This window comes from Borreliella kurtenbachii (assembly GCF_030437945.2).
Lineage (GTDB): Bacteria > Spirochaetota > Spirochaetia > Borreliales > Borreliaceae > Borreliella > Borreliella carolinensis.
Map to the genome: position 1 here is coordinate 1 of NZ_CP124057.1, position 53,192 is coordinate 53,192.

Sequence of the window (53,192 nt, forward strand, 5' to 3'; positions counted from 1 at the left end):
TAAAGATAATTTATTAGTATACTAATAAAAAAAGAAAAATATTATTTTGTAATCCTGATATGTAAAATACTATAGTTAGTGCCAATAATAATATAATTATACTTTTTAATACGAATATATCTGTTAAAAACTTTTATTTTAAACACAACAAATCATAAAAAATATTACATTATCAAAAAACTTTTAAAAAAATAATTGTAAACATTATTTTTAATTAATAATTAAAAATTACATAAACATAAAAACGAATTGGAAAATTAAAGTATAAAAACAATAATCCAAGCTCACAATAAGAAATAAATATATAAAACTAAAAGTTTTAAAACAGCCAAAAGCCCATTGAGCCTGAAATCGCACCATCTTTCTTTCAGTTTTATTAAGCTAGAAAGATTTACTCTTTTATCTTTACTCTCTTGGTCAAAAAATCCTAAATAACTTGGATAACTGGTAAATAGTATTACCTCGCAATAGAGTTTTCAATTAATGATTTACATTTTTAAAACTTACTTTTTACACTTAGATTGGGCCTTTTAAAAGTCTTCTTCTACTTTAATATTTATCTTCTTAAGCTTCGAAATTTTAAAAAATCTATTACTAAACAAACAAGCTGATATTAATTTATTATAAATTGCGCTAATATTTTACTTGTCAAAACTTACTATTAGGAGATAATAAAAACATGAAAAAAATTTTCATATTAATATTAATTTTTGGGCTGACAATACAAATCTTTGCCACAAAAGACACACAAAGCAGAATTGAAAAGGGCATTGAAAGTTTTAATAAATATGATAAAGAGAAAAAAAATCCAATCGGGCCATTTCTTTTAAATTTATTTTTGCCTTTTGGGATAGGATCATTTGTCCAAGGAGATTATATTGGTGGAGGCTCAGTGCTTGGATTTAATTTGTTGGGGGCAATACTTTGGGGAACTGGAATGATTCTTAACCATCGTGAAGCACAATTAACCGGATACATACTAATAGGGGTAGGAGCAAGCATGGTTTTAACATCCTACACAGCTTCACTTATCATTCCATTCACATTTGCAAATAGGCACAACGAAAATCTTAAAAAAAGACTCAGCGCTGAGCTTGCGGGGTTTGAGCCCAATTTTAGCCTTGGAATTAACGGATTCCAATTATCGTTTAGAAAAAATTATTAAATGAATATTGGATAACAATTTTTACGATTTAATTTAAAATTAAAAATAAATTTACCAACAAAGAAAGTATTCCCATTAATGCTCTCTCTGTTGGTTTATCAATTGTGCTTAAAATGCCCCACTACCCTTTAAAATACTTAAAACTCTTGCAATCTTAATCCCACAATATTCAACCTAATTAAGAAATTATTTTTAATACCAAATTGTTACAATATTTTTAACAACTAATAATAACAATTATTAATTAAAATATTCTAAACATATTATTTAAATGCTATAATTACTAATTATCATTAATAATTAAAATACTTTTTAAGGAGACTATTTTGAAAAAAACAATTATTGTATTTATAATATTGGCATTTATGCTTAATTGCAAAAACAAAAGTAATGATGCTGAGCCAACCAACGATCTAGATGAAAAATCACAATCCAGCTCAAATCTAGTTGATGAAGATAGGATTGAATTTAGCAAAGCAACAACTTTGGAAAAATTAATAAGCAGATTAAACTTAAACAACTCTGAAAAAGAAACACTAACATTTTTAACAAACTTATTAAAAGAAAAACTGGTAGACCCAAATATTGGATTACATTTTAAAAATACTAGTGGAGATGAAAGCAAAATAGAAGAGTCTATACAAAAATTTCTATCAGATCTAAAGGAAGACGAAATAAAAGAACTGCTTGCAAAAATCAAAGAAAATAAAGATATGAAAGAAAAAGATCCTGAAGAGTTAAATACTTATAAAAGCATACTTGCTAGTGGATTTGATGGAATTTTTAATCAAGCAGATTCCAAAACCATACTTAACACCCTTAAAGATACTATATAGCCAAACCAAGGCTGAAATTTATAATTAATTTAAAAAAGCTAGTGGTTTAAAACTACTAGCTTTTAAAATAAATTTTTAGTTAATCAAAGAATTAAATGCAAAACTTGCACTTTTTATCTTAGGATATTTTTCAATTATTTTTTTCATAGTAACATTAAAAAGCTGAGAATCAAGCGAAATTCTGTAAACTTTTTCATTTTTTGGATGTTGCTTGGACTTAATGGTAATCTCGGCAATCATATCGCTCCAAGTTCCATTATTATAAAGAGAAACAAAAGCCTCAATCACTTTTTTGGCATCGCTAGAACCAAAAGGATATGCGGTTACAAGCCCGGATTCAACTGATTTTTCAGACATTGGAAGTCCTCCAAAAAATCCGCCTTTATTTTTATTAAAATTTATATCACTTCCCTTGCTTATCAATTTAAATCCAGAAATAGAATAAAGCGGATCACTCTCGCTAGTAGTTTCAAAAATTATTAAAGGCATGGCATAAGAAAGATATGCCCCATCAACAGGAGAAACAAGATAAGAATACTTAATGCCATTAAGCTCTTTAATAAAATCTCCGCGCTCTCCAAACAAATCTCTAGCTTTAATTTTTATCCAACGAATGTGAACCGGCCAAACAAAAAAATTTATTGATTTTATTCCTTCTAAAAACTCTATTTTAGAGTAATCAATAAATTTTTTTTTATTCTCAAGAGCTTTTAAAGTTTCATAATTTTGGAAATTATAAACCACATCAGAATCTCCAGAAAAACCCCCAAAATTCATCGATCCGAAAGCTCTTTTTTCTTGATCCAGCCTATTTACTCCACTTTCTCCAATAAGCCTACTGCTATCCTTTCTCTCCATTTTTGAATTATCATCTAAATTACACCCTAGAATTAAAACCACAACAGATATAATGACTCTTTTCAAAACGTTCCCCCTTTAAATTTATATCTAATATTTAAAGTTTTTAAATTAGAGTATTAGAAGCAAGTGTAGATCAATTAACAAAAAAATCAAAATTAAAAATTTAACGCCGGCTAATCTCTTTTATCAAGCTGTTTAACATTAGATTTATATAATCATAAAGTTTTTTATTCTTGCCAATATTGTTGTAATAAAGTTTAAAAATTTCTAAAAGAGAGTTTCTAACTTTAAAAATCAAGACTCTTTTGCTTTTATTGCCAATAGAGCCTAATGCTTGTTTGAAAGATTTACGTGATTTTTCCATTTCTTTTAAAAACCTATTAACATCGTAATTTAATGTTATTTCTTCTAGCTTTCTTAATATCAATCTAGAATATTCCTTTCCAAGCCTTTTAAACAAATCGTCAATATTTTCAAAATCTAATTCTCCGTCTAGTAAAACCCTGCAACATTGCAAAATTTCTTCTTCTTCGTCTGTTAAATTACGTTTCCAATTTAAATGCCAATCAAGCTCTGACTTTGTAGTAAGAGAAAAATTTTTTAATTCAAGAAGTTCTTTACTAACACTGCCAATTTGTTGATCGATTGTTTTTTCAAGAGCAACAAGAATGTCTGCGCCCGAACCACCAGCATTAATCTTGGTTAGATAAAATTGTTGACACAAATTCATATCTAAAAGAGACATTTCATCTTCTCTGTCACTTTTATCAGAATAATTTTCAATCAATCGCACCAAAGTGCTTATTTTAGAAGACAAATCTTCCCAGCGCTTTTTTCCTATATCAATCAAAAACTGATTAACATCTTTTTCGCTGTATCTATATTTTGCTAGCACTTCATCATTGTTTAAAAGCCATCCACCAAGAGCATATCTATTCTCATCATTTTGCAAAGATTTCTTGAAAAACTCAAAATTTTTGACCTCTTCCGAATTTAAATGGGGAATCCAAATCTCATCATGAGTATTTTTCAGCAAAGCTTTACCATATCTTGAATTGCCAATATTGTGCTTTGAAGAAGTTTTTTGCAAAGATTTAGAATTCTCTAAACCATCAAAATTACTACTCGACTGCTCCGGGGTTTTGGGCATCAAATTTTCAGAATTTCTTAAAGTTTGCAAATCCTTTTTAAAGCCTTTAGACTTACTTAATACTTGACCATTCTTTTTGCTTTTTAACCCGTTTAAACTAGAATCTTTAAGCCTATTGTTTCTAGAATCTAAAGATTTTTTTTCATTGCTTATTAAATTTTGCTTATTGCCATAAGTAGTACTTTTTAAATCTTCTTCTAAAGATTTGCCCTTACAATTAATAAAAACCAGAAAACTAATAATAAATACAATTCCTATTTTATTCATAAATTAAATTTCCTCTATTTAATTATTGGTTTAAATAAAAATATAGCTCACTTTACATACACTAAATGTATACATCTCATTATTTCTTGCTACAAAAAGAATTAGGCTTGATATTGTTTTAATAATTTGTTTTTTAAAATAAAAAACCTTTCTAAAACAACTTAAACAAAGCTTTAAGCCTAAATTAATCCAATAATGCCTTTTAAAGCAAATAAGTATTAATAATCTGGATTATTTAATAATTTATAAATCACACAGATAAATTAAAATCATTAATATCAACCCAAATCATAGAAATTTAAATTTTCAAATCTAGACATATTTGCAACAAAATAAACAAACATAAACAGAAAGATTAACTCTTACAGCAAGAGTTAATCTAAGAGTTGATTAAAATAAAAAAGTTAAAACGAAGCGGATGCATCGTAGTTTTTAACAAGATTACAAGCCTCTTCAATATTTTTAGTAGTCATAAAAGATTGTCGCACATTGTCTATGTAAGTTTTTTCAACCTGTAACAACTGCTGCTTAGCGTTAGCAACATTTGGATCATTTGAGCTCTCAAGACGCATTTTAGCCTTTCTTTTGGCCTGCAAACACTTAACAACAGTAGCAAGCATTTCTTTTATTTTCTCTTCATTTAAATTAAAAATTTGATTAAACTTATCCGGACTACTATCAAGAACCACCTGCTCAAGAAAAAACAAAGCTTCTTTTTGGTCATCATTTAAAGAGTCTACAAAAGACATTTTAAGCTCTTTATTTGCTGTGCTATTAGAAGCATTTAAAAGCTTTGAAGGCCTTCTCCTAATGTCAGAATAATTAAATTCTTTACAAGAAAAGAACAATAAAATAACAAATAATAAAATATTTTTCATACGGTCTCCCACACTGCGATTGCGAAAATATTTAAATTAAAAAATTAAATAAACTTTTTTAAAAAAAATATAAATTATAATATATCTCAACATTTAAAATAATAAACATTTTGTAAAAGTTTATAGAAATATCAAATAAAATATGCTAGAATGACCTTGGTAGTTAAAAATGGAAATTAAAATTGATGAAAAATTTAATATAGTATTTAACAACGATCTTAAGTTAATAGAAAACATTGAAGAACAAAAACAGCGGTTATTTCTTTATCTTAAGACGCCAAAAGGCAGTTTAAAGGAAAATCCAAATTATGGGCTTGACTACAACTTTTACTTTAAACTTTGCAAAGCTAACAAACTAGAATCTATTACAAATTTTTTTTTAAACCTTTCAAAAGAACTCAAAATAGACCTTATTAACGTAAGGACAAGCATTAAAAACAAAACAATAACAATAAATTTTTTCTTTTTAGGAAAAGACACTTTAAAAATGGATTTTAAAATATGAGTATAATTTTTGATAAAAACCTAGGAATATTGGAAAAAACAATAGAAGAAATTCAAAACGAAAAAAAACATATGCTTAGAACAAAATACGGGATAAACATTAAAGACGATTCAATTTACGACATAATAAACTTTCCAAGCTCAAGCCTTGACAAACAAATATCAGAAGTCTTAAAAGAACTTTTTTCCAAAATCAAAGAAAATGGAAGCTATTTTAATGCACTCAAAGAAGACCTAAGCACACCCAAAAGCTCAACTTATGAAGCAATAAGAAAGGCTCTGTTAAATGTTGAAGGGGTTAAACACATAAATATTTTAAGTGGGCCTGGAACAATTAACCTCTACTTAATACTACAAGACGATTGCTTTAAAGACCAAGAAAAAAAGCAAATCAAAATTGAAATTAAAGAAAATATTTGGCAAGCAATCTACTATACAGCGCCAAGCGGAACAGTTTTTAAAGGTGAGATTGAGATTGAGTTTTTAAACAAACACAACCAAAAAAAAACATACAAATTCAGCTTAGGCAAGAAGAAATATGCATATCTTAAAGTGGTCTACAAAACAGAAGCAAAAGACGCAATCTACAAAGAAATAGATGCTCAAATTAGAGACATTTACAATAAAATATTAACCGACAAATATATTGAAATGGGGACATCTCTTAGGCATCAAGACTTTCTTGCGCCAGTTAGCATTATCCGGGGAATAAAAGAACTAAAAATAGGAATTTGCATTAAAAGCGATGATACAAAAAAAATCACACAACTTAATGAGAATGATTTTACATTCAATAAAGACGAAAACGCCAAAGAGGATGAAATTATTATTTTTGATACAAATAAAAGATTGCTTATTAACAGAGAATAAAAATGAATAAAGAAATACCAAAATTTTTAGAAAATACCCAAATTGAAAAATTCATTTGCAATGAACTTGATTATAAAAAAGAGATATTAAGAGAGCTAAAAGAACTGCTTGGAAACTTTAACACAATTAACGTTAAAAAGAGCATTAACTCTAAATACATTGCACTGCTAATGCTTTCAATATTTAATGCATTTCACTTTAAAAAAGAGCTGGATAAAAATCTTGTCAACTCTTTAGATGCCATTATTTTTGCAATAAAGTCTATTGGCACTGATGAAAGCTTTATTGTACTCTTTAAAGCCTTTTTACACGCAAATGTAGAAGTCAGCTCAAACGAAAACGCTCCAGGCGAAATAATAATCAAATTGCTTGGAAACATTAAATCCCCTATTGAATTTAATATTGCAGCTAAAAATCAAAACAAGCTAAAAAAAATAACCGCAAAACACTCTGGACTTAAAAAAACTCTAACTTCTAACTATATGCCCAAAGATTACAAAAACTCAGTATATGAATTTATTAAAATATTAATTCCTACAGGAAGAATAGTTAAAATAATAGACAAAAAACAAATAGAAATAAAAAGCACAAGAACAAAAAAAATTAGCACAGCAGATCATTTTTTTTGATTTTCTGCTTAAATGGCGTGTAAATAGTAATTTAAAAATTGCAGTAATTTAAAATTTAAGAAATTTAAAAGGAGAATTTATGAATACCAACGAACCACAAGAAAGCGTACAAATAAAAGACTTAAACAGAAAAACAAAAGTTAATCAAAGCGATCTTATTCCTATTGATGACATAGTAGAAGACACTTGTGCAATAACATATAAACATCTCCTAGAACAAATACAAAACGATACATTTTATAACAACGAATTTGGGTGCTTTAAAAAAGCAATAAATGCCGTAATTAGCAAGGAGCTTTTAGAAAACAAAGAATATATAAAAAACATTTACATTAAAGTAATCTCAAAGCTTTTAGAGCTAAGCGCGCCGGTTGAAAACATAGATTTTGATACTGTTTTTAGAAAAATCAAATCTACGTTTATTGAAAGCTTGAAACACACAAACACAAAACCATCTTCAAATAAAATTTCAATTTACAACTCAGACACAAAAGACATTGAATTTATTCAATTTGAAATCTTGATTGAAAGTTTAAAAGAAATTCTTGCAGAAAAAGATGAAATAAACAAGCTCAAAGGCGACCTAACAAGTTGCGTGCAAATAAAAGATTTTACAGATAAATTTAAAAACTCTTTTAAATCAATACCCAAACAAACTCTTGATACAAAAAATGAACAGCTTGTAAGCTGTTATCAAAACGGAATTCCACAAATTGTAGACATTCCTATTTGGTGGCAAGGAAAACCAAACGACTTTGGGGGGCTACACACAATAGTTGATGATGCTAGAATAATAGAATTCCAATATAAGAATAAAGCTACAACCGTTGTGCTTAAAAACAGAAGTAGCACATCAATTGTAATAAACGAATCACACAAAGATGATTATATTTACTTACAAATATATGCAGAAATTAGGCATTCAAGCTCAACAGAAGATCATAATAAACAATTTTACCTTCAATTTGAAAAAAGCTCTGCAAAAATTCTAATAGCTTCATTTTCTTCTCAAAACATGCCCACACTTAAAACGCCAATTTACAATGGCTGGTACTACGTTGGATCGGGCAAGCTAAGCATGGGAGAAGAAATGCCAATTCTAAACAAAGTATAAAAATAAATAAAAGGAGATATTTATGGATACAATACTTATTTTTTTGTCAACAATTGACAATACAAAACTAATTATATTAGGAGGATTTATTGTGCTGGCAATATTGCCAATGATTTTCTCAATAAAATCACCGTTTAGAGAAAATTTAAATTTTCTTATTAAAAAATTCTTAAAAAATACAAATAAAAAGGAAAAAAATGAATAGCAAAATGAATATCAACTCTGGCGTTGAGGCTTTAAATAACTTATATGATTTTCTAAAAAGCAGCGATTCTCCAACAGAAGTCAAAGTGGAAAAGGGAATATATTTGGGGCTTAATCTTTACAATCTAATAATGAGCATCTACAAAGACAAAATCACAACCCTTGAGAAGGAAGAATCATTAAAAATATTAAATGAAATTGAAAATGTTAATAATAAAATTACTCAACTTATATCAAGCATTAATGATGAGAGAGATTTAAGTATTATTGAACATTTAAGAGAAGAGAGAAATGAGCTAATGGCAATCAAAACCCAAGCACTCCAAGAAGAAATAAAAGAAGAAATAAAAGAGTTATCAGAAAATCCAAGAAACACTGGCAACAAAACTCAAAATTTAAAAGAAAATAAAGGAGATAAAATTGCAAATTAAAAATTTCCCTTTTTTGTTTTTATTAAATATTTTTATAATCTTTTCATGCTCTACAATAGCAAGCCTTCCAGAAGAGCCATCATCCCCAAAAGAGTCAACATTAAAGGCCTTAAGCTTATATGAAGCGCATCTTTCAAGTTATATTATGTACTTACAAACATTTCTTGTGAAGACTAAACAAAAAGTAAATAATAAAAATTATCCTAAGTTTACGCTTTTTGACACAAGCAAATTAGAAAAAGCCCAAACTCTAAAATCAATCAAAACAAACATTGCTGCTTTAAAAAATCACATTGACAAAATAAAACCAATTGCAATGCAGATTTACAAAAAATACTCAAAAAATATACCTTAATACCTTAACACCTTAATAACATTTAATTTCTTTTTCCTTAAAGTCCCTGGTTGCGGGACTTTTTTTTAAAAATAAAAGGCTACATTGAAACTAAACTCAATTAAAAATTAAACTTAATTGAAACTAAACTCAATTAAAACTAAAATTAATTGAATTTATTATCATTTTATTTTTTTTCAATTTTCTATTTGTTATTTATTAATCTTATACTATAATTATACTTGTATTAAGTTATATTAATATAAAAGGAGAATATATTATGAAAAAATATTTATTGGGAATAGGTCTAATATTAGCTTTAATAGCATGTAAGCAAAATGTTAGCAGCCTTGACGAGAAAAACAGCGTTTCAGTAGATTTGCCTGGTGAAATGAAAGTTCTTGTAAGCAAAGAAAAAGACAAAGACGGCAAGTACAGTCTAATGGCAACAGTAGACAAGCTTGAGCTTAAAGGAACATCTGATAAAAACAATGGATCTGGGGTGCTTGAAGGCGTAAAAGCTGACAAAAGCAAAGTAAAATTAACAGTTTCTGACGATCTAAGCACAACCACACTTGAAGTTTTAAAAGAAGATGGCAAAACATTAGTGTCAAAAAAAACAACTTCTAAAGATAAGTCATCAACAGAAGAAAAGTTCAATGAAAAAGGCGAATTAGTTGAAAAAATAATGGCAAGAGCAAACGGAACCATACTTGAATACACAGAAATTAAAAGCGATGGATCCGGAAAAGCTAAAGAAACTTTAAAAGAATATGTTCTTGAAGGAACTCTAACTGCTGAAAAAGCAACATTGGTGGTTAAAGAAGGAACTGTTACTTTAAGTAAGCACATTTCAAAATCTGGAGAAGTAACAGCTGAACTTAATGACACTGACAGTACTCAAGCTACTAAAAAAACTGGGAAATGGGATGCAGGCACTTCAACTTTAACAATTACTGTAAACAACAAAAAAACTAAAGCCCTTGTATTTACAAAACAAGACACAATTACATCACAAAAATACGACTCAGCAGGAACCAACTTGGAAGGCACAGCAGTCGAAATTAAAACACTTGATGAACTTAAAAACGCTTTAAGATAAGGAGAATTTATGAGACTATATTTAACAGGATTTGCTTTAGCGTTAGCTTTAATAGGATGTGCACAAAAAGGTGCTGAGCCAAAAAATACTTCTCAAAAGTACGATGATCAAGAAGTTATTAACTCAAACAAGGCACCAAAAGACGCTAAACAAACCCCTCCTGCAGCAACAGAAGACTCAGTGACTTTGTTCAGTGGGAATGAAATTTTAGTAAGCAAAGAAAAAAATAGCTCCGGTAAATACGATTTAAGAACAACAATTAATCAGGTTGAGCTTAAAGGAACTTCCGACAAAAACAATGGTTCTGGAAGCCTTGAGGGCGTAAAAGCTGACAAGAGTAAAGTAAAATTAATAGTTTCTGACGATCTAAACACAGTAACTGTAGAAACATTTGACAGTTCTGGCAAAAAAGATTCAAGCAAAGTTACTGTAAAACATGGGTCAATAACAGAGGATACTTTCAAAGCTAATAAATTAGACTCAAAAAAATTAACAAGATCAAACGGCACTATGCTTGAATACTCACAAATGACAGATGCTGACAATGCCACAAAAGCAGTAGAAACTCTAAAAAATGGCATTAAGCTTGAAGGAAATCTTGTAGGTGGAAAAACATCATTGAAACTAACAGAAGGCACTGTTACTCTTACAAGAGAAATTGAAAAAGATGGAAAAGTAAAAGTCTATTTGAATGACACTGCATCTGGTTCTACTAAAAAAACAGATACCTGGCAAGATACTACTAGCACCTTAACAATTAGTGCTGACAGTAAAAAAACTAAGGATCTAGTATTCTTAACAGACGGTACAATTACAATGCAAAAATATGACACAGCCGGAACTTCCCTTGAAGGTAAACCAGCTGAAATTAAAGACCTTGCAGAACTTAAAGGTGCTTTAAAATAATATATAAGTAAACCCCCCTACAAGGCAAAAGCCACTGTAGGAAGGGTTTATTACAACCTAAAAATTGAATTTATATATTTTTCAATTTGTTACTTCTGGAAAAAGTCTCCTAGGAGACTTTTTCTCTTTTTAAGAGAGAAAACATAACAATGCACAAATCAAGCTACTTAGATCTTTAATCTTTAAATCTTTAAAATCAAAATAAAAAGCGCCAATAAACTGAATGCATGGCTAAAATTTAAGCAAATTAACAGGGTTAATTCCTTCACTCAAGCCTAACTCTTGAATGAAGGATAAATAAATAAAATAATTTCAATTCTTAATAAAATTAAACCCATTGCTAATCAGCTCACTATTTTAAATAAAAATTAACGCGTAAAAATAATTTACTCCTAATATAAGTTTATTACTGATAATATTTTATAACAAAAACTTACTTTTGTAAAGTATATTTAACAAATATGTATTAAATATACTTTTTTTATATTTTTTATATAAAAATACTTTACTTTTTTAAGAAACTGTACTATTAATTAAATTATAATTAAAGAAACTACTTATATTAGGAGTATAAAATTGAAAACATTAAAACAAAAAGAACCAAGCACTACAAAAAAGGCAAAAAAAACTACAATTAACTTCCAACATAATTTGATTGTATTAATCTCTACTCTTAACTTTATCAACTTAAACTTTAAAAAATACACACAAAAAAACATACTTTATTTCCTAAATAAAAACCTTGAAAGAAATAAACAAAACCCCATAAAACTCAAAACACTACAAAACTATTTATACATACTAGAGAAAAAATTCAAAGTCACGCTAAACTACTGTAAACATTTGGGAAAAAATTCTGGAAGTGAAACTTATTATAAACTTAAATACGAAAAAGAAAAATGCTATCTTATAATTAACACATACTTTAAAGAAAAAGTAATCAATAAAATTAACGAATTTACACAAAGAATAAAAAAATTTTATCAAATAAATAGTAGTGTTAAATGGGAGTGTATTAATAATACTAATAATACATATAAATATAAAGAATATAAAAATATACACAAAAATTCTAAAAAAACAACAAATAACGAAACAATAAAAAAATATTTAGACAAATGTAACTTCAAAACAAAAATCCCATCTCTAATACTAGGTTTAAAGACAACAAACATTATTAAAATCCATCACTTAAGAAATCTAAAGCATATTGAAAATGACCTTAAAGAAATAGATCCTAGAAACATTGAAAAGCACATATCAAATGCAATAAAAGAAAATGTAAACAACCCAGGATATCTATGCAAATTTTTCAAAAATAGTGGATATAAAAAAATAATAAACAAAATAAAAGAAACAGAGAAAAAATATAAAAACAAAAAAGAAATTTTAAAAAAAATAATTGATAATAAAATAAAAGAATTAGAAAATGAAAAATATAAAAAAGAAGAGCTTGAGAAATTTTTTAGCAAAATATACGAAATTTACAAAATAAAACCACATTTCATAATAGAATACAAAAAATATCCAGATTTAGATAATTTAGTCAAAAGAGCAAGAAAAGAAGTGTCCAAAATTCAAGACAAAATGATAAACTTAAAAAGTATAAAAAACAACATTTTTAGTATATTATTAGAACAGTTAAGGTATAAAGTAGATGAAGATAAGTTAATTCCTACTTTAAAAAAATTCATTGAGAATGAGCCTGATCTTAAATATAGCAAGGTATTTGACAATTCCTACTATAATAATTTAATTGAAATAGTGAACTAGAAAGCTAGATAGAAAATGTACAGTTTAGCTTTACTATTAAGGAAAAAGGAAAAAAATGACGGCTTTACTTGAACGACTAAAGCAAAAACAAAAAGAATTAAAATTAAACACAAACAACAAACCAAAGTCTCAAAAAGGGAAAAAGGCCAATGTTTTTTCTAAGATTGAGGAGGTTAAAGGCAGAAAGATATACCATACTAAAATCTTTAATGACTTTTATACATTTGGAATAAGCAAAAATGAACCTACTAAATTTTTCATTTCCTTAAGGGGAATCTTCAACATAGAAGACATAAGTATGTTTCATTTATTTTCTATAAGAGAAGATGATGAATTTATGGGAATTTATTACGGAATAAGAAAGCTTGACAAAGCATTTATTGTAAAGAATTTTAACAAGAAAGAAACATATACTCTTAGAAAATGTGAATACATTGAATTTAAGTTTAAAAAAGGTTCTGTTTTTTGTTATTTAAACGGTCTTCATATTTTACTTAAAAAAGATAGGGTTGACAGCCCCTATTACAACACGCTTTTAAATATCATTTTAGAACTAGAAACTGAACTCTACACTTTTTATAGCAAAAAATTGGCAAAAGGGGGAATTATTCCTGAATGGATAAAAAAGAGACAAAAGTAATAACAGTTGCAAGCATAAAAGGTGGTGTTGGTAAGAGCACAACAAGTTTAATTTTTGCCACATTGCTTTCAATCAAATGCAAGGTTCTTTTAATAGATATTGACACTCAAGCTTCAACAACAAGTTATTTTTTCAATAAAATTAAAGACAATAATGTAGATTTAGTAAATAAAAATATATATGAGGTATTAATATCAAATTTACATATAGACAATGCAGTAATAACGATTAACGAAAATTTGGATTTAATTCCAAGCTATTTAACATTACATAAATTTAATTCAGAATCTATTCCATATAAAGAATTTAAATTAAAAGAACAGCTAAAGTTAATAAGCAATCATTACGATTATATAATACTTGATACAAATCCCAGCTTAGATTTTACCCTAACAAATGCTCTTGTGTGTAGCAATTACATAATAATACCAATAACAGCAGAGAAATGGGCTGTTGAAAGTTTAGATTTGTTTACTTTTTTTATGAACAAGCTATTATTAACTTTGCCGATGTATTTAATCAACACTAAATTTAAAAAAAACAACACGCACAGAGAACTTTTAAGGGTTTTGGAGAAAAATAGTAATTTTTTAGGCACAATATCTGAGAGAGAGGATTTAAATAAAAGAATAGCCAAAAACGACAGATTTGATTTGACGAAGGATTACATAATAGAGTACCAAAATACGCTCACGGCGTTTTTAAATAAATCAAGTTACGTACACTAAGTGTACTCAGGTTGTAAAGGAGGAGATACGTGGACATAAAGATAAATAAAAGAAATTTATCTGAGAGCGTTAGAGAAGAAGAACAGGCGCTTATTCATTATAATAAGCTTAAAGAAAAATTAAACATTAATTTCCAAAAAGAAATTTATTGTAAACTAGAAGCAATGAAGGTTTTAAAGGAAATTAAAGATAAAGAATATTATAAACTTGACAACTATTCTAGTTTTGATGATTTTGCAAAAGATTATAGACTTGCCAGAACTCAAACATATAAATATCTTAAAATTGCAACAGCAATAGAAGAAGGTTTAATTGAAGAAAAGTATGTAGTTAAAAATGGAATCAATGATACAATTTGCCTTCTTAAAACAAAAGAAAGTTCAAGTTTAAAAAAATCTAACCAAAACCCAATAAAACCACTAAGATTTCAGCTTAAAAAGGAACAGGCTTATTTTTTTTACAAAAAAAATGCTAAGCTTACAAGCTTTCTTTTGGAAAAAATTTTTTTTGAGGAAAAAGATTTTTTATCAAAAATAATAAAAGAATTTGAAACTTTAAGAAATAAACGAAAATAAAATATTTATTTGCAAAACTTGAAAAGTTAGTGTATACTTTATAGGTACAGACTGACACGCAATGTGTCGCTCTTAATATAAGGACCTGTTACCTTAAAGGGTTTATTGGGGATTCTTTTAAAAGAAATTCCAATAAACCCTTTAACTTTTAAATTAAAGTTTTTATTTTTTAATATTAATTTTGGAAAAATTTAGAAAAGTATTTACAAAACACAATTTTTTTTATACTATAATATTAGTAAAAAACTTATATTAGGAGTTAAGATGAAAAGGCTTAATAAGATCAAAAGGAAAGAATACTGCAAATTGTTAATTAAAACTTTTGCCATTAAAAACAATGGGTTTGAGTGGCTTGGTTATAATATATTAAAGATTCTAAAAACCCCGAATGTTTTCTTATTAAGCTTTTGGACTCTAAGGTTTAAATAAAAATTTGTCAGAAATATTTAATTATTTAAAAATTATATTTAAAAATTGTGTATTTAAAAATGTTTATTGAGCAAATATTACAAAGCAATGCAGAATTGTTTAAAGACATTCAAAAGTCCGGATGTTATTTTTTATCTTTACACTATTGGATATTTGTTTTAACAGGTTTTGATTTTACAACAAAAGACGTTAATTTAAATTATCAGCGGTTTTTAAAATTAGGCTACATTAGAAATGATTGCTATATTTTAAATCCATGTGAAATTCTCAGATATTATAAAATATTTTCTAAGGTTAGATATGAGAGCCCGCTTTATTTACCCAAAGCTGGCAGAGAGTTTGAAATAACACAGGTTAAGCTGAAAGATCAAGCGTTTGTGCATTTTCTTGTAATGGATAATAATAAGGTGCTTTACGACAGTCTTGATTTAAAGTCCAAAGGAAAGAAATTTCAAATAATATCAAAAAGAATATTTAATTATTTTGTTTGAAAAGATTAATGTCATTTTAAATTCTAAGTCTTTTAGGTGAATTGTTGTAACTTTAACTTATTTTATGTCTTGATTATCGGGTGAAGAGTTTAATATTTGTTGATTTTAATTGTAAGCTAGCATTTAAATTATAAGACCAAACCCAACCAGATGGATTTGGTTGGGTATTGTTTTAAGCTGATTATAAAAATGTGTTTATTCTTTATTTTTGCATTTTTCATCAGTAAGATTAGAATTTTCCTTCTTTTTAAGGACGCAGTAGTTTTTATTATAGACATTTTGTAATTTTGTTTTCATTGCTGTTGCAATTTCAAGTATTCTTTCAGCCGTAGTTGGAGGATTGTTTTCAGTTCCCATTGAAACTGTTTGTGTCATTCTTTGTATTCCTAATTTTTCTAATGGCCCTGAAACCTCAAGCATTAAGTTATGCATTGCTGAGAATTCACCACTACTTCCAGTCTCTTTAAGTTTCGTAGCTTCCCCTTCGATCGCTGTTACAAATTTTTCTGCTACTTCAATAGCTCGCATTTTTGCTTTAAGTATAAATGGATCTTCTGATACCCCGCTACCTGTTTGGCCGTCTTTAAAGGCTTCAAAATTTACACCGTTATCAGCAGCTTCTTTTTTAATTTTATTTATTTCATCTGTAATGGCTTTAGCGCTTCGTTCTAATATGATTTTTGTTTCTCCTGTTAATCCGCATGATATGAGGGCAACAAGTAAACTTAGTTTAAGTAAATTTTTAAAATTAAAGATTTTGAAAGTTTTTTGATATTTATTCATAATTTATCCTTTTTTTTGAATTTTAATAAAAGCAGCAAATCAATATTAATAAATTGTAAATATTAGGACAAGCTAAAAATTTTATTTTTAGTCCATTCTAATGATAATATTTTTAATATTTAATTCTTTTTTTTGCTTTTATTATTTTTTTTCTCCTCATTTTCAATATTTTGTTTTACCTTAATTGCTTCTAGTTGATTTTCTATTTGAACTTTAACCGCAAGCAATCTTTCGGCTGTGTTTATAGGGGTGTTTTTAGTGTCCTCTAAAACACGGGCTTTTACATCTTTTATCCCAACCTCTTCTAGTGATTCTACAACGTCAAGCATTAAGTCAGACATAGCTAAGAATTGACTACTTTTGCCAGTTTCTTTAATTTTTAAAGCTTCTTCTTCTATTATCTTTAGAAACTTTCCTGTTTCGCCAATGGCTTGTATTTTTGCTTCTCTTAATGCAGGTCCGCCATTTGTCACTTTAGAGCCGGTTTTACTTTTTGTAAAAGCTATAAAGCGCACTCCCTTGTCGGTCGCTTCTTTTTTAATTTTTAAAATTTTGTTTTTTAAATCTCTAGAGGATGATTCAAGCACTAGCTTTGTTTTTTTTATTAGACCAATATTGCATGCAACCAATAAAGTAAAAAACAAAGCTATGGCTATTACATTTAATTGCTTCATTTAACCTCCTTTAATATTAAGCTTATTTAAATAAATCTAAATTTTAGCCCAGTTTATTAAAAATAAAATAAAATAAATTGGTAATAGATTTGATAAAAAAGTCAATACAATTTTTGCATTTTTACTAAGTTGCAAAACTTTTATTTTAAAACCGCTATTTTTAAGCCCTATCAGTTTTAATTTTATTTTTGTTAGGGGGCATGAATTTGTTTTATGCAAATATAGCAGTAACATTGTTTGGAGTTATAAGCTAGCCTTATAAGCGAGTTTGTAATTTTGATATTTATTTCCAGTTTGTCAAAATAATACAAATTAGTTATTTTGTATTATTTTATAAATTAAAGCAAAGATCTAAAAATTTAGGTCTTAAAAATAAAAGAGAAGCCATGCTCCCGCAATTTATTGGCTTCTCTTTTGAGTATTTTGACTATTTTGATACTGTTTTAATTAAGAATAGGAGTGTGGCTGGCAGGCCCATAGGGCTTGAAAATGCCTTTTAAGTCCTTAAGAAATTGTTCTGTTTTGCCAGCTTTAGAGACTATTTTATTTTTTCCTTTGATTATTATGCTTAGTAAGCTTTCATTATCTGCATTATTCTTAGCAGTTTCTATTGAGCGTTTTAATTTTTTGTTTTGTTTGTTAACAACGATTTTTCGGATTTTTGTTTTTTGCTCCCTAGTAAATGCCCCGCCGTCCATATTGCACGATAACATTACCGCTGGCAACAAAATATATTTTATTTTAAACATTTCTTTTTTCTTTTACCATTTATTTTTATTAATTTTATTCTATTTAAAAAATATATCTCGTTAATTAAAATATTCACAATAAAAAAACAATAATTTTTCTTGAGTTTTTAAAAGAACTTAATTAAAATAAAACAATGATATTTAAAAATAGAAAAGAAGAATATATTTTTTTATTTAAAAAAGGTTTAAAAGATTTAGACATTGCTCAAATTTTAGGCGTTAGTGAATCTTTTGTAGCAAAAGCCCGAAACAAATATTTTAAATCTGATGATTCTGTTTGCAAAAAGAAGTCTATTTCTAGCGACCAAGCAGGAGAAAGCATTGCTAAAGAGCCTTTTAATGAGGATAATTTCAATAATTTAATACTACTTGCTACAAAAAAGGCCTGTGAGCTTGAAAATGCCAAAAACGAAGCTGAAAGGTTATTTTACGAGATGGCTCGTTCTTTTATTGATTCCCATAACAAATATAAAAATCTCAGCTTAGCGTCAATAAAAAAGGATGCATTAATTTTGGATTTAAAAATTAGCAAACTTCAAGGCGAGATTAGTGGCAACAAAAAAAGAGGCCTTAAAGAACAAGAAAACCTTAAAGGAGAGCTTTCTTGTAAGATTAAAGAAAGAGAAGAGATTGAAAAAAAGCTTATTACTATTTGCATGAGAGAGGATTTTGACGCTCTTGTTAAGCTTAAGTCTATTTTAAGTAGTAAGAATTTAAAATTGGAGTAAAATTTGAAATTTTTAAGATTTCCAGCATTTCTCAATCTTGAGAAAAAGTTTAAAAATAAGTTTAATATTAATATTTTGGATTATATTAAGCCAAAACCACCCAACATTTGTTTTAAAGATTTTGAAAGAAAATACTTAACCGTTAAGCAAAAGGAAGTTCTTTTTGATATAGAAAGTAATAATTATTCAAAAGTAATATTTAGCGGCGGGATTGCAAGTGGCAAGACGTTTTTAGCCTCATATTTGCTTGTTAAAAAGCTAATTGAAAACAAATCTTTTTATGAGCAAGATACCAATAATTTTATTATAGGCAACTCTATTGGCTTGTTAATGACAAATACCTTAAAGCAAATAGAAAAAATTTGCAACTTACTAGGAATTGAATATCAGAAAAAGAAAAGTGGGCAGTCTTTTTGTAAAATAGCAGGTCTTAAGCTTAATATTTACGGGGGTAAAAACAGAGATGCTTTTTCTAAGATTCGTGGGGGCAATAGTGCAATAATTTATGTAAATGAAGCAACAGTAATTCACAGAGAAACTTTACTTGAGGTTGTCAAAAGGCTTAGAAAGGGTAAAGAAATAATTATTTTTGATACAAATCCGGATCATCCAGCGCACTATTTTAAAACAGACTATATTGAAAATACAGATGTTTTTAAGACATATAATTTTACAACGTACGACAACCCCTTAAATTCAGCAGATTTTATTCAAACTCAGGAGAAACTTTACAAACGTTTTCCCGCTTATAAGGCGCGCGTGCTTTACGGGGAATGGATTTTAAATGAATCTACTTTATTTAATGAGATGATTTTCAATCAAGATTATGAATTTAAAAGCCCGATAATGTACATTGATCCTGCATTCTCAGTGGGTGGAGACAACACAGCCATTTGTGTTTTAGAGCGTACTTTTGAGAAGTTTTATGCATATCTTTATCAAGATCAAAAACCAGTAAGTGATAGTTTAATGCTTTCTTCTATTCAAGTTTTAATAGAAAATTTCAATGTAAATACTGTTTATATTGAAGAGAGAGATAGTACCAAAGGAGATGGAATTTTAACTAAAACAATTCTTTTTTTAAGAAACAAAAGCATTAACTATTTTAAAGTTGCGCCAATAAAGCCCTTAAGCAATAAATTTAAAAGAATCTGTGCGCTTATTCCTTTGTTTGAAAGCCGCAAAATAGAATTTTTAAAAATAATAAATAAAAATGTAGTATCTGATATTTACAGCTACAAAGGAGACGGTAAAACAAAAGATGATGCGCTTGATTCTCTTGCAAATGCCTATCTTCTTTTAACGCTAAATTATAAAGAAAAATTATTTCATTTCGGCAAGTTTAAATATTTATAATTTGATCTAAATTTTTAGCTGTTAATATAAGTTTCTTCTTATTAAGGATTATTTAAAAAGTTTTTGTCTTTTTTGCTAATTTTGTTAAAAAATTTCTATTTGCCTTAAATCTGGGTCAAAGCAATATTAAATAAATTTTTAAAACAATTAAAATTTTTTATTAAAAAATATAATTTTTTATAAAAAATAAAAAGCCAACATTTAATCTTTTAAAAGTTTTGAAAAATTATTTTTCAAGGTTATTTATTTGGGAAATATTGTTGATATGATTTATAATTTAATTTTTATTATTTTTTACTTTAAAGGGGAGTTGCTATGAAAATCAGAATTTTTTTATTTTTCTCTCAAGAACCTTAGAGTTGAAGATACTTCAATTAAGTTGTTTTTAGAAAGAAAGTTATTTTTACATCAATTTGAATAGATTTTGATTAAATTCAATTTAATTTTATTAAATTAGTAGAAAAATTTACCAAGTTTGCCGAATTTGCCTGGTTCAAGGCATTTTTAAGATTTATCTATTCAAATGTATTTCAAGGAGAGGGAAATATGAGAATTGCCAGTTTACTTTTTTTTTTAATGTGTTTTTTGGGTTGTAGTTCTTTTAACAAATTAAACAATAAAAGGTTATTGTCCAAAAATAAGCAGAAAGCCTCAGATTATAACAGAGAGTATTATCAAAAAAACAGGGAAAAACTTAAATTAAGAGCCAGAGAGCGATATCGTAGAAATAAAAAAGCTTAAATTAACTAGAAAGAATTAAACGTATTAAGCGTATTAAGCTTGTTAAACTTATTAAAAATTTTAAAGTAATTTTAATGTTAAGCAATATATTTAAATTAAATGGCGGATTTATGCAAAAGATGTATGTTTTTTAGTTATTTAAAATAATTTTGTGTTTTTGAGATAATTTAAATTTACTCCTAAATTTAAATTAGGAGAATATACATGAAGAGATATATTTATGTATATATATTTGCGGTAATAGCAAGTTCTTGTTATTTAAATGATTTTTGATTTTTCTAATATGAAACAAAATAACTTTAATCAATATGATTTAAATTTTTCTAAGCTTTCTTTATCTGAGAGAGAAAATGCTATTTTAAAAATTCAAATAAAATTTAAAAGCCTAACTGATAAAATAAGCTCTCGGATATCTAATTATAATGAGATTAAAGTTGGCAATTTTTTTAGCGAATCTAGTGAACAAAAAATTAATCTTTTAAGCAAAATATTAGAGATTTTAAAAGTACAGCACGGGTTAATAGAAAAAAGTAGCATCAGCTTAAGCAAGCTTAATATGTTAAGTGGTGGTAGTTATGCCGCTTTTGATCCACAGCCAGAATTGAGACTTTTAAATCAAAAATATTCAGATATAGATGAAAAATTAAGAGAAATATACAGTTACATTCTTAGCAATAGCATTGACTTTAATAAGGTTTTAAAGGACTTGATTTATCTAAAAGAGAGCTCTTTAGCGCTAATTCAAAAATAAGTTTATAATAAGTTTTTTATAAATAGAGCCCAAAATTACAGACTCTACTTATAAAAAAGCATTTATTCCTCTAAAGGTTTTATTTCTGATAGGGCAAATCTTTCTGAATTATTTGTATTCCACCCTGTCCATTTATCATTTTTAAAAAGATAGTTTCCTGCAACACTGTATATTGGAATTATTGGATAATCATTTTCAATAATTATTTCTTCTATCTTTTTTAATATTTCTAATCTTAGTTTTTCATCTCCCTCAAGATCAGATTTGATTATAAGCTCATCAAGTTCGGGATTTGAATATCCGTAAGATACAAAATGTGCGCTTTTAGTTTCAAATACATTAAAGAATGCCATGGGATCTAAATAATCTCCTTGCCAGGAACTTACTGAGATCTCATATTGACCTTTTAGAATGTTTGATATGTGGTTAGTCCATGTCTCAGGTTCAATTTCTATATCAATATTTAAAACTTTTTTCCATTGGCTTTGAATAAAATTTACAACTTCTTTTTCAAGGTCATTTTTATTGTATTTTATTGTAAGCGTTGGAAAATTTTTTCCATCCGGATATCCCGCTTCAGCTAAAAGTTTTTCTGCTTTTCTTGGGTTGTATGGCTTTAGCTTTTTCCCATAATTATAGTTGTTAATATTAGGGCTTATTTTTCTTGTTGCTTTAAAGTTGTTATCAAGCACTCTGTAAACGAGAGTTTCTCTGTCAACCGCAAGAGCCAATGCTTCTCTTACTTTTGGATTGTTAAGAGGTTTAATATTTGTATTTAATGAAAAAAACCCAATTTGATTAATGTCAGCTGAATAAAAATCTTCTCTTAAGATAAGCTCATTAATAAGGGTTAAGGGAATGTTGTTAAAAATAGCATCTATTTCATTGTGCTCATACATGCTGTAAATTCTGCGGGCGTCGTTTATAGTAACAAATACAAGCTCATTAATAGCAACGTTTTTAGCATCATAAAATTTTATATTCTTTTCAAGAGATATTTCTTCGTTTAAAATACTTCTTTTTAGCTTAAAGGGTCCGTTTGTAACTATGTTTTCTACGTCTGTCCATTTATTTCCAAACTTTTTAACAACGTGAGTAGGAATAGGCATAAATATTGGGTGTGTAAGCATATCAAGAAAATATGTTGTTGGGCGAGATAGAGTTATTTCTAAAGTATGATCATTAATAACTTTTATTCCAACTTCATCTGCATTTAATTTTGTTTCGTGGAATTCTTTTGCATTTTTTATCTTTGATATTAGCATGTTAATATTTGGCACATTAAGCTCATTTTCTAAGGCCATTATGTAGGAATCTCTAATGGTACTTGCTGTTATTTTAACTCCATCACTCCAATAAATGTCGTCTCTTAAGTGGAATGTGTAGCAAGTGTTGTCGTAAGAAATGTCCCAATTTTTTGCAAGTCCTGGTCTGTAGCCACCCGTTTTGGGATCCCCCCTTAAAAGCCCGACAAATAGTTCGCTTACAATTAAATTGCCTATTTTATCGCTGCAAAATTGTGGATCAAGTGATGTTGGTTTCTTTCCAATTCCAACGCCAAAGATAATATCATCTTTTTGTTTAGAGATTGTGCACGATATTGCAGCAGCAATGCCTAGTGTTAAAAGTAACTTTTTTTTTATTAACATATTCTTTGCGCCTCCTTTGTATTTGCAATAATTAATAGCAAATTATATTGCAATATAATTTTTTAAAATATTTTATATCTTTGTTTAACGCTTCAAGGCTTTGTTATTTTTTGTTTATTTGCTAATTTAAATATTTTTATTTTTTATTCAAAGGAAATTTAAAGAAAAAGACCAAAAAAACACATCATTTGTCCACTTAGTAGACATTTTTTATTTTAAAACTACAAATAAGGCCGTCAGACCCTATTTGTAGTTTTAAAGAAGTTTTCAATGAATTGTTGATTTATAACAATAAGACAAATATATCTCTCTCTTTGTTTTTTTCAAATAAAATTAAACCTTTATTTGCATGTTTTGAGAATGCTAAAAAATGAACTATAATGACAACTTATTTTAGCGGAGGTTGTGATGCAAAAGACAAATATTTTATTAATGTTATTAGCGGTGTTTTCTTGTAAACAGTTTGGTGATGTTAAGTCGCTTACAGAAATTGATTCTGGAGATGTCATTCCTCTTGTTGTTGGCGATGTAGTTAAAGATTTGATTCCCAAAGAGAATTCTTTAACTTCTAAAGAAGCTGAAAAGTTGGAGACTTTAAAAATATTTTTAAAAGATGCAATGGGCGTTAATGGTAGAGAGGATAATTTAAAAGCTGAGTACGAGAAATCTTATAAAGAATTTTTTGATTGGCTTTCTAAGGATGTTAACAGACAAAAAGAGTTTATAAGTTCTTTTGATAATATTTGCGGGATTGTATCTAAAGCAGTAGATGCAAGCAAAAAGCAAAGACCCACTGAGCAGCAATCTTTGAGCCTTAAAGAATATATTTGTTACAAAATTAAAAATAGCACTGGCGGGGCTTTAAGTTTATTTTTCCAAAAGGTAGCTGATGCGTTTGGCGTTGATGAATACAAAAAAAGCGATGATGAGAGCGTTCAAAAGCCTGAGAAATGTAATGAAGAGATTTTTAAAGTAATCAAAAGGGTGTTTACCCAAAGTGATAGTAACAACGAATTAAAAAATTTGGAAAATTGTGGAAATATTTAAACCGCATGAAATGTGATTTGTGATTTTTTTATAAAGACAGGTTCTTGATAGAACTTGTTTTTATATTTTTTAAAAGACTTTCAAGTTATACCCTTTAAGTATCTTTTTAAGGAGATATCTTTATTAGGGTATGAGTGAGAACAATGACGTAAAGAGTAATTTCCAAGATTTCAAATTTAATAATATTGAATTTGTCAAAGAATTATCAACTCAAATCATTAATTCTGCCTTAGAAGTAGAGGCTAATCTAAATAAAATTTTAAATACAAAGGATTTACAAGATGCGCATTTAGGGATTCAAAAATCAAAATCAAAACTTGTTTCTGTGATCAATCTAGCCAAAAGGCTAAACAATCACCTGCTTTTAGAATTTGATAAAATTCCTGATTTTGATATTCCTATAACATTTAGGATTGTTGACAAGATTTTAAAAGTATTTTATTGGACAGTAGTCAATTTTGATTCTCATACAGTAAGTGAAATTGACTCAGTGGGGTTAAAAGAGATTAATTTTTTACATGAAGATGAAGAAGGAATAAAATCAGCTGAAGAGGAGATTAATAGCATTGAAAATTTAAAGAAAAGAGAATTTCTTTCTGGGCTACTTTTAGTTATTAAATCCACATTTCAAGCAGACAAAGCCTTAATAAAGGCAATAAGAGCATCCCTTTTGGCGGCATCTATTATTGCTCAAAGAGGAATAGAAGGCAAGCAGGGTTTATTTTTTACATTTAGTTGAATGTAATAGGATTTTCTGCACTTCAATATTAAAAGGTAGAGAAACAGCTCTCTACCTTTTTAATATTTATTGGGATTGGATAAAGTATTAATTTAATTTTCTTTTTAATATTATTTTATAATTCATATCTTTTAACAATGCGAGCAAAAGTAAGCAGAATATTTTATAAGTTTTACTTATATTCTTTAATTAATATTAGCATAAATCCTCTAAAACGTATTAGTTTTTTTTAAAAATTTTAAATGAATTTTAATATTTACATTAATATTTACATTTTGTATATCAGTATTGTTTGATAATTAATATTAAATAATAATAATTTGCATAAAAAACTGTTTTTGATATAATAATGTATAATGATATTTAAAAAAATAATTAACGAATTTAAAATGGAAATAAAAAACAATAAATCCCAAATTAATCCTATTGATGTTTACAGATATTCAATTTTTTTTAGAAATTACATAGAAAGTACAGCAGAAGATGCGCTCAAGAATGGAATTAATTTAAGCCTACTTGAAACGTCTTGTTTGAAAGAAAGCAGTAGCTCTCTTTTTGGTTTAAAGGTAGAGTTAAAAGAAGCGCTTCTTGAAGCAATGATAAGCTATAGATTTAATGGAGCAGGTTATATTTTAGTAAAACCCAAAAGCGAAGATGAAGATTTAAGCAAAAAAGTTAATAGCGAATTACCCACAGGTTTTAAATATTTGGATTTTCAAAAAATTATTAACAAAAGAGATTCTAGCTACATAGAGTACCTTTCTAATTCAAAAGACCGGGAGGGTTTTGAGAAGGCAAGGGTTGTAAAAATAGATAAAAGCAGAGTAATAATTTATGAAAATTATGATTATGTTTTAGGCACGCAAGAGCCCGCCTACACGCAAAGTTTACTGCTTAACATTTGTCTTTTAGAGCAAATTTATTTTGAAATAGAAAAAAGAATAAGAAATTATAATTTTTTGTTTTACAAAGACGAACATTTGGTAGAACTTATTGAATCTTTAGAGCTTGCAAAAGAAGAAATTAACGCTTTGGCAAACAGTAAAGGCAAAATATTTTCTACCTTTTTTAAAGCTCAACAGCCAAACAAAAGCTTGCAAGAATTAAGCGGCGCTTCTGAGCAGCTTAGCAGAGAGCTTGGCAAGATTAAAAGCGCCCTAAACAATGATGGAATTTTTTATACAGCATCAGAGAATGCGCGCCTAGAGGTAATAAAATATGATTTAGAGTTTTTAAAAGACGCATTTGAGCTTGTTAAAGCAAAAATTGGTGCTGATACTAAAGAGCCTTTAACTAGAAGTTTTAATGAGCAAGTCAAAGGGCTTGGTAGCAGCGGCAAGGGAGACAAAAGTAATTATTATGATTATTTAAAAGGCGTTCAAGAATCTGTTGCTAATGCGTGCAATCTCAAGCTTAACAAATATTACAGATTAAATATGAAGTTTAATGAGCTTGAAGCTTTAAGTTATGAGCAAAGACTTCAAAAAGACAATTTGCTTCTTGATGTTTATTTTAAATATTTAAAGCTAATTGAAAATGAAAATCTAAGCGACAAGGCAAAAGAAAATTTAAAAGAACAATTAAGTTTGGTTATTTAAAAGGAGTAATTATGGAAAAAATGGCATCAATTGCAGACAAAAACAGCCAAGAAGATTTAAAAGAGCCCGGAGTTAAAAACAATGAAGTTTTAAGCGACGCGTTGGTTAAAGAATTCTTGGAATATAAAAATCTCAAAAGTGCAAGCAGCAACCCAGCCGGCAATTCTTTTCACAATGATTTAAGAGAATCTGTTGAGATAAATAAACTTGCAAATGATAATTTAAGTTTTGAGTATAATACAGAAAATCTTTTAGCAAAAGGGTATTCTTTTAAAGAGGTTGTAAAAGGACAAGCTGAAGAGCTTATTAGAAAGTATGTAAAATCAGATCAAATATTTGCGGTAGCTGGAACTTGCCCCCTTGAAGAGATTGACCTTCGTTCCCGCGCAATACTAATAAGGCTTGCAAGGACCAACATTGATCAGAATAAGAATTCAGAAAATTCATACAAAGTTATAAATTTTCAAAGAATAAACTTAGATCAAAAAAATAATTTAAGAGCCGGGAATGCTTTTTTTAACACGCATCATGATTTAAGAAAAGCAATGCTTAATGAGTGGGAAGAGATTAAGAATGAATTTTATTTTAATAAAAAAGCATTGGCTTAAATTGTTTAAATTTTTGGAATTTAAGCTTGTAATGAAAAATTTGAATGAAAATTAAATAAAAATTAAATAAAAATTAATTTAAAAAAGGAGATTATTAATGAGTGATTCAATTGATTTTCAAAAAGAGATAGAAAAACTAAAAGCATCAAAAGTAGAACTTGAAAGTCAGCTTGAAAGTTTGAAGAAAAATCAGGCTCAAAAAATTGTTTTAGACAAACTACAAAGCGTTACTGCTGGTAGTTACCCGGTGTTTGAGAGCAGCTTTAAGTTTCAAGAAGAAGGGTTTTATTTTTCTCAAAAAGGCGGACTTAAAAGCTCTCCTGCTGATAAGTTTGAAAATTACCAAGCTTTAGATTTTTGCTACAAATGTGGGGTTAAGCTAATTGTTAATGGCTCGCATTTACAAATAGCAAGAGGCGGTGGCAGTGATCTTTACGGAGTTTGTGTGGACTTTGACGATTTTTCAAAAACCGGGACGGTTGTTCCGATTACTTGTAGTTTTGAATGTGTTTTGATTACCAAAGACAAAACTATTAAAGCGGAAGACAAATTAATAATAAACAGCGAAGGGGTTTTAGAAAAATCTAGCAAGAATGCATCAGTTATTCACGCTTTAGCATTAGGCCCTGCTTTAGAATTTAAAGACAGAAGAGATGTTTATGGGGTTAGAGTTCTTTTTTTGGTCAAGCAAATAAAAGATGCAATTTAAATAGGAGAATTTAAAATAGGAGAATTTGAAATGGATGAGAGCATATTAAATAACGACGAATATATAAACACAGTAAGGGATGTTTTGGTTAAAGAATGCCCAATCCCGGAATATTATCATTTTCTAGATTCACAGCAAATACAAAGTAGCAATATTTCTCTTGGAAGCGACAGAATTATTAAGTGGTATTCTAACTTAACAGACGTTCCTACATTAAAGGTTAATGATTTTAACACAGTCTCAACAATAAAGTTCCAAAGACAAATAGTAAAAATTAATTATTTGCCTTTTCAGTATGCATTTAAGTACTATGCACCAGATGGAAAATTTAGTGTAGAGGCAAGCACAAATATTAACATGAGAGAAGGGCTCTTGGGAGCAATAATTGAGATACAAAAGTTAATGAGTGCACACTATTTAAGAGGCGGGCTTACACTCTCAAGAGGCAGCAAAAGAACTCTTCTTGTTGATGAGTTTAACAATGAAACTATGTACGGACTTTTGAATCTCCCAAACCAAATAGATAAAACAGTTAAACAGACAAACATATTAGATCAAATAAAATCAATAAATGATGAACTTTCAAAGATTAATTTAGAAGATGAAAGAAAGGTGCCTTTTAAAATACTTACAACCAGCAAAATCAAAGGTCGTCTTCTTGAAAGGCTTCCAAACAACAATTATTCATACAAAGACATGCTTTTTGATTTTATAAGCGCAATTAATAATGATGCAGATATTGAGCTTGAGACTACAAATTTGCTAGACGATGAAATTTTAATATATCCAAGAAGTAGCAAACTACTGCTTTTAAAAGACGGGCATCAGCCAATATTAAATTCATACACAGAAGTTTCAAGTAGCAATTTTAGAACAAGTTTTCTTGACTTTTCTATTGGAACAATTTTGGCAACAAAAAATTCAATCCTTAGAATAAAATTGAGCTAAAAAATGAATAATAGCAAATTAGATACCAATCAGGCTTTAAGTGAAAATTTAGAAACTCTAAAGAGTGAGAATTCAGGACCACTTCAAACGGTGTATGAGCAAATACTTAGTCTTTTAATGCTTGATTTTAAAGATCTAAGCATTAAAGAATTTTCTTTATATTTAAATTTACTTGAGAATATTTTAATTCTTAAGAAAATAAGAATTAAAAATTTAAATGATTCTACAATGTTTGTTTTGATTTATTATTTTATTGGTTGTGAGCTAAAAAAACGAAACAGATTAAAAGGTTTTAGTTTAAATAACATCAAGTCTGAAAAATTTAAAGAGATATCATTAGAATATTTCCCCACAAATCTTGACTCCAGCAGCTGTGGGGGTGATTTTTGCAAATGTTTGGATAGTTTAATAAAAGATTTAAGAGCAAAAGGCTCTCTAATAGGAGTGGTTAAATGAAGTCTTTAGAGATGATTAATACAGGTTTAAGTAATATTATAGGTATATATTCACAAGAACTTTTTTTCTGTAAGTTTAGAATAATCAAAGATCCAATAAGCGCATCTTATGAAGCTATATTTAAAAGTTCTGATACTGTTGTTTTTCAAGGAATGTTTTTGTTAATAAATCCAGAAGAAGTGGTTGAGATTGAAGGTGTAAATATTTTTGACAAAAATATTTATGCCAAGGTGTATACTCTTGATAATTTGGGATTTGAGTACGGAGATTTGGTTAAGATTTTTGATGATGTTTATTCGATCTTGGGAGTGCTAAAGAGCTACAAAGAAGGCCTAAATTACAATACTCTGGTTTTAAGGAGCTCTTGTTGAGTGTAAAAATTAAATTTAAAAACAATTCTTTTAATGCAGAAAATAGCATTAATATCAAATCTGAAGAACTTAAAGGAGAGCTTGATTTCAAACTAGCAAAAGCCTTTTACAAAGAGTTTTATTCTAATATTTTTTCAAACAAAGGAATAAAAACAGCTTTTAGAAAATCTATTCAAAAAGGGCTTGTTGAAATAAAAGATCAGTTTAAGGTTTTTTGTAAAAATTATTCACTTAGCAGGCAAATAGACTTAAGCTTAAAAAAAGCGTCTATGCCCAAAGAAGCTAAAGAATTTAAAAGGTTTCTTAAAAGCATTAAAACCCCAAACCTTTTAAAGGCAAAAGAAAAGGACAATCATGATTGTAGGACTAAATGAATCTGTACAGTTTTTAATAAAAATACTTACAAACTTTAAAAAATATTTGGATCTTAAAGAAATAGAATTGGAAATCTTAAATACCTATAATCATCCATATTTAGAAAAGTTTGCTACAAATACTAGTAATTTACTTGTATTAAAAAGTGAGTCTTTCGAGGGGCTTACTCCCAGAAATCTGGGGGGTAGAAATTCTTTTAAAGAGTTTAATGAGTTTAGATTAAGGTTTTCTCTTTATTTTTTAAGTTTTATTTTACTTAAAGCTTACAGAGATTCTTATGAGAACGTTTGTAAAGTGTATGAACACTTTTTAGAGTTTTTACACGAGAATAGATTTAGGTTTGAGTTTACAAAAGAGCTTGAGAGTGGTTCTTGTTTGCTTTTAACTTATTATCTGTGCTCGATTAGCAATTTAAATAATGATGGGCTTCTTGGCGTTTCTAATATGCATGCCAATATGTGTTTTAGTTTTAATCAGATTTTTATTGCAAATATACAGGTTTTAAAACAAGAGAGGTAATTTTTTTGAAAAAATGGAAAGAAATTAAAAGAAATTAAAAGAAATTGAAATGAATTAAAAAAAATTAAAAAAAATTAAAAAAAGAAATTTAAAAAGGAGGATAAATGCCAAAAGATACAATAAGCATTAGTTTGGTGCAAAACAGATTAGCTTTTAACAATATTAATTATTACAGTCCGCTTTTAATTTACAAAAGCAATGTTTTAGCAAGCAAACACTTGGCATTAAGTGTTACAAATTTAGAAGATTTTCTTGAAAAACTTGAGATTCAAAAGACCCAAGAGTCTGATTCTTCTAAGAAAAAAATAGCAGAAGAGCAAATAAGTGCTTTGCAAAAGTCAATCAATGATTTTTTTGGGCAAGACGGACTTAAGTCTGTTGATTTTTATGTTTACAACCAGATTAAAGAGATTAAAGATTTTTTAAAATCCAATTTACATCCGTTTGTAGTTTTTGTAAATCAATCAGAAGATACTATTAGTAGTGATTTTGAAGAGATTAGAAAAATTTGCAATTTTATTGTAATTTCTACCAAAGATGGCAACTTGCCAAATTTTTTAAAAGGCAAAGACAAAAGCGAGCTTAAAAATGTTATTGCTGTTTACGCCGGCAATCAAAATTTGCACCTTAAGTTTACGGCAGTTTATTTGCATCAAGCAAGCATTTTTCACGCTGTTAATCCTTATGGAATGATTTTAAACTCTGCTCCTGTTTATGATGATTTTTTAATTGATTCACTTAGAAAATCCAATATTAATTTTTACTCTCTTTTGAATGAAACTGGCAATGACGGCATTTTAGCTTTCAAAGAAGGAGTTAGTCTCTCAGGCGACCCGATTGATGAGGCTTTTACTCTTTTTTACATTAAAAATGAATCAATAAAAGAGCTTATTAGGATTTGGAATAAAAACAATAGAGCTAACAGCAAGCTTGGTGCTTTAAATTTGGACGGCAATTTGCCAAACGAATACACAGCAGGGCTTGAATGTTTTTTCCACGAACTTAAACAAAAAGGTCTTATTGTCTCTTATAAACAGATTAAACTTAAAGTCAGCTCTTCTGAGGGCTTAAGCTTAAGCTTAGAAGTTGCACTTAAGTATAATGACAGTTTTAATAGTGTTAATTTAGTAATAACAACACAAGAGATAAACGAATATTTAAGGAGAGCATCATAATGAAAGAATATTATTCACTGGATTTAATATTTTTTAGCTTTAATGACAATTTAATAGACACAGGCACTCTTGAGTACAGCACAGAACCTAATGTAATGGCTAAAGCAAGCACAGAAGACAGAAATTTTCCAATTCCAAGCTTTAGAGATCCAAGAACCGTTGTTCATATTTTTGATTTAGAAGTAAGCAAAGGATCTCTTGATTACAAACTTTTAACAAAGCTAAGCAATGAGCAATTTTACGAGAATGTACCAAAATCTAAAAAGTTAAAAAGATTAGTGTTTAACGATCAAATGGGACTTAAAATTATTTCAAATAGTGCTTTTTTTGCAGAAATTCCAACTAGAAAGTATTCAGCTGATAATGATACTGTTAAGTTTACAATTCATGCAATCAATTGTGATGTTGAGAAGGCAAGTTAAAAAGTTAAAAGCAATTTGATTGCAACATTTTACAATAAAAATGTTTTAAAAATGTTTTAATTAAAGGATAAAAATTTAAAATGAGATACAAGTTAAAAATATTAACCAGAGCCAAAACACATACATACGTTTTAAAAGATATTCCCATGTACGAGTGGGACAGTGTTTTAGGATTTGATATTGAAAGGGATGAACTTATTAGCAAACTTAATGATCTGCGGACATTAAAAGAAATAACCAAACTAATGATCTCAAGAGGTTTTTTGGATGAATTTTACGAAATCTTAAACCAAGAGAGAAAATATTCTGAGCTTTACAAGTATGCTCTTCCCACAATTCTTTTTTCAGTTCAGCATTCACTTTTTGAAACAATAGAAGGTTTTAAAAAGCCCGGTTTAGTTTACATTGAAAGTTTTCAAGACAAAAACGGCGATTACATTAAGTATGACTACATTAACGAGCGCTGGAGTTATGATTTTTTAATTACAAGCAGGCCTTCAGACTCAAGCCTTGAAGATTCTTTAAAGCCTGGTTTTGAGTCTTCTCTTCAAGAAGGTGGCAATGAATAAGCAAGAGATTGCGACCAATTATTTTAAATACATAGACTATTTGACAAGAGAAACCAATAAGTATTATTTCCCTATTGTAATGGGCATTTGCACATACAAAGACGTTAAAAAAATGAGCTACAAAGAACTTTTAGAGGTTAACCGAGTAGCAAGCTTAAAGCTTAACAAGGAAATATACGAGCGGTTTTTGTTTTAGTAGCATGTTTTAAAGGTTTTGTTAAAGGTTTTTATGTACGAAGAAAACAATAATAATAAATTCACAATTACATTAGAAGGTGTTCTTGACAGAAATGCCACCAAGAGTAATTTAAAAAAAGAGCTTTTAAGTCTAAAAAGGGAAAATTTTTTAAGCCAAGGGCTTGGCGGGGGTGTGAGTGGAAAAAGTAGTAAAGATTTTTTATCCTTAAGCCTTAAAAGGCCTGAAATTCTTAAAACTCCCAAAGGTGACAATTCTGAAAAATCAGCAAGTTTTAAGTCTTTAAATGTTTTGGGCAAAAAAGATTATTTTAAGGATTTTCTAAGCTTTAATGATTCTCAGAAAAACAACCCAAAGAGTGTTTTTAAAGATTTTAGTGGTTTGGATTTTGATTTAAAAGACAAAAGTGGTTTTGCTTTATATTTGAATGATAAAAGCGGTCCAAACTCTTATTTAAAGCCAAAAGTAGAAAAATTAGATCTTGGCTCTAGCCAATATTCAGTTTTTAAAACTGAAAATATTAAAAGCATTTTTAAGCAGAATTTTATTAATACTTCCTTTAAAGATCAAGCTAATGCGTCAAAAGGCTTTAGATTAAATTCCAATTTTAACAAGCCCCCTTTTAAGGATTTACAAGAACCTTTGGGTTTGAAAAACAAAAACAGCCAGATTGTTTTTAAAAATTTAATGTCTTTTAGAGATCTTTTTAAAGGTCCAAGCCCAGTTGATTTTTTTAATATAAAAAATGCTTTTAATGATTTAAATTCGCCTTTAGAAGAATTTCAAAATTTAAAAGACAAAAAGACCAAGCTAAGTCTTGAAAATTTGGTGTACAAAGATAGTCAAAAAGAAAGTGCAAATAAAATACTAAAAAGAAAAAGATCTTTTGAAACAGAGCTTGAGAGAAATGATTTTTTAAGAAAACTTTATATCCTTCAAAGTTCGCAAAATTCAAGCTCAAATTCAAGCTCAAATTCAAATTCAAATTCAAATTCAAGCTCAAATTCAAATTCAAATGATTTCTCTTTTATGGTTGAGCTTGCACAAAAATTAAAAAACGAAGGGTATGCTAAAAATGACTTAAAAGCGATTAACCTGGTAAGCGATTTTCTAAAGGGCGAGAATAATTTAGAAAAAGTTTTAAGTTTTAAAGTGCCAACAAGTTCTTTAAGAAATTCAAAGGTTGAGCCTGAGGTTTTAAATAGCAGTAAAATAATAAATGCTACCCTTGAGCCCGGATTAGGCCCGCTTTTAGAAAAAACTTTAGAACTTTTAGAGTGGGCTAAAAATTACGATTTTACAAGCAGCGTGCTAGACCCCTTAAGAAATACTTTTTCAAATCTTGGCATTATTTTAGCACAAGCTTTTGAAAGCTTGCCTTTGGTTGAGCACATTACAAATTTGCTAAATAGTGCTAGTGAATTTAATTCAAGAGGAATTGATGATGATTCTAGAATGCCTTAAGAAAAGAGGTTTTAAGTGATTAAAGAGCAAACCAGTAAGTTAATAAAAGATATTGTAAATCAAATCTCAAGTTTAGCAAGCATTTCTAATTTTGTTTTACTTTTCCCAAGGCTTGATTTTAAAGGTCTTGGGTACATTCCCCAACTATTTTTTATTTTTACAAAGCATGATCTAATAGAAGAAAATCTCTCAAGCGTAAGCTCAGACCGCGCGGTAATTGATTTTACCAATACAAAAAGTGAATATGTAAACTTTAACATTACTCCAAGGCCTGAGATTGTAACAATTAATAAAGGAATTTTGTCATCTATTTATGATCAAACTTTACTAAGAGCTTTAAAAGAAACCCCTTTTATGAACAGTGTTTTAGAATTTAATAGCAATTTTATAAAAATGCAATTCAGGCAAAGGTTTAATCTGGGTGTTTATTACAGCATGTACAGCCCTTCGGTAGGATTTCACGAGGTGGTAAGCATTAATTCTTTAAAGCTTAAAGACACAGTTTATCTGGAAGAGGTTGAAATTAGTTTGCAAGTAAAAATTTGTAAAACGTTTAATATTTTGACTTATAAAGGTTAAAATATTAATTAAAAACATCTAAATATTGGGAGAATATTAATGAGACAATTTAAGTTTATTTTAATATTTTTTTTATTTATTGTTTCAACAACATACGCAAGTGTGGCAAGACCATTTAATTTTAAAAAATGGAATTTCAAAAAAGACATAGATTTGGCGTATGTATTAATGCACGACATTGACAATGGGATTTTAATCAAATCTCAAGACAAAGCCGGCAGCGTTAAAAGTCAAGAAATACTTGCTAAGCTTAATGCGCTTAATGCTTATTGTAATAATTTGCAGAAAATAATAAAACAGAAACTTGCTTTGCGCAGATTTCAAAAAGAGGTGAAATTACCGCTACTTAAGATTATTAGAAAATATAAACATTTAACAAGAAGTTATAAAAATAAAAGCTTTATTGAAAATCCGGAATATACAAAGCTTATTGCAGAGAAAATTATTAAAAAAGCTCTTTTTCTAGAAAACTATTATCAATCCAGTATTAGTAGGCTTAAGAATGTAAAATCTCGTGTAAAATCTCGTGAAAATTCTCGTGAAAATTTTAAAAAAAGAATAGTTGATGATCAGAGTAGCTTGAAGCCTTTAAGCAAAACCAATAAATCTATTGACCTTAAGCTTTCAAGCTCTAAACCTTCTAAAAGACCGCAAGGTGTAAAAAAATGCAACAAAAGAAGAATCTTAAATAAGTATGATCTTGGCCGTGCAGAAGGTGAGTTTTTAGCTGATCCAGACCAAGAATCAGACGAACTAGAAAGCAGCTACCAAGATGAGAGTGAAAACGATTACAAAGATGAGAGTGAAAACGATTACCAAGATGAGAGTGAAAACGATTATCAAGATGAGAGTGAAAACGATTATCAAGATGAGAGTGAAAGTGAAGTTGATGAGCTTAACGAAGATCAAAGTGAAGATGAGTTTTTTGATTCTCTTGAGGGTCAGTTTAGCTAAATTTTTAAATTTGCATATTTTAAAAATTTAATTAATTATTAATTTAATATTAATAATAATATTAATTCAATTAATAACTTGTTAATTTAAAAAGGAGTTTTATTTAAAAAAGATGTTAATTTTTCAATACGATTTTAAGATTGAGTTTTACAACGCAGTTGATTCTAAAAACAGCATTGGCGGCAGACTTGCAGGCCCAAGGCCCAGAGTTGTTATTACTACTCAAAATGGTGTGCCTGATTTAAATATTTTTATTCAAAATACATATTCTGAGAATAATTTAATAACTAGCAAAAAGGCCAAACTTCAAATTTTTAATGCACCTTTAGATTTTTCTGATTTTAAGACAGCAGACATTGTAAAAATTTATTATAAAAAGTTCTCAGACCAGCAAGATTACCGGTTTATTATGGCTGGGTATTTAAAAGCGCCTGTTGAAAGAATTGGTGGGCTTGAGAATTTTAGTTTTGAGTGTGAATTGTATCTTTTGTCCAAAGCGACCTTTTTAGAGAGAAAATTTGAGTATAAAAATTTCAAAGGCAGCACTATTGCTGATGCAATAAAATATGTATTTAAGGACAAAGCAATCTTTTTTATGAATGAACTTGAAAAAACAAAAGTGATCAAAGAGAGCTTTGCTTGTAACTCGCCAAAAGGATTAATAGAATACCTAAGGCGACAAGGGTACGTTGACTCTGTTATTGTTGAGATTGGCAGTCCCGGGCAAGATGTTGATTCAAGGTTTATTTTTATGAATTTCGGACAATTTGTTTCTGGCGAGTGCAAAAGACTTGAAGATTATGGGCTTTTGTTTGTCCCGTGCCAAAGAGATTTTTTGGGGGTTAAGCCCGGTTTGAGTTTGTATCAAGCGCAAGTGATGTTTACTCACAATATTAAGATTGCAGATAATCTAAGCTTTAAAGACAGACATGGGAATACCATCAACTGCAGTGTTAAAAACACCAGTGCCAGATTAAGCAGCGCCAGAGAGTGTGTTTTAAATCTTGAGCTTTACTCTGAGAATAAAAAAGGAATTTATTATGCAAAATAATGATTTACGTGTGGGGGAGCTGGGTAGCCTGAAGGGTTCTGCTGTTGGTGCTTTAAAGCAGTTTATTTTTGAGAATGTTTTTATTTGCAGAATAGGTGTTGTTAAAAGCTTTGACTTTAAAACTCAAACGGGTGTTGTTACCATTAAAGAATACGAAGGGCTAAAGATTAGCACTTGCAGCATATCCAACTTTAATCTTGATTTAGCAGCAGAAGATGAGGTGGTTTTACTTCAAAGTAATTTTAATATTTTCCAAGAAAGTGATAATAATCATTTTGATAAAAATTATTTTTACATTCTAAGTGTTCTTAATCCTAAGAAAATTGGCATTAAGCTTGATCAGTTTAAATTAAGCGTGCAAGATTTTGATTCACAAAGCGAGAATATAAAATTTAAAGCTAAAAAATTGATCATTGATGTAGATAATATTGAAATTAAAGGTAACTTAAAGATTAATGGAACTAAGTTTGAAAATCATACTCACAGTTCTGGTACGCTAACTTATGTTAATAGTAGTGGTGCGCCAACAACCACAACCGGAAAAACAGGCCCTATTTCTTGAAGCAGTTTTGTTTTTGATTTTTCTTTTCTTAAGTTTAAGTTTGCTGTCAAAGGCCTATTGATTATTGTTTTCTACTAATAAGATTAAGTTCCTTACTTGGTTTGCAAACTCTTCTGTTGCGTTAATTATTTTGCTGATACTGTTGGTTGTTAATTTGGAGTCAGCTTTTAGTTGTTCTTTTGTGTTTTGGTATTCATTTTTTACTTTAGTAAATTTTTCGGCCAAAACTTTGTATTTTTGAGCTATTAATTTGTTGTAAAGTTTTGGGTTTGGATGAAACTTAAAGCCTAAGTCCCAGTCTATTTGACTTATGTTTTCTTTTTTCCCCCATTTCTTGGCAGCATCTATTACTCTTTTTATTGTGCTTGTTCCCAAGGGATCTTTAGTTTCTTCAAAAACAAGCTCACTTTTTATTAACTCTTTGAGTAATCTATTTTTTGTTGTTTCTATGCTTGTGGTATAACTTTCAAGCTCTTTAAATTCTTTAGATGTTTCTAAATTTTTTATTGCATTTAGTGCTTTATCTAGAGAATCTCTAACTTGATTTGCGTATTCTTTTGTTATAAGGTTGTCATTGCTGTTCAAGTGAGTACTGTGTTTTTGGAATTGATTTTGTAGATTTTGCGTTGGGGGTGTTGCACTTTTGCTTAAAGTGCTATTTTCTAAAGTGCTATTTTCTAAAAGGTTATTTTTGAAAATGATATTTTTAAAAGTGTCATTTTCTTCTTTTTGATCAAAAATTTTGTCTTTCTCATTATTAATTTCTTCTTCTTCAATTGGGGTAAGTATTACTTCGTTGGTGGTGGTGGTTGTTGAAATTTTGAATTCTATTGTAGTTGGATGTAAAGATTTTTGCATATTTTCGCCCAATTCTTGCCCCATGATTTCATCAGAAGCTCCGATTAACAATAATTTTTCTTGTATTTTTGCAATTTCTTCTTCTGATTTTGCCATATTTGTTTCTTCTAGGCCTTCTGGTGGCATTAAGCCTTCGTTTTCAAATTCAGATTTTAAGTAAATCTCTTGTTTTCCAGGTTCAATTTTTTCAATTTCTAAAATAGGAGGTGTTTCTTGATTTATTTTTGATTCGGGGTCCTTTTTTAAGCCAGAGTCTGATTCAAGCCGCAAGCTGTTCTTAATGACTTCTGAGATATTTTGTAATTTATATTCGTTTAAGGCCTTGTTTTTGTCATTTGTGTCCATATTCGCATTACAGCTAATAACTAGCAGCAATGGTGCAAATATTGAAAATTTTAAAGCTTTTTTAAGCTTGCCTTTCAAAGCCTTACGCTCCTTTAAAACAGGAATATTGAGAAATATTATATCACATTTTTTGTATTTTGATTTCATTTTAAATATAAAATCCCCTATTAAGGGGATTTAAGGGGGTATCATAGATTTTGTATTTTTATTTTTAAATTTTTATTCTTACTGTTTTGTAGAATTTAAAATTTAATAATTTGTAATTGTTGCCTTTGGTCTATTAGCAATTTGGTGTTGAAGTGGTGGTGCTGTTTCTAAATTTATAAATTTCTCTAAAATTTTCAGCACCATTCTTCTTTATTTTATCTTGATACAAAAGATTTGCTTTGTACTAAGTGTACAGCATACTTTAAATTTTTCAGATTTACTAATAAAGGAGAACATCGGGTGAAAATCGATGTTCCTTTGAATATATTAATATATTTAAATGTAGGCTTAAAATTTTTACCGTTAGCTAATAAAATATTTTAAAAATATTAAAATGATTTGATTGCCCTATTACTCTTCAGCTTGTTCTTCACCATCTTCATTTTCATCTTCTTCAGAACTGTCCTCAGCATTTTCGTTTATTGCGGGTTTTGATTTTGAATTTTTCTTTTTCCCATTTTCATCTTTTAGTTCTTGTTCGAATTCTTTGTGCACATTATGCAGAATAGAATCTATTAAAATTCCACGCCCAATTGCGCTACAAGACATAATAAATACTGAAAACGAAATAAATATTATTTTCCTAACCATTTAATTATTCCTTTAACCTAAGCAATTTAAATGTAATTATATATCATTATATTTAATTAATCAATTAAATATAATTTATTTTAAAAGCCTTATTTAATTTTAGATATATTCTTTTTGAATTAATAATTTTAGATTATTTATGTCTGTTAGGGCGTCTAAGATTTTAGTGAAATTTTTATTCATTTGAAAAACTTGATTGTGAGGTACTAAGTCCAATTCTATTGTTTTATCGCTAATAGATAATTTGTTGTAATCTATTGAATGGTAATCTTTGTTGTTTTTTATTTGAAATCTATAGATAGGATTTAAGTATTTCTCACTTATACCCTTTTGAATTGTTTCTTTAAGGTCCTTTAACAAATAATCTTTGGGTGTTTGGGTGTCGTTTGGGGGATTAAGCATAACGCTAATAATGCTTTTATCATTTTCATTTTTAAGGTTTAAAACAAATAATAAATCTTGATCTTGGAAGAAATTATCAATATTTTCAATATCCTTGAGATTTTTTAAAGTTGAGGTTTTTGTATTTTTTGGGCTTTTAAAGTCTAACAATTTTTTATTTATTAAGATGCTCAAAGATTCCACTTTCCCCGCAGCGGGTAAGATTTTATCTTCTGTTTGTTGAAATTCTCTTTCTCTTTTGATGCTAAAATCAAGATCGAATGTTTGAATCGGATAAGCTTGTTTGTAGTATTCTTCGGTGCTTGTTGGAACTTGATTTGATTGTCTTATTTCTATCGTTTGAATTGATACTACGGGGGTTATTTTTATTGCGGGTTTTTGTTCTTTGTGTATTTCCCCTTTTTCAGGCACTTGCTGTTCAGGAGTTTGCTTTTGGGGTACTTGCTTTTGGGGTACTTGCTGTTCAGATGTTTGTTTTTTAGATGCTTGCTTTTCGGGTTTTTGTTCTTTATTTGTAAATAAATCACACGACAAGATTAAAATTTCTAGCAGTATTAAAATTACTCTTTTACTCATTTATTTCTCCTTATCCCTTTTGATTTGTTCATTATATAATAATATTAATTATTAATAAGGTATTTTAAAGCTTATTTGATTAAATTTTTTAAAAAATAATAGAAATTAATTTTTAAAAAAAGAAGTTCTTTAATGCAAAAAGAACTTCTTTGGAGGTAGTTAAAAAGTAGTATTTATTAATTTAATAGGCTACGTTTTGATTTTAAGTAGATAGCTATTTTAAAGTATAGCTCACATTTTAAAATATGAATTTTACTTGTCTAAAAATTTATACAAAGAGGGCTCGTGCTAGAGCCTCTTTGAAACGTGTGTGGGAAGTGTTTAATTTAATTTTATAGATCAAATTATTTGATGAATTCTTTTAGCCTTGAAGCATTGATTAATATTTTTAGTGTATCGTAAATGCTTTGACTTATTTTAATGTAATATTTTTTATTAGAATAAGCGGAGTAGATAAGTTTAACTTTATTTAGGCTTTTTTGAAATTTAGCAAAGCTTAGATATTTCCAGCTGTGATTGGTTGATACGTAAAATGAGCTTCCAAATTGCAAATTGCCGGTTTTGTCTTTGCTTAGAATTGCCTTGTTAATGCTTGATAAACTGTGATAATGAAACAAGGGCATTAAATTCAGTTCTTTTTTTTGTTTATCTTCGAAATTCAAACAACATCTTATGAAATTATTTTCATAAAAATAATTATAATCTTTGTGATTTTTTAATTGAAGCAGGTTTTTTAAACCTTTTTTATCCATACTGGTTTTGTGGGCTAATATGCTAATTGATTTTAGCTTGCCTTTTGTTAGTGTGATTTTATCGTATTGGTCTAAATAATGTGCTTCGGATTTTATTTCGACTGCTGCATTTGAATCTACGCTGTAAGTTCTAATATAAAACTGTGTACAAAGAATAGGGTTTAAAGGTTTTGTATGTTCATTTTTATAAATTAGGGTGTTTTCAATTGCACTCATATTTATCTCTTGTAATATTAAATTTATTTAAATTATTTTTTAAAACATTCAAAGCTGCACATATAAATATTTAATTATTCTTGATTCCAAATTTATTTACATAGGATATCATTTTATACAGATTTTATCAATAGTTTGTGAATTATTTAATACTTTTTTTATTTAAAATAAAAAACCAATTAATATTGATTATTTCAAGATTATATTTTAATATAATATCAGTTCTAAAGAAGGAGAATAAACAATGATAAAATTAATGTACGCTATATTTTTAAGCGCGATATTATTTGTTGCTTGCGAAACTACAAGAATTTCAGATGAGATGGAAAATACTAGCGATGAAGATTCAAAGGTTACAGCTCCAATGCCAGATAAAAATATGATGAAATCAATGCCAGATAAAAATATGAAGCCAATGGCAAAGCCAATGAAAAAGTAACAATATTTGCTTTTAAATTAATTTAAATAAGTTAAGTACAACACTAGTAATTATTTTAAAAAACTTTTTTAATAAATTTATTGAAAAAGTTTTTGATTTTTAATTTTCAATAATAGTTAAGTACTTATGATTTATTATTTATTATTTTGATTTAGAAAAATTAAAATAATATATTAAAATTAAATATAAAAAAGGGAAAGGGGCTTTAAAACCCCCTTCCTTTTTGAATGCAAAACCCAATATTACTGAATTGGGGTAAGAATGTTGGTAGTTGTGTTTACTAAATTCAAAATTACATTGTGAATGTTTATAAATTGAGCTCTTGAATTTTTTAATCTTAAGGCATCATTTAATTTTGAAATGTCGGTTTGTAAGTCGTTGTTAGCATTGTACTCATTAATAAAATCATCTGTGTCTTTTATCCATTTTTCTTTAAGTGGTTTAAGTTGCTCAAAATCGTGGTAGAGCGTTTTTAAATTAGTTTTGTTTAGAAGATGTAGTTTGTCTTTTACATCTAGTATTTTTGAGCTTATTTCTTCCATTGCTAATTGAATGCTAAAGCCTCTGTTTATAAGGGTTTCTTTAACCAAACCTTTGTAGTTTGAGTCTTGATAGAGTTTTGATAAAATTTTCCCAAGTTCCACAATTTTTCCTTCGTTGAAATTTAAAGATGTGTAAAGCATTCTTCTTTCAATTGTATATTCGTTTTCGTCAAAATGCGCTGTTGAGTTTGTATTGAAAAGCATTTTACTAAATATTTCTTCTTTCATTCCAAATTGGTCATCAGGCTCAACCTTGGAAGAGTCAAGCTCGCCTACTCGAATGATATTCTCAGATCTATCTAATATTTTTTGTATTAGCTCTGCAACCTCAGGATCTAATATTTGTTTTGGAGTAGCATTGGCATTATTGTTGGGACTGTTTTTTTGCTTTAAAGCCGCTGGGTTGGGCTTGTTTTTATTGCCAGCTGTGATTTTTGGTGGATTTTTTAAAGTATTAATAGCAACAAGCAGATTGTCTATTTTTGATTTGCTGTTTTTAGACATCTTTTTATTTTTTGATGAATTGTTTTCAGTTTTTGCTATTTTTGTCTTTTCTTTTTTATGCTTGTTATTTTCATTGTCGTCTTTGACCTCTAGAGAGCAAGAAAGCAAAATTAGCACAGTTAATATATGCAATAAAAATATTGCAATTAATTTATTATTTTTCAAAATGTTATCCTTCAATAAAAATTTTAAGTAATTTGTTATTAATTAATAATTTTAATTACCCAATTAATAACTTTAATTCAAAATTGTTATTGTGCAATAATAATTCAAAAAAAAGAGAGCTCGAGCTCTCTTTGGGAATAAGGTTTTATTTTTTAATAATTTTTAATTATTTATTATTAAATTTAAATAATGTATCTAAAGAAATTAATGTTTGCTCTGATTTCAAGCAAAGAGAAATCATCTTGTCTTTATATAGTTGTTCAATGTGGTCTTTTAGCTTTTCTGTATTGTATTGTAGCTCCAAGGTGGCATTTGAACTTTTAATCAATGTTTCTATTGTGCTAAGCCATTCTTTTTTTATTAAGGTGAAATCAACAATTAAATTATAAATTTCTTCTAAAGTATCTTTATTAAAATCATTTTCTCTTAGCTTTTTCATGTTAATTGCTAAGTCTTCAAGCGCAACTTCAAACCCTTGTTGAATTCGTATGCCCCCTGATATTTTTTTTATTGTGTCGTGGGCTTTTGGGTCTTTGTAAAGCTTGTTTACAATCTCTGCTAGATTGAAAATATCAGTGGTGTTGTAGCTTAGTGATGAATAAAATTGTCTTCTCATTTTTTGAGATTCTGTAAGGCCTGAGTTCATTTTTTCTTGAAGCCTTGTGCCATTTTGAGGGTCAATTTTGTAAACATTAAGTAGCTCAAACATGCTATTTTTTAGTCCAAATTGGCTAGGTATTTCTGTTTGAAGTTTTTCTTTTTTTATTATTGTCATTTCTCTTACTAAAATCCCAAAGAGCTTGTCAATTAGATCTGTTTCCCCTTTATTTGAAGCTTTTAATTCTTTTTTTGATCTTTGAAGGTTTTGTTTTTTTGCTCCTTTTTTTATGTCTTTTTGAAGGTTTAATTCATCGTATTTTGTTTCTGTAAAGCTTGCTACTTTGTTTTTACTGTTTTTACTGTTTTTATTGTCTAGATCGCAAGAGAAAAATGTCATTATCCCCAATGTGATAAATATTGATAATTTTGTTTTATTCAAAATTTAGTCCTTTAATAAAAATTTTAAGTAATTTTAATTATTTAAAATTAATACTTAATGATTTAAATTTAGTTCAAATTTAAAATAGAACAATAAAAAAAAAAGAAGAGTCCAGATCTCTTCTTTTGATTAAATAGTTGTAAAATAGTTTATTTTTATTTTTTAAATAAACTATTTGAGCTCTGTGATACTAATGTATGTTTCAAGAACAGACTGGCGAGCATTTTGCATTTTGTTTAGGCAGTTGTTTTGAATGTACGCTGCTAAAGATTTAGAATCGCTTGGGTTTGTATTATATGCATAAGCAATAAGCTCTTCAGCTTGTCTTGACCATTCGTCTTTTTCATCTAATATTTGATTTAGTTTTGATTGAAGCGTGTTTAGCTTAGAGGTGAAATCAAAACTGTTAATTTTAGTGTTTAAGTAATCCTCGTTAAAGATTTCAATTTTTTTATTTATTTCGTCTAGTGCAAGTTCAAAAGAAATTTGTATTCCAAGCCCTGATATCATTAATTCTCTTATTAAGCTGTGATTTTGATTCTCATTGTAAAGGGTTTCCATTATTGATCCAAATTGTTCGGTTTTGTTTTGATCAAAATCCATAAGTGCGTAAAATTTATTTCTTTCATTTTCTGCTTCTGGTGTGTTGGAGTTAAGCTGCGGCGCGTAACTTCTGTTGAAAACTTTAGTACTTGAAATAACATCTAGTAGTGCAAATGCAGAGTCTTTCATTTTAAATTGATCGTAAGTTTCTATAAATCCAAAGTTGTTTTGTGTAGTATTTTTTTCTTCAGAAATTCTTCTAATAAGTTCATTTTTTAATGCTTGTAATTTGCTGCCCCTGCTAGAAGATGTTGTTGCTTGCGCAGCAATGCTTGAACTTATTGGCTGGCTTGTTGGTTGGCTAAGGTTGTAACTTAAGGTAAATGCTGCTGGCTTTTGATTTATGCCGCTAAAGGTGCTTGTAGCTATGGGTGCAGCTTTGCCCCTTTGAGCAGTTCTTCTTTGGATTGGCAATGATACATTCATTGTTTTTGTTATGCCCGCTGTAGGTATGCTTGTGTTTTTATTTATTGTTTTTGACAGATTTGATAGATCTGCTCTAGGGCTTAAAGTTTGCTGTTGTGGCGCTTTTGCTACTTGTGGTTGATTTTGCAATCCTTTATTTTGTGCTGCTGGAGCTTTTGCTGCCACTTGCGCTTGTTTTTTCAGCTCCGCTGCTACTTTATCAACTATTGGTATGTTTTTTGTAGCATTTGGTTTTGTATTAACAGCCGCTGTTTCTTTATCATCTTTTGTGCGGTTGAGCATTCCTTTTACTTTGCTTTTATAATCTTCATCTAGATTGGCATCAATTGTACAGGAAAATAAAAACAATCCCAGGAGCTTTAAGTGTATTAATGGTTTGATTTTCAAAATACTATTCCTCTGTTTCTTTTTAATGAATTTTAATAATCAAAATTAATTAAAATTTAAAATTAATTACTAATTATTAAAAGCTTAGTTCAAATTATAGAATAATCAATAAATATAAATAAAAATGTTTTAATCTGGCTAAGGTCTAATTTTCTTATTTTTTCGCTTTACATTTTTTCATAATATTCTCCTTTTATAAAAATGTAGCAGCGGGGTACAAAATAATTTTTATTACATATTACAAATGTATATCAAATTATTTTAATTTAAATTTAAACTCTTATAAAAATAGAAATACATTATTGTTTTTTAGTTTGGATTTATTTGGATTTATTCGTATTCATTGGATTTAGATTTTAAGCCTAAAAAAAAAGAGAAGAATTAACTTCTCTTTTCAAAATATCAAGTGCAACATATTATTTTTTCTTAAAGATTATTAAGAGAGAGGTTTTAAAGTATCAAAGTCTTTGTAATATTGATTAAAGTGTTCTGCTAGCTTTTTTTCATCGGTTTTAATGCTTTGAACATTTTGACTGTAAGCTTCAAGCGTTTCGTTTAAGGTTTTTTTAAGTCTTTGCTTTATGTTTAAGTTGGATTTTATTTGCATTAGCAATGATTTAGCTCTTTCTAGGTGTAAATTGTCTACGTTATTTTGTATTGATACTAAATCCTGCTCTATTTGGAATTGAGTGCCCCATGATATGTGGTAAAGCAATCTTCCAAGTATATTATGGTTTTCGGAATTTTTTTGAAGTTTTTCAAGAATTTCTTTTAATGTCTCTATTTTTGCTTTTTGATAATCTAAAGATGAGTAAATCATTCTTTTTATTTTCATTTGGATGCCTTCATCAATAAGATCGCGAGGGCCGACTTTAAAAGTATTTAGGAAATCAAAATTTCCAGTAGTAATTTCAGCTATTTTTGTATCTTCTTCTTTTTTTTGATCTTCCAGCTTCTTACCAATTTCTTTTAATTCTGAAATTGTAGTTTCTAAAAGTTCTTGATCGGAAGGGTTAAGGTCCCCAGGGGCATCTTCAGGATTTTGAGTGTTTTTCTCTAGATTGGTGTTTTTCTCTAGATTGGTGTTTTTCTCTAGATTGGTGTTTTTCTCTAGATTGGTGTTTGCATTTACTTTAGGATCGATTTTGCTAAAAGGTGCACATGAGATGCAAATTAAAGTTAATATCACCGCAATAATATTAAGCTTGATTATGTTCGGTTTGCCGTTTATCAAAATATTCTCCTTATAAATTAAAACTAATATTTATTAAGTTTAATACAAATTAATATTATAACTATATTGCAATAATTGTCAAATGACAATATTCTTATTTAATATTTAAGATTTAATATTAAATATTAAAAAGATTAAATTTTTATTATTTTTATTATTATTTTTAGTTTGGATTTATTTGTATTTATCTGGATTTAATTAGGTTTATTTGGATTTAGATTTTAAGCCTAAAAAAAAAAGAGAAGAATTAACTTCTCTTTTCAAAATCTCAAGTGCAACATATTATTTTTTCTTAAAGATTATTCATGGATAGGTTTTAAAGTATCAAAGTCTTTAGAATATTGATTAAAGTGTTCTGCTAGTATTTTATTGTCTTTTATATTATTAGTATTGTTACGGTAAGCTTCAAGCGTTTCGTTTAAGGCTTTTTTAAACCTTTCTTTTAGCTGTAAATCAGCCTTTAAGCGTACTAGCAACCCCTTTAAATCTTCTTTTGAATTTTCTTTGTTTTTAGTGTTCAGTTTTTCATTTATTGATTTTAAGTGATTTTCTAGTTGTAGTTGAATGTCCCGAGTTGTGCGATGAAGGAATGTTCCAGAAATTTTAGGGTCTATTTCGGGATTACATATAAGTTTTTCAAGAATTTCTTTTAATGTCTTTATATTTTCTTTTTTATAGTCTAAGGACGAATAAAGTATTCTTTTTAAAAGTATTTTATCCTCTTCGCTAGCTAGTCCGCCATGAGCACTAATATAAGGATCTAAAAGACTAGATTCTTCCTTGGCAATTTTAGCTAGCTGTGTAGTTTCTTCTTTTTTTTGATCTTCCAGCTTATTACCAATTTCTTTTAATTCTGAGATTGTAGTTTCCATAAATTCTTGATTGTAATAGCTAAGGTCCCCAGATTCATCTTCAGAATTTTGAGTTTTTGTTTTCGGATTGGTGGTTTTTTTAAGCTTAGAGGTTTTTTTAAGCTTAGTGTTACCAGTTGCTTTGGGATCGATTTTGCTAAAAGGTGCACATGAGATGCAAATTAAAGTTAATATCACTGTAATAATATTGAGCTTGATTATAGTTAGTTTGGCTTTTGTCAAAATACTCTCCTTATAGTTTAAAACTAAAACTAATACTAATTAATTATAATGCAAAATAATATTATAACAATATTGTAATAATTGTCAAATAATAATATTCTTATTTGATATTTAAAGATTAAATTTATTATTGGTTTTAGTTTGGATTTAATTGTATTTATCTGGATTTAATTGGGGTTATTTGGGGTTATTTGGATTTTAAGCCTAAAAAAGAGAAGAATTAACTTCTCTTTTTCAAAACATTAAGTTTAATATATTATTTTTTCTTTAGATTGTTGATTTTAATTCATTAAATTTTTCTTGTTTAGATTTAGCATCGTAAGTAGAATAATCAAATATTTCGTAATTTCCATATATGTAGCCTACCACGTAATTTTTTTGATAATATTCGTCAATTTTTTTAATTTCTTCGGTAACTTCATTAACAGTTTTTTCCAAGGTTTTTTTAAACTTTTCTTTTAGCGTTAAGTCAAATTCTACGTGTATTAGTAGCTCTTTTAATTCTTCTTCGCTTAGAGCGTTTAATTTTTCTTCTTTTACTGATTCTAGATGATCGTCTATTTGTTTTTGAATGTCCAAAGCTTTGTGATAAAGTAATAATCTAACCGCATTTTCGCAATCGGGGTTACCTTTGAGTTTTTGAAGAATTTCTTTTAATTTATCTATTTTTTCTTTTTCGTAATTTAAAGATGATTGAATTATTCGCTCTATTTGTAGTTTTTCATTTTTTTGAGTTTCTTCGTCTATTGTTATTAATGGAGTTTTTAAAGTTTTTTTAAGTTTTTCTATAGCTTTTTTATCATAAGACGCGGGGTAGATCCCAATATTATCTGCTAAATTACCCTTAGCAAGGGTGCCCACTTTTTTAGTTTCTTCAATTTTTTGAGTTTCTAGTTTTTTGCCAAATTCTTTTAATTTCGAGATTATAGTTTCTTTTGTGGATTTTTGATCTGAAGATGTAAAGTCCCCAGGTGCATTCTCAGAATTTTCGGTGTTTTCTTTTGAATTGGTGTAGCTGTCTGCTTTTTGATCAATTGGGTTAACAGTGCATGAAATGCAAATTAGAGTTAATATTGTTGTAATGGTATTAATAAGCTTAATTATATTTAGGTTGACTTTTGTCAAAATGCTCTCCTTATAAATTAAAACCAGTATTTATTAATTCTAATACAAACTAATAATATAATCATATTGCAACAATTATCAAATAATAATATTGTTATTTGATAATTAAAATTTAATTTATTATTGAGTTTAGTTTGGATTTATTCGGATTTAGATTGTAAGTCTAAAAAAAAAGAGAAGAATTAACTTCTCTTTTTAGAAAAAAATATCAAGTGCAACAGTTATTTGTTGCTTGTGTTAATTTTTTTATTTATTTAATTCTTCATGAGTAAATCATTCGTTTTATTATCATTTTTATATTATTTTTAATGTTATTTAGTTTATTTTTTGTCAAAATAATCTCCTTGTACATATTTATAAGTAAAAATTAATGTTTGTTGATTTTAATACAAAATAATACAATTGTACTACAAGATCTTTTGAATAACAATGTTATTATTTAGTATTAAAAAATTAAATTTATATTCTTATATTTTATGTTTTTAATTTTTTAAGTTTTTTCCAATATTCCAACCCCCTTAATTTGTAACACCACTTTCCACACACACCACATTAGTAGTGTATGTGGTCACAACAGGTTTTTAGCGGCGTTTCAATATCATTTAAAATTTGCATACTTTCATTTGGATTGAATTTATGTTCGTATCCAAGCCTTATTGTTTCTCCTAAAATTTTTCCGTCAGTTCTGGCTCCCCCCGCATTGTTGTCATATTCACCAATAATGTTGTCAATAGTTGTTATCCAAGAATTTCTCTCTTGTATTAGTTTTTCAAATTTTTCTTGAATCTCTTTTACTGTTTTTGTTCTAAAGTTAAACATTAGGCGTCTTTGCTCGTCTTTGGTTAAAAGCTTAACGGCGTTTTCTAATGCTTCTTGGATCTTAAATCCTGTCCAAAAAATTGAACCAATAAGTGTGTAATGGTATCCAGTTGAGCTTGATGTTTGTGCAAGTATTGTTGCTAATTTTTTGATTTTATTTTCATCATAATTTAAAGATGAGTAAAATAATCTTCTAACCCGATTGTCTTTTAACATGAAATCAATATTCATGTCTTGTTTTTCTGGAAATGCGGCAGTGTTTATTCCAAATTGATCAGCAGGTTCGATTTTTTGAATATCTGTCTTTATTTTTTGAGTAAATATCTCGATATTTAAACTTATTTTTTTAATTAATTTTTCATTCTCATTAAATTTTTGTGCAATTTTTTTAATTATTGCTTCTTTTTCATCTTTTAAAAGCTGGCTTTGTTGTAAATGTTGGATATTTTTGAGATTTTCTGCTTTCTCAACGCCAAAGCTTTTAACTTTAATGAGGTTTGATTGCAATTCGCTTGTTGCTTCTGTGTTGTTTGATTTAGAATAAAAAGAACATGAGACCAGTAAAGTTATTTGAAACAGCTTTAATGTTTTCCAAATTATGTTTTTCTTCAAAACGAAATCCTTAAAAAAAAAATTAATTATTAGTTTTATTTGGCAAGCTCAATATTTTTTATTTCTAATATAAATATATTTCAATTTCTTTAATTTTCAATGGTTGTTTTATCTATTTAAAATAAAATTTAATAAATAAAACGTTTAAAATATTCTTAAAAGAAGCCCAAAATTTTTCCGTTTGGTTTTTAAATTTGTTGGCAATGCAGTTAGATAGTTAATATTAATGTTGCACTTTCTGGTTTTATTAAATTTTAAAAATATTCTCAAGTAGCCTTGTTTTTGTTGATGATTGCGTTATATTTTTCATGTGTTATTTTATAATAATAAATCTAAATATTATAAAATAACACCGTTCTCCCCATTTTAATGTAAATTCTGAGTATTTAATCTTTGTTAAAAGCCTTATGTTTTCAAAGTCATTCTTAATTAAAAAAGTTAATTATATGTTTTTATACAAATATGTATTGATTCTAATTTAGTTATGTTTTAAAATATTAAAAATAAATGTTTAAATAAGGAGAATTAATAATGACTAAAATATTTAGTAATTTAATAATTAGCGGATTATTGTTTGGATTTGTAAATTTAAATGTGTTTGCAGATTCTAACAATGTAAATATTCTCAAGTCTCAATCCAATGTTTTAGAACAACCAGATCAAAAAGATGATAAAAGCTTAGATCAAAAAGATGATAAAAGCTTGGACCAAAAAGATGATAAAAGCTTAGATCAAAAAGATGATAAAAGCTTAGATCAAAAAGATGATAAAAGCTTAGATCAAAAAGATCAAGTTGATCAAGCTCTAGATACTATTAACAAGGTAACCGAAGATGTTACTAGTAAATTAGAGGGAGTTAGAGAATCATCTCTTGAGTTGGTAGAATCAAATGATGCAGCGGTAGTTAAAAAGTTTGTAGGTTCAATGTCTTTAATGTCAGATGTTGCCAAAGGCACTGTTGTTGCATCACAAGAAGCAACAGTTGTGGCGAAGTGCTCAGGAATAGTTGCTGAGGATGCAAACAAGGTTGTTGAAATATCTAAAAAGGCTGTTCAAGAAACTCAAAAGGCTGTTTCTATTGCTGGGGAAGCAATATTTTTAATAGAGAAGCAAATAATGTCAAATAAATCTCCAAATAATAAGGAATTGGAGTTGACAAAAGAAGAATTTGCTAAAGTAGAACAAGTTAAAGAAACTTTAATGGCTTCTGAAAGAGCTTTAGATGAAACAGTTCAAGAGGCTCAAAAAGTTCTCAATATAGTTAATGGTTTAAATCCATCAAATAAGGATCAAGCAGTAGCAAAAAAAGATGTTGCAAAGGCTATTTCTAATGTTGTTAAGATAGCTCAAGGCGCAAGAGACCTTACAAAAGTAATGACCATTTCTTTATATATGAGATAGTTAGATTATACAGATTTATAAATAATTAGAGGTTAAAGTAAAAAGGTTTGAAGCTAATTATATAGTTTCTGCCTTTTTTTATTTTGCTAAGATCAATATTAAATCCCTTATTAAGGTTGTTTATGATATAATATTTACATTCATATTCACCCGAATAATTACATTCTTAAAAGGTTAATAAATTCGCCTTAAGCAAGGAGCTCAGTTTTTGAATAAAGAATATAAGATTTTGGATAATGGGTTTTTAAAGCTTATTGATTTTATGGGAGATGATAAGAGAATAGTTAAAGCAGCAAGGATTTCTTATCGAGGAGAGAGTGTTAAAAGAAAAGATGAAGAACTTATTGATTATTTAATAAGAAATGGGCACACAAGTCCATTGGAGCAGGTGGTTTTTACATTTCATGTTAAAGCCCCAATATTTATTGCAAGGCAATGGATGAGGCATAGAACTGCAAGGATTAATGAAGTTTCTGGATGCTACAGCTTGGCAAGAGAGGAATTTTATGTTCCCTTAGAAGAAGATTTAAAGTGTCAAATTTTTAATAATAAATCTAAAAGAGAATTTAAGCCTTTGGGAAAATTATCAGACAAAATAAAGCATCATCAAAAACATTCTTATGAGCTTTATCAAGATATGATCAATTCTAATATTCCAAAAGAACTCTCAAGAATAGTTTTGCCTTTAAGTTTATATACTGAATGGTATTGGCAAATTGATTTAAATAATCTTTTTCATTTTATTAAATTGCGATTAGCCTTAGACAGTCCAAAAGAAATTAAAGAGAATTCACCAAAAGAAATGCGCGAATATGCCAAAGCATTGATAAGTATAGTAAGAGAAATTGTCCCGATATCTTTTAACAGTTTTGAAAATCATTTTTTAAAGGGAAAGAGATTTTCTAGTGAAGAGATAGCAGCAATTATTAACGCTTTAGATTTAAATAAGCTTAGTATGGATGCTGAAAAATTGGAGCTATTAAAAGATAAACTAGGAATTGATTGATTAATTTTATTAAGTGTTTAGTATTCTTTAGTTATAAAACTTTATAGATTTCCGGTCAAAAAATTAAATTGTTAGCTGTTAGCCTGTAAAGTGTAATTTTTGACAATGTAAATTAAAAATTAAATGTTATAAAATTATAAAAGAGGCATTATAATAAGAGTTTATTAGTATACTAATAAACTCTTATTA

The 53,192-nt window shown here is 28.1% G+C and carries 59 protein-coding genes; 41 read left to right on the forward strand and 18 right to left on the reverse strand.

The genetic code is table 11. The features are described from left to right. The first annotated feature begins 679 nt into the window (after positions 1 to 679). The gene (locus tag QIA22_RS00275) at positions 680 to 1,165 is read left to right on the forward strand and encodes a P13 family porin (protein WP_301611180.1); all 486 of its coding nucleotides are present in this window, start codon (positions 680 to 682) and stop codon (positions 1,163 to 1,165) included. Positions 1,166 to 1,491: 326 nt separating this feature from the next. Beyond that, positions 1,492 to 2,001: a BBA03 family outer surface lipoprotein gene (locus QIA22_RS00280; protein ID WP_301611181.1), complete on the forward strand. Its 510-nt coding sequence runs from the start codon at positions 1,492 to 1,494 to the stop codon at positions 1,999 to 2,001. Positions 2,002 to 2,076: 75 nt separating this feature from the next. Here the strand turns inward: QIA22_RS00280 and QIA22_RS00285 are convergent, their stop codons facing one another. The 3 genes from QIA22_RS00285 to QIA22_RS00295 form a co-directional block, all read right to left on the reverse strand. Further along, positions 2,077 to 2,925 carry a S2/P23 family protein gene (locus QIA22_RS00285; protein WP_301611182.1) on the reverse strand — a complete coding sequence of 283 codons (849 nt, stop codon included), beginning with the start codon at positions 2,923 to 2,925 and terminating at the stop codon, positions 2,077 to 2,079. A 100-nt stretch (positions 2,926 to 3,025) separates the two neighbouring features. Then, positions 3,026 to 4,279, reverse strand: a complete 1,254-nt coding sequence (locus QIA22_RS00290; protein ID WP_301611183.1) for a hypothetical protein — start codon at positions 4,277 to 4,279, stop codon at positions 3,026 to 3,028. A gap of 404 nt (positions 4,280 to 4,683) precedes the next feature. After that, entirely contained in the window at positions 4,684 to 5,157 is a 474-nt protein-coding gene (locus QIA22_RS00295) for a BBA07 family lipoprotein (protein ID WP_301611184.1), read from the reverse strand. A gap of 169 nt (positions 5,158 to 5,326) precedes the next feature. Between QIA22_RS00295 and QIA22_RS00300 the strand changes: the two genes are divergently transcribed. From QIA22_RS00300 to QIA22_RS00365, 14 genes are all read left to right on the forward strand, one after another. Further along, a complete protein-coding gene (locus QIA22_RS00300) occupies positions 5,327 to 5,662 on the forward strand; it encodes a DUF2634 domain-containing protein (RefSeq protein ID WP_301611185.1) in 336 nt (111 codons plus the stop codon). Next, positions 5,659 to 6,531, forward strand: coding sequence for a DUF276 domain-containing protein (locus tag QIA22_RS00305; RefSeq protein WP_301611186.1), 873 nt, complete (start codon positions 5,659 to 5,661; stop codon positions 6,529 to 6,531). Before QIA22_RS00300 ends, QIA22_RS00305 begins: the two co-directional genes overlap by 4 nt. 2 nt (positions 6,532 to 6,533) lie before the next feature. Next, the gene (locus QIA22_RS00310; RefSeq protein ID WP_301611187.1) at positions 6,534 to 7,160 is read left to right on the forward strand and encodes a DUF735 family protein; all 627 of its coding nucleotides are present in this window, start codon (positions 6,534 to 6,536) and stop codon (positions 7,158 to 7,160) included. A gap of 79 nt (positions 7,161 to 7,239) precedes the next feature. Continuing rightward, on the forward strand, positions 7,240 to 8,274 hold the full coding sequence (locus QIA22_RS00315) for a DUF685 domain-containing protein (RefSeq protein ID WP_301611188.1): 1,035 nt from the start codon (positions 7,240 to 7,242) through the stop codon (positions 8,272 to 8,274). Positions 8,275 to 8,296: 22 nt separating this feature from the next. Next, positions 8,297 to 8,479 carry a BlyA family holin gene (locus QIA22_RS00320; protein WP_301611189.1) on the forward strand — a complete coding sequence of 61 codons (183 nt, stop codon included), beginning with the start codon at positions 8,297 to 8,299 and terminating at the stop codon, positions 8,477 to 8,479. Further along, positions 8,472 to 8,909, forward strand: a complete 438-nt coding sequence (locus QIA22_RS00325) for a BlyB family putative holin accessory protein (protein WP_301611190.1) — start codon at positions 8,472 to 8,474, stop codon at positions 8,907 to 8,909. Before QIA22_RS00320 ends, QIA22_RS00325 begins: the two co-directional genes overlap by 8 nt. After that, complete coding sequence (locus QIA22_RS00330) at positions 8,899 to 9,264, forward strand: BBA14 family lipoprotein (protein WP_301611191.1); 366 nt, start codon at positions 8,899 to 8,901, stop codon at positions 9,262 to 9,264. The genes QIA22_RS00325 and QIA22_RS00330 overlap by 11 nt, the downstream gene beginning before the upstream one ends. Positions 9,265 to 9,523: 259 nt before the next feature. Further along, positions 9,524 to 10,345, forward strand: a complete 822-nt coding sequence (ospA, locus tag QIA22_RS00335) for an outer surface lipoprotein OspA (RefSeq protein ID WP_301611192.1) — start codon at positions 9,524 to 9,526, stop codon at positions 10,343 to 10,345. Between the two features lie 9 nt (positions 10,346 to 10,354). After that, positions 10,355 to 11,251 (forward strand): outer surface lipoprotein OspB, encoded by an 897-nt coding sequence (gene ospB, locus QIA22_RS00340; RefSeq protein WP_301611193.1) that lies wholly within the window; start codon positions 10,355 to 10,357, stop codon positions 11,249 to 11,251. A gap of 576 nt (positions 11,252 to 11,827) precedes the next feature. Continuing rightward, entirely contained in the window at positions 11,828 to 13,024 is a 1,197-nt protein-coding gene (locus QIA22_RS00345; RefSeq protein ID WP_301611194.1) for a plasmid maintenance protein, read from the forward strand. A 55-nt stretch (positions 13,025 to 13,079) separates the two neighbouring features. After that, positions 13,080 to 13,664, forward strand: coding sequence for a DUF226 domain-containing protein (locus tag QIA22_RS00350; protein ID WP_301611195.1), 585 nt, complete (start codon positions 13,080 to 13,082; stop codon positions 13,662 to 13,664). Further along, positions 13,640 to 14,392 carry a ParA family protein gene (locus QIA22_RS00355; RefSeq protein WP_301611196.1) on the forward strand — a complete coding sequence of 251 codons (753 nt, stop codon included), beginning with the start codon at positions 13,640 to 13,642 and terminating at the stop codon, positions 14,390 to 14,392. The genes QIA22_RS00350 and QIA22_RS00355 overlap by 25 nt, the downstream gene beginning before the upstream one ends. Positions 14,393 to 14,421: 29 nt before the next feature. Then, positions 14,422 to 14,967, forward strand: a complete 546-nt coding sequence (locus QIA22_RS00360; RefSeq protein WP_301611197.1) for a chromosome replication/partitioning protein — start codon at positions 14,422 to 14,424, stop codon at positions 14,965 to 14,967. 488 nt (positions 14,968 to 15,455) lie between these two features. Beyond that, positions 15,456 to 15,887, forward strand: a complete 432-nt coding sequence (locus tag QIA22_RS00365) for a DUF261 domain-containing protein (RefSeq protein WP_301611198.1) — start codon at positions 15,456 to 15,458, stop codon at positions 15,885 to 15,887. 195 nt (positions 15,888 to 16,082) lie between these two features. Here the strand turns inward: QIA22_RS00365 and dbpA are convergent, their stop codons facing one another. The 3 genes from dbpA to QIA22_RS00380 all read right to left on the reverse strand — a co-directional run bounded on the left by dbpA (position 16,083) and on the right by QIA22_RS00380 (position 18,093). Then, a complete protein-coding gene (gene dbpA, locus QIA22_RS00370; protein ID WP_301611199.1) occupies positions 16,083 to 16,670 on the reverse strand; it encodes a decorin-binding protein DbpA in 588 nt (195 codons plus the stop codon). Between the two features lie 119 nt (positions 16,671 to 16,789). Then, positions 16,790 to 17,344 carry a decorin-binding protein DbpB gene (dbpB, locus tag QIA22_RS00375; protein WP_301611200.1) on the reverse strand — a complete coding sequence of 185 codons (555 nt, stop codon included), beginning with the start codon at positions 17,342 to 17,344 and terminating at the stop codon, positions 16,790 to 16,792. A gap of 443 nt (positions 17,345 to 17,787) precedes the next feature. Further along, positions 17,788 to 18,093, reverse strand: a complete 306-nt coding sequence (locus QIA22_RS00380; RefSeq protein WP_301611201.1) for a hypothetical protein — start codon at positions 18,091 to 18,093, stop codon at positions 17,788 to 17,790. A 134-nt stretch (positions 18,094 to 18,227) separates the two neighbouring features. Here QIA22_RS00380 and QIA22_RS00385 point away from each other — a divergent pair, with 134 nt between their 5' ends. The 3 genes from QIA22_RS00385 (at position 18,228) to QIA22_RS00395 (ending at position 21,669) form a co-directional block, all read left to right on the forward strand. Then, positions 18,228 to 18,821: a hypothetical protein gene (locus QIA22_RS00385; protein ID WP_301611202.1), complete on the forward strand. Its 594-nt coding sequence runs from the start codon at positions 18,228 to 18,230 to the stop codon at positions 18,819 to 18,821. Between the two features lie 3 nt (positions 18,822 to 18,824). Further along, positions 18,825 to 20,177 carry a PBSX family phage terminase large subunit gene (locus QIA22_RS00390; protein WP_301611203.1) on the forward strand — a complete coding sequence of 451 codons (1,353 nt, stop codon included), beginning with the start codon at positions 18,825 to 18,827 and terminating at the stop codon, positions 20,175 to 20,177. 1,003 nt (positions 20,178 to 21,180) lie between these two features. Then, positions 21,181 to 21,669 (forward strand): hypothetical protein, encoded by a 489-nt coding sequence (locus QIA22_RS00395; protein WP_301611204.1) that lies wholly within the window; start codon positions 21,181 to 21,183, stop codon positions 21,667 to 21,669. Positions 21,670 to 21,731: 62 nt separating this feature from the next. Here the strand turns inward: QIA22_RS00395 and QIA22_RS00400 are convergent, their stop codons facing one another. Then, the gene (locus tag QIA22_RS00400; protein WP_301611205.1) at positions 21,732 to 23,318 is read right to left on the reverse strand and encodes a peptide ABC transporter substrate-binding protein; all 1,587 of its coding nucleotides are present in this window, start codon (positions 23,316 to 23,318) and stop codon (positions 21,732 to 21,734) included. A gap of 408 nt (positions 23,319 to 23,726) precedes the next feature. Here QIA22_RS00400 and QIA22_RS00405 point away from each other — a divergent pair, with 408 nt between their 5' ends. From QIA22_RS00405 to QIA22_RS00495, 19 genes are all read left to right on the forward strand, one after another. Continuing rightward, the gene (locus QIA22_RS00405) at positions 23,727 to 24,365 is read left to right on the forward strand and encodes a hypothetical protein (protein WP_301611238.1); all 639 of its coding nucleotides are present in this window, start codon (positions 23,727 to 23,729) and stop codon (positions 24,363 to 24,365) included. A 130-nt stretch (positions 24,366 to 24,495) separates the two neighbouring features. Continuing rightward, on the forward strand, positions 24,496 to 25,104 hold the full coding sequence (locus QIA22_RS00410) for a hypothetical protein (protein WP_301611206.1): 609 nt from the start codon (positions 24,496 to 24,498) through the stop codon (positions 25,102 to 25,104). 356 nt (positions 25,105 to 25,460) lie between these two features. Further along, entirely contained in the window at positions 25,461 to 26,702 is a 1,242-nt protein-coding gene (locus QIA22_RS00415) for an anti-CBASS protein Acb1 family protein (protein WP_301611207.1), read from the forward strand. Positions 26,703 to 26,713: 11 nt separating this feature from the next. Next, positions 26,714 to 27,310, forward strand: a complete 597-nt coding sequence (locus tag QIA22_RS00420) for a DUF1357 family protein (protein WP_301611208.1) — start codon at positions 26,714 to 26,716, stop codon at positions 27,308 to 27,310. 97 nt (positions 27,311 to 27,407) lie between these two features. Next, complete coding sequence (locus QIA22_RS00425) at positions 27,408 to 28,019, forward strand: DUF228 domain-containing protein (RefSeq protein ID WP_301611209.1); 612 nt, start codon at positions 27,408 to 27,410, stop codon at positions 28,017 to 28,019. Positions 28,020 to 28,049: 30 nt separating this feature from the next. Continuing rightward, on the forward strand, positions 28,050 to 28,967 hold the full coding sequence (locus tag QIA22_RS00430) for a hypothetical protein (protein WP_301611210.1): 918 nt from the start codon (positions 28,050 to 28,052) through the stop codon (positions 28,965 to 28,967). Between the two features lie 3 nt (positions 28,968 to 28,970). Continuing rightward, complete coding sequence (locus tag QIA22_RS00435) at positions 28,971 to 29,423, forward strand: DUF3890 domain-containing protein (protein ID WP_301611211.1); 453 nt, start codon at positions 28,971 to 28,973, stop codon at positions 29,421 to 29,423. Next, positions 29,420 to 29,794, forward strand: coding sequence for a DUF1506 family protein (locus QIA22_RS00440; RefSeq protein WP_301611212.1), 375 nt, complete (start codon positions 29,420 to 29,422; stop codon positions 29,792 to 29,794). The genes QIA22_RS00435 and QIA22_RS00440 overlap by 4 nt, the downstream gene beginning before the upstream one ends. Then, entirely contained in the window at positions 29,791 to 30,168 is a 378-nt protein-coding gene (locus QIA22_RS00445) for a hypothetical protein (protein ID WP_301611213.1), read from the forward strand. Before QIA22_RS00440 ends, QIA22_RS00445 begins: the two co-directional genes overlap by 4 nt. Next, entirely contained in the window at positions 30,149 to 30,688 is a 540-nt protein-coding gene (locus tag QIA22_RS00450; RefSeq protein ID WP_301611214.1) for a DUF764 family protein, read from the forward strand. The genes QIA22_RS00445 and QIA22_RS00450 overlap by 20 nt, the downstream gene beginning before the upstream one ends. Before the next feature lie 104 nt (positions 30,689 to 30,792). After that, a complete protein-coding gene (locus QIA22_RS00455) occupies positions 30,793 to 31,863 on the forward strand; it encodes a DUF787 family protein (RefSeq protein WP_301611215.1) in 1,071 nt (356 codons plus the stop codon). Then, on the forward strand, positions 31,863 to 32,285 hold the full coding sequence (locus QIA22_RS00460; protein ID WP_301611216.1) for a DUF1463 family protein: 423 nt from the start codon (positions 31,863 to 31,865) through the stop codon (positions 32,283 to 32,285). The genes QIA22_RS00455 and QIA22_RS00460 overlap by 1 nt, the downstream gene beginning before the upstream one ends. Positions 32,286 to 32,365: 80 nt before the next feature. Beyond that, positions 32,366 to 32,854 (forward strand): DUF1473 family protein, encoded by a 489-nt coding sequence (locus tag QIA22_RS00465; protein WP_301611217.1) that lies wholly within the window; start codon positions 32,366 to 32,368, stop codon positions 32,852 to 32,854. Next, entirely contained in the window at positions 32,847 to 33,050 is a 204-nt protein-coding gene (locus QIA22_RS00470; protein WP_301611218.1) for a DUF1322 family protein, read from the forward strand. The genes QIA22_RS00465 and QIA22_RS00470 overlap by 8 nt, the downstream gene beginning before the upstream one ends. 18 nt (positions 33,051 to 33,068) lie before the next feature. Continuing rightward, positions 33,069 to 34,514, forward strand: a complete 1,446-nt coding sequence (locus QIA22_RS00475) for a hypothetical protein (protein WP_301611219.1) — start codon at positions 33,069 to 33,071, stop codon at positions 34,512 to 34,514. Positions 34,515 to 34,529: 15 nt separating this feature from the next. Further along, positions 34,530 to 35,093, forward strand: a complete 564-nt coding sequence (locus QIA22_RS00480; RefSeq protein WP_301611220.1) for a DUF792 family protein — start codon at positions 34,530 to 34,532, stop codon at positions 35,091 to 35,093. A gap of 39 nt (positions 35,094 to 35,132) precedes the next feature. Continuing rightward, positions 35,133 to 36,047 (forward strand): hypothetical protein, encoded by a 915-nt coding sequence (locus QIA22_RS00485; RefSeq protein WP_301611221.1) that lies wholly within the window; start codon positions 35,133 to 35,135, stop codon positions 36,045 to 36,047. 112 nt (positions 36,048 to 36,159) lie between these two features. After that, the gene (locus QIA22_RS00490; protein WP_301611222.1) at positions 36,160 to 37,098 is read left to right on the forward strand and encodes a DUF693 family protein; all 939 of its coding nucleotides are present in this window, start codon (positions 36,160 to 36,162) and stop codon (positions 37,096 to 37,098) included. After that, positions 37,088 to 37,660 (forward strand): DUF777 family protein, encoded by a 573-nt coding sequence (locus QIA22_RS00495; protein WP_301611223.1) that lies wholly within the window; start codon positions 37,088 to 37,090, stop codon positions 37,658 to 37,660. Before QIA22_RS00490 ends, QIA22_RS00495 begins: the two co-directional genes overlap by 11 nt. 54 nt (positions 37,661 to 37,714) lie before the next feature. Here the strand turns inward: QIA22_RS00495 and QIA22_RS00500 are convergent, their stop codons facing one another. From QIA22_RS00500 to QIA22_RS00515, 4 genes are all read right to left on the reverse strand, one after another. Continuing rightward, a complete protein-coding gene (locus QIA22_RS00500) occupies positions 37,715 to 38,941 on the reverse strand; it encodes a hypothetical protein (RefSeq protein ID WP_363323315.1) in 1,227 nt (408 codons plus the stop codon). Between the two features lie 480 nt (positions 38,942 to 39,421). Continuing rightward, positions 39,422 to 39,661, reverse strand: coding sequence for a hypothetical protein (locus QIA22_RS00505; RefSeq protein WP_301611225.1), 240 nt, complete (start codon positions 39,659 to 39,661; stop codon positions 39,422 to 39,424). A 99-nt stretch (positions 39,662 to 39,760) separates the two neighbouring features. Further along, positions 39,761 to 40,639 carry a hypothetical protein gene (locus QIA22_RS00510; RefSeq protein WP_301611226.1) on the reverse strand — a complete coding sequence of 293 codons (879 nt, stop codon included), beginning with the start codon at positions 40,637 to 40,639 and terminating at the stop codon, positions 39,761 to 39,763. 344 nt (positions 40,640 to 40,983) lie between these two features. Further along, complete coding sequence (locus QIA22_RS00515) at positions 40,984 to 41,607, reverse strand: hypothetical protein (RefSeq protein ID WP_301611227.1); 624 nt, start codon at positions 41,605 to 41,607, stop codon at positions 40,984 to 40,986. 244 nt (positions 41,608 to 41,851) lie between these two features. Here QIA22_RS00515 and QIA22_RS00520 point away from each other — a divergent pair, with 244 nt between their 5' ends. Continuing rightward, positions 41,852 to 42,046 (forward strand): Lp6.6 family lipoprotein, encoded by a 195-nt coding sequence (locus QIA22_RS00520; RefSeq protein ID WP_301611228.1) that lies wholly within the window; start codon positions 41,852 to 41,854, stop codon positions 42,044 to 42,046. A gap of 242 nt (positions 42,047 to 42,288) precedes the next feature. Here the strand turns inward: QIA22_RS00520 and QIA22_RS00525 are convergent, their stop codons facing one another. The 7 genes from QIA22_RS00525 to QIA22_RS00555 all read right to left on the reverse strand — a co-directional run bounded on the left by QIA22_RS00525 (position 42,289) and on the right by QIA22_RS00555 (position 50,596). Next, positions 42,289 to 43,257 (reverse strand): complement regulator-acquiring protein, encoded by a 969-nt coding sequence (locus QIA22_RS00525; RefSeq protein ID WP_301611229.1) that lies wholly within the window; start codon positions 43,255 to 43,257, stop codon positions 42,289 to 42,291. 166 nt (positions 43,258 to 43,423) lie between these two features. Continuing rightward, entirely contained in the window at positions 43,424 to 44,296 is an 873-nt protein-coding gene (locus QIA22_RS00530) for a complement regulator-acquiring protein (RefSeq protein ID WP_301611230.1), read from the reverse strand. Between the two features lie 171 nt (positions 44,297 to 44,467). Then, entirely contained in the window at positions 44,468 to 45,712 is a 1,245-nt protein-coding gene (locus tag QIA22_RS00535) for a complement regulator-acquiring protein (protein WP_301611231.1), read from the reverse strand. Positions 45,713 to 46,148: 436 nt separating this feature from the next. Further along, positions 46,149 to 46,946, reverse strand: coding sequence for a complement regulator-acquiring protein (locus tag QIA22_RS00540; RefSeq protein ID WP_301611232.1), 798 nt, complete (start codon positions 46,944 to 46,946; stop codon positions 46,149 to 46,151). A gap of 299 nt (positions 46,947 to 47,245) precedes the next feature. Further along, entirely contained in the window at positions 47,246 to 48,040 is a 795-nt protein-coding gene (locus tag QIA22_RS00545; protein ID WP_301611233.1) for a complement regulator-acquiring protein, read from the reverse strand. A 267-nt stretch (positions 48,041 to 48,307) separates the two neighbouring features. Continuing rightward, entirely contained in the window at positions 48,308 to 49,165 is an 858-nt protein-coding gene (locus QIA22_RS00550; RefSeq protein WP_301611234.1) for a complement regulator-acquiring protein, read from the reverse strand. Between the two features lie 552 nt (positions 49,166 to 49,717). Beyond that, positions 49,718 to 50,596: a complement regulator-acquiring protein gene (locus QIA22_RS00555; RefSeq protein ID WP_301611235.1), complete on the reverse strand. Its 879-nt coding sequence runs from the start codon at positions 50,594 to 50,596 to the stop codon at positions 49,718 to 49,720. Positions 50,597 to 51,127: 531 nt separating this feature from the next. Between QIA22_RS00555 and QIA22_RS00560 the strand changes: the two genes are divergently transcribed. Further along, on the forward strand, positions 51,128 to 51,997 hold the full coding sequence (locus QIA22_RS00560; RefSeq protein ID WP_301611236.1) for an OMS28 family porin: 870 nt from the start codon (positions 51,128 to 51,130) through the stop codon (positions 51,995 to 51,997). A 208-nt stretch (positions 51,998 to 52,205) separates the two neighbouring features. After that, the gene (gene thyX, locus QIA22_RS00565) at positions 52,206 to 53,003 is read left to right on the forward strand and encodes an FAD-dependent thymidylate synthase (protein WP_301611237.1); all 798 of its coding nucleotides are present in this window, start codon (positions 52,206 to 52,208) and stop codon (positions 53,001 to 53,003) included. The last annotated feature ends 189 nt before the right edge of the window (positions 53,004 to 53,192 follow it).

What these genes read in the sequence shown, in the direction of transcription:
- QIA22_RS00275 (WP_301611180.1), top strand. Translation starts at nt 680, where the DNA reads ATGAAAAAAATTTTCATATTAATATTAATTTTTGGGCTGACAATACAA.
- QIA22_RS00290 (WP_301611183.1), bottom strand. Translation starts at nt 4,279, where the DNA reads ATGAATAAAATAGGAATTGTATTTATTATTAGTTTTCTGGTTTTTATT.
- QIA22_RS00295 (WP_301611184.1), bottom strand. Translation starts at nt 5,157, where the DNA reads ATGAAAAATATTTTATTATTTGTTATTTTATTGTTCTTTTCTTGTAAA.
- QIA22_RS00300 (WP_301611185.1), top strand. Translation starts at nt 5,327, where the DNA reads ATGGAAATTAAAATTGATGAAAAATTTAATATAGTATTTAACAACGAT.
- QIA22_RS00305 (WP_301611186.1), top strand. Translation starts at nt 5,659, where the DNA reads ATGAGTATAATTTTTGATAAAAACCTAGGAATATTGGAAAAAACAATA.
- QIA22_RS00310 (WP_301611187.1), top strand. Translation starts at nt 6,534, where the DNA reads ATGAATAAAGAAATACCAAAATTTTTAGAAAATACCCAAATTGAAAAA.
- QIA22_RS00315 (WP_301611188.1), top strand. Translation starts at nt 7,240, where the DNA reads ATGAATACCAACGAACCACAAGAAAGCGTACAAATAAAAGACTTAAAC.
- QIA22_RS00320 (WP_301611189.1), top strand. Translation starts at nt 8,297, where the DNA reads ATGGATACAATACTTATTTTTTTGTCAACAATTGACAATACAAAACTA.
- QIA22_RS00325 (WP_301611190.1), top strand. Translation starts at nt 8,472, where the DNA reads ATGAATAGCAAAATGAATATCAACTCTGGCGTTGAGGCTTTAAATAAC.
- ospA (WP_301611192.1), top strand. Translation starts at nt 9,524, where the DNA reads ATGAAAAAATATTTATTGGGAATAGGTCTAATATTAGCTTTAATAGCA.
- ospB (WP_301611193.1), top strand. Translation starts at nt 10,355, where the DNA reads ATGAGACTATATTTAACAGGATTTGCTTTAGCGTTAGCTTTAATAGGA.
- QIA22_RS00350 (WP_301611195.1), top strand. Translation starts at nt 13,080, where the DNA reads ATGACGGCTTTACTTGAACGACTAAAGCAAAAACAAAAAGAATTAAAA.
- QIA22_RS00355 (WP_301611196.1), top strand. Translation starts at nt 13,640, where the DNA reads ATGGATAAAAAAGAGACAAAAGTAATAACAGTTGCAAGCATAAAAGGT.
- QIA22_RS00365 (WP_301611198.1), top strand. Translation starts at nt 15,456, where the DNA reads ATGTTTATTGAGCAAATATTACAAAGCAATGCAGAATTGTTTAAAGAC.
- dbpA (WP_301611199.1), bottom strand. Translation starts at nt 16,670, where the DNA reads ATGAATAAATATCAAAAAACTTTCAAAATCTTTAATTTTAAAAATTTA.
- dbpB (WP_301611200.1), bottom strand. Translation starts at nt 17,344, where the DNA reads ATGAAGCAATTAAATGTAATAGCCATAGCTTTGTTTTTTACTTTATTG.
- QIA22_RS00380 (WP_301611201.1), bottom strand. Translation starts at nt 18,093, where the DNA reads ATGTTTAAAATAAAATATATTTTGTTGCCAGCGGTAATGTTATCGTGC.
- QIA22_RS00385 (WP_301611202.1), top strand. Translation starts at nt 18,228, where the DNA reads ATGATATTTAAAAATAGAAAAGAAGAATATATTTTTTTATTTAAAAAA.
- QIA22_RS00395 (WP_301611204.1), top strand. Translation starts at nt 21,181, where the DNA reads ATGATTTTTGATTTTTCTAATATGAAACAAAATAACTTTAATCAATAT.
- QIA22_RS00400 (WP_301611205.1), bottom strand. Translation starts at nt 23,318, where the DNA reads ATGTTAATAAAAAAAAAGTTACTTTTAACACTAGGCATTGCTGCTGCA.
- QIA22_RS00405 (WP_301611238.1), top strand. Translation starts at nt 23,727, where the DNA reads ATGCAAAAGACAAATATTTTATTAATGTTATTAGCGGTGTTTTCTTGT.
- QIA22_RS00410 (WP_301611206.1), top strand. Translation starts at nt 24,496, where the DNA reads ATGAGTGAGAACAATGACGTAAAGAGTAATTTCCAAGATTTCAAATTT.
- QIA22_RS00415 (WP_301611207.1), top strand. Translation starts at nt 25,461, where the DNA reads ATGATATTTAAAAAAATAATTAACGAATTTAAAATGGAAATAAAAAAC.
- QIA22_RS00420 (WP_301611208.1), top strand. Translation starts at nt 26,714, where the DNA reads ATGGAAAAAATGGCATCAATTGCAGACAAAAACAGCCAAGAAGATTTA.
- QIA22_RS00425 (WP_301611209.1), top strand. Translation starts at nt 27,408, where the DNA reads ATGAGTGATTCAATTGATTTTCAAAAAGAGATAGAAAAACTAAAAGCA.
- QIA22_RS00430 (WP_301611210.1), top strand. Translation starts at nt 28,050, where the DNA reads ATGGATGAGAGCATATTAAATAACGACGAATATATAAACACAGTAAGG.
- QIA22_RS00435 (WP_301611211.1), top strand. Translation starts at nt 28,971, where the DNA reads ATGAATAATAGCAAATTAGATACCAATCAGGCTTTAAGTGAAAATTTA.
- QIA22_RS00440 (WP_301611212.1), top strand. Translation starts at nt 29,420, where the DNA reads ATGAAGTCTTTAGAGATGATTAATACAGGTTTAAGTAATATTATAGGT.
- QIA22_RS00450 (WP_301611214.1), top strand. Translation starts at nt 30,149, where the DNA reads ATGATTGTAGGACTAAATGAATCTGTACAGTTTTTAATAAAAATACTT.
- QIA22_RS00455 (WP_301611215.1), top strand. Translation starts at nt 30,793, where the DNA reads ATGCCAAAAGATACAATAAGCATTAGTTTGGTGCAAAACAGATTAGCT.
- QIA22_RS00460 (WP_301611216.1), top strand. Translation starts at nt 31,863, where the DNA reads ATGAAAGAATATTATTCACTGGATTTAATATTTTTTAGCTTTAATGAC.
- QIA22_RS00465 (WP_301611217.1), top strand. Translation starts at nt 32,366, where the DNA reads ATGAGATACAAGTTAAAAATATTAACCAGAGCCAAAACACATACATAC.
- QIA22_RS00470 (WP_301611218.1), top strand. Translation starts at nt 32,847, where the DNA reads ATGAATAAGCAAGAGATTGCGACCAATTATTTTAAATACATAGACTAT.
- QIA22_RS00485 (WP_301611221.1), top strand. Translation starts at nt 35,133, where the DNA reads ATGAGACAATTTAAGTTTATTTTAATATTTTTTTTATTTATTGTTTCA.
- QIA22_RS00490 (WP_301611222.1), top strand. Translation starts at nt 36,160, where the DNA reads ATGTTAATTTTTCAATACGATTTTAAGATTGAGTTTTACAACGCAGTT.
- QIA22_RS00495 (WP_301611223.1), top strand. Translation starts at nt 37,088, where the DNA reads ATGCAAAATAATGATTTACGTGTGGGGGAGCTGGGTAGCCTGAAGGGT.
- QIA22_RS00505 (WP_301611225.1), bottom strand. Translation starts at nt 39,661, where the DNA reads ATGGTTAGGAAAATAATATTTATTTCGTTTTCAGTATTTATTATGTCT.
- QIA22_RS00510 (WP_301611226.1), bottom strand. Translation starts at nt 40,639, where the DNA reads ATGAGTAAAAGAGTAATTTTAATACTGCTAGAAATTTTAATCTTGTCG.
- QIA22_RS00515 (WP_301611227.1), bottom strand. Translation starts at nt 41,607, where the DNA reads ATGAGTGCAATTGAAAACACCCTAATTTATAAAAATGAACATACAAAA.
- QIA22_RS00520 (WP_301611228.1), top strand. Translation starts at nt 41,852, where the DNA reads ATGATAAAATTAATGTACGCTATATTTTTAAGCGCGATATTATTTGTT.
- QIA22_RS00560 (WP_301611236.1), top strand. Translation starts at nt 51,128, where the DNA reads ATGACTAAAATATTTAGTAATTTAATAATTAGCGGATTATTGTTTGGA.